The organism is Pseudomonas sp. Pse79 (assembly GCF_024519615.1).
Lineage (GTDB): Bacteria > Pseudomonadota > Gammaproteobacteria > Pseudomonadales > Pseudomonadaceae > Aquipseudomonas > Aquipseudomonas veronii.
The window spans coordinates 172,128-229,607 of the sequence record NZ_JALJRR010000004.1 but is presented as its reverse complement, the minus strand read 5'-3'; the positions used below and the strand labels follow the sequence as shown (position 1 = coordinate 229,607).

Annotated in this window: 50 protein-coding genes and 6 pseudogenes (2 of these 56 running past the window's edge); 30 read left to right on the top strand and 26 right to left on the bottom strand. The window is 61.9% G+C overall.

All coding sequences use genetic code 11. From position 1 onward, the window contains the following. From NR164_RS08075 to NR164_RS08030, 10 genes are all read left to right on the top strand, one after another. On the top strand, positions 1–1,009 hold the 3' portion of the coding sequence (locus NR164_RS08075; RefSeq protein WP_079442668.1) for a cytosine permease. 464 nt of this gene lie to the left of the window's left edge; the window shows 1,009 of its 1,473 coding nt (coding positions 465–1,473); its start codon lies off the left edge, out of view; its stop codon occupies positions 1,007–1,009. A 68-nt stretch (positions 1,010–1,077) separates the two neighbouring features. Beyond that, a complete protein-coding gene (locus NR164_RS08070; protein WP_079442669.1) occupies positions 1,078–2,043 on the top strand; it encodes an ABC transporter substrate-binding protein in 966 nt (321 codons plus the stop codon). 71 nt (positions 2,044–2,114) lie between these two features. Further along, positions 2,115–2,966 (top strand): proline/glycine betaine ABC transporter permease, encoded by an 852-nt coding sequence (locus NR164_RS08065; protein ID WP_046384990.1) that lies wholly within the window; start codon positions 2,115–2,117, stop codon positions 2,964–2,966. Continuing rightward, positions 2,963–3,787 (top strand): glycine betaine/L-proline ABC transporter ATP-binding protein, encoded by an 825-nt coding sequence (locus NR164_RS08060; protein ID WP_079442670.1) that lies wholly within the window; start codon positions 2,963–2,965, stop codon positions 3,785–3,787. The genes NR164_RS08065 and NR164_RS08060 overlap by 4 nt, the downstream gene beginning before the upstream one ends. Before the next feature lie 136 nt (positions 3,788–3,923). Next, complete coding sequence (gene hutH, locus NR164_RS08055) at positions 3,924–5,447, top strand: histidine ammonia-lyase (protein WP_079444976.1); 1,524 nt, start codon at positions 3,924–3,926, stop codon at positions 5,445–5,447. A gap of 19 nt (positions 5,448–5,466) precedes the next feature. After that, the gene (gene hutH, locus NR164_RS08050; protein WP_017849903.1) at positions 5,467–7,005 is read left to right on the top strand and encodes a histidine ammonia-lyase; all 1,539 of its coding nucleotides are present in this window, start codon (positions 5,467–5,469) and stop codon (positions 7,003–7,005) included. Between the two features lie 144 nt (positions 7,006–7,149). Further along, positions 7,150–8,355: an imidazolonepropionase gene (gene hutI, locus NR164_RS08045; protein WP_256822592.1), complete on the top strand. Its 1,206-nt coding sequence runs from the start codon at positions 7,150–7,152 to the stop codon at positions 8,353–8,355. Positions 8,356–8,366: 11 nt separating this feature from the next. Further along, positions 8,367–9,167 (top strand): N-formylglutamate deformylase, encoded by an 801-nt coding sequence (gene hutG / locus NR164_RS08040; protein WP_256822591.1) that lies wholly within the window; start codon positions 8,367–8,369, stop codon positions 9,165–9,167. Positions 9,168–9,219: 52 nt separating this feature from the next. Beyond that, positions 9,220–9,303, top strand: a complete 84-nt coding sequence (locus NR164_RS08035; protein ID WP_226926018.1) for a hypothetical protein — start codon at positions 9,220–9,222, stop codon at positions 9,301–9,303. Between the two features lie 8 nt (positions 9,304–9,311). Continuing rightward, entirely contained in the window at positions 9,312–9,677 is a 366-nt protein-coding gene (locus NR164_RS08030; protein ID WP_256822590.1) for a hypothetical protein, read from the top strand. Between the two features lie 103 nt (positions 9,678–9,780). Here the strand turns inward: NR164_RS08030 and NR164_RS08025 are convergent, their stop codons facing one another. Both NR164_RS08025 and NR164_RS08020 read right to left on the bottom strand, forming a co-directional pair. Then, entirely contained in the window at positions 9,781–10,494 is a 714-nt protein-coding gene (locus NR164_RS08025; RefSeq protein WP_256822589.1) for a hypothetical protein, read from the bottom strand. A 2-nt stretch (positions 10,495–10,496) separates the two neighbouring features. Beyond that, positions 10,497–14,825, bottom strand: a complete 4,329-nt coding sequence (locus NR164_RS08020; RefSeq protein ID WP_256822588.1) for an RHS repeat-associated core domain-containing protein — start codon at positions 14,823–14,825, stop codon at positions 10,497–10,499. A 152-nt stretch (positions 14,826–14,977) separates the two neighbouring features. Between NR164_RS08020 and NR164_RS08015 the strand changes: the two genes are divergently transcribed. From NR164_RS08015 to NR164_RS07975, 9 genes and pseudogenes are all read left to right on the top strand, one after another. Beyond that, the gene (locus NR164_RS08015) at positions 14,978–15,112 is read left to right on the top strand and encodes a hypothetical protein (RefSeq protein ID WP_372340291.1); all 135 of its coding nucleotides are present in this window, start codon (positions 14,978–14,980) and stop codon (positions 15,110–15,112) included. 103 nt (positions 15,113–15,215) lie between these two features. Then, on the top strand, positions 15,216–16,187 hold the full coding sequence (gene pip, locus NR164_RS08010; protein ID WP_046384986.1) for a prolyl aminopeptidase: 972 nt from the start codon (positions 15,216–15,218) through the stop codon (positions 16,185–16,187). Further along, positions 16,184–16,621, top strand: coding sequence for a D-aminoacyl-tRNA deacylase (gene dtd, locus NR164_RS08005; RefSeq protein ID WP_017849898.1), 438 nt, complete (start codon positions 16,184–16,186; stop codon positions 16,619–16,621). The genes pip and dtd overlap by 4 nt, the downstream gene beginning before the upstream one ends. Positions 16,622–16,944: 323 nt before the next feature. Beyond that, positions 16,945–18,624, top strand: a complete 1,680-nt coding sequence (locus tag NR164_RS08000) for a glucan biosynthesis protein G (protein WP_186352002.1) — start codon at positions 16,945–16,947, stop codon at positions 18,622–18,624. Continuing rightward, positions 18,617–21,225, top strand: a pseudogene (gene mdoH / locus NR164_RS07995) (glucans biosynthesis glucosyltransferase MdoH). Before NR164_RS08000 ends, mdoH begins: the two are co-directional and overlap by 8 nt. A gap of 150 nt (positions 21,226–21,375) precedes the next feature. Next, positions 21,376–22,176, top strand: a complete 801-nt coding sequence (locus NR164_RS07990) for a transporter substrate-binding domain-containing protein (RefSeq protein WP_177031414.1) — start codon at positions 21,376–21,378, stop codon at positions 22,174–22,176. 220 nt (positions 22,177–22,396) lie between these two features. After that, on the top strand, positions 22,397–23,194 hold the full coding sequence (locus tag NR164_RS07985) for a transporter substrate-binding domain-containing protein (protein WP_046384982.1): 798 nt from the start codon (positions 22,397–22,399) through the stop codon (positions 23,192–23,194). 208 nt (positions 23,195–23,402) lie between these two features. After that, a complete protein-coding gene (locus NR164_RS07980) occupies positions 23,403–24,362 on the top strand; it encodes an amino acid ABC transporter permease (RefSeq protein ID WP_017849893.1) in 960 nt (319 codons plus the stop codon). Then, on the top strand, positions 24,355–25,089 hold the full coding sequence (locus NR164_RS07975; RefSeq protein ID WP_017849892.1) for an amino acid ABC transporter ATP-binding protein: 735 nt from the start codon (positions 24,355–24,357) through the stop codon (positions 25,087–25,089). Before NR164_RS07980 ends, NR164_RS07975 begins: the two co-directional genes overlap by 8 nt. Positions 25,090–25,092: 3 nt before the next feature. On the opposite strand, the gene NR164_RS07970 is transcribed toward NR164_RS07975, so the two are convergent. From NR164_RS07970 to ubiE, 12 genes and pseudogenes are all read right to left on the bottom strand, one after another. Further along, complete coding sequence (locus NR164_RS07970; RefSeq protein ID WP_256822585.1) at positions 25,093–27,000, bottom strand: methyl-accepting chemotaxis protein; 1,908 nt, start codon at positions 26,998–27,000, stop codon at positions 25,093–25,095. A 142-nt stretch (positions 27,001–27,142) separates the two neighbouring features. Continuing rightward, a complete protein-coding gene (locus tag NR164_RS30500) occupies positions 27,143–27,856 on the bottom strand; it encodes a methyl-accepting chemotaxis protein (protein WP_370737573.1) in 714 nt (237 codons plus the stop codon). Positions 27,857–28,000: 144 nt separating this feature from the next. Beyond that, positions 28,001–29,059: pseudogene (locus tag NR164_RS30495) on the bottom strand (methyl-accepting chemotaxis protein); the annotation flags it as partial. Between the two features lie 80 nt (positions 29,060–29,139). Then, positions 29,140–29,847, bottom strand: coding sequence for a 16S rRNA (uracil(1498)-N(3))-methyltransferase (locus tag NR164_RS07960; RefSeq protein WP_046490843.1), 708 nt, complete (start codon positions 29,845–29,847; stop codon positions 29,140–29,142). Beyond that, positions 29,844–30,638, bottom strand: a complete 795-nt coding sequence (tatC, locus tag NR164_RS07955; protein ID WP_017849888.1) for a twin-arginine translocase subunit TatC — start codon at positions 30,636–30,638, stop codon at positions 29,844–29,846. The genes NR164_RS07960 and tatC overlap by 4 nt, the downstream gene beginning before the upstream one ends. Continuing rightward, the gene (gene tatB, locus NR164_RS07950; RefSeq protein ID WP_017849887.1) at positions 30,635–31,045 is read right to left on the bottom strand and encodes a Sec-independent protein translocase protein TatB; all 411 of its coding nucleotides are present in this window, start codon (positions 31,043–31,045) and stop codon (positions 30,635–30,637) included. Before tatB ends, tatC begins: the two co-directional genes overlap by 4 nt. A gap of 10 nt (positions 31,046–31,055) precedes the next feature. Further along, entirely contained in the window at positions 31,056–31,334 is a 279-nt protein-coding gene (locus NR164_RS07945; RefSeq protein WP_017849886.1) for a twin-arginine translocase TatA/TatE family subunit, read from the bottom strand. A gap of 25 nt (positions 31,335–31,359) precedes the next feature. Next, positions 31,360–31,692, bottom strand: a complete 333-nt coding sequence (locus tag NR164_RS07940) for a phosphoribosyl-ATP diphosphatase (protein WP_017849885.1) — start codon at positions 31,690–31,692, stop codon at positions 31,360–31,362. Positions 31,693–31,694: 2 nt separating this feature from the next. Then, the gene (gene hisI, locus NR164_RS07935) at positions 31,695–32,087 is read right to left on the bottom strand and encodes a phosphoribosyl-AMP cyclohydrolase (protein ID WP_017849884.1); all 393 of its coding nucleotides are present in this window, start codon (positions 32,085–32,087) and stop codon (positions 31,695–31,697) included. Between the two features lie 41 nt (positions 32,088–32,128). Further along, positions 32,129–33,733, bottom strand: coding sequence for a ubiquinone biosynthesis regulatory protein kinase UbiB (ubiB, locus tag NR164_RS07930; protein ID WP_017849883.1), 1,605 nt, complete (start codon positions 33,731–33,733; stop codon positions 32,129–32,131). Beyond that, positions 33,730–34,353: an SCP2 domain-containing protein gene (locus tag NR164_RS07925; protein WP_017849882.1), complete on the bottom strand. Its 624-nt coding sequence runs from the start codon at positions 34,351–34,353 to the stop codon at positions 33,730–33,732. Before NR164_RS07925 ends, ubiB begins: the two co-directional genes overlap by 4 nt. Then, positions 34,353–35,123: a bifunctional demethylmenaquinone methyltransferase/2-methoxy-6-polyprenyl-1,4-benzoquinol methylase UbiE gene (gene ubiE / locus NR164_RS07920; RefSeq protein ID WP_017849881.1), complete on the bottom strand. Its 771-nt coding sequence runs from the start codon at positions 35,121–35,123 to the stop codon at positions 34,353–34,355. Before ubiE ends, NR164_RS07925 begins: the two co-directional genes overlap by 1 nt. Before the next feature lie 144 nt (positions 35,124–35,267). Between ubiE and NR164_RS07915 the strand changes: the two genes are divergently transcribed. The 3 genes from NR164_RS07915 (at position 35,268) to NR164_RS07905 (ending at position 36,952) form a co-directional block, all read left to right on the top strand. Continuing rightward, the gene (locus NR164_RS07915) at positions 35,268–35,543 is read left to right on the top strand and encodes a polyhydroxyalkanoic acid system family protein (protein WP_017849879.1); all 276 of its coding nucleotides are present in this window, start codon (positions 35,268–35,270) and stop codon (positions 35,541–35,543) included. Between the two features lie 104 nt (positions 35,544–35,647). Next, on the top strand, positions 35,648–36,070 hold the full coding sequence (locus NR164_RS07910) for a phasin family protein (protein WP_046384976.1): 423 nt from the start codon (positions 35,648–35,650) through the stop codon (positions 36,068–36,070). Positions 36,071–36,082: 12 nt separating this feature from the next. Continuing rightward, positions 36,083–36,952 (top strand): phasin family protein, encoded by an 870-nt coding sequence (locus NR164_RS07905; RefSeq protein WP_079442679.1) that lies wholly within the window; start codon positions 36,083–36,085, stop codon positions 36,950–36,952. Positions 36,953–37,065: 113 nt separating this feature from the next. Here the strand turns inward: NR164_RS07905 and NR164_RS07900 are convergent, their stop codons facing one another. From NR164_RS07900 to NR164_RS07855, 10 genes are all read right to left on the bottom strand, one after another. Further along, the gene (locus NR164_RS07900) at positions 37,066–37,686 is read right to left on the bottom strand and encodes a TetR/AcrR family transcriptional regulator (protein ID WP_017849876.1); all 621 of its coding nucleotides are present in this window, start codon (positions 37,684–37,686) and stop codon (positions 37,066–37,068) included. Positions 37,687–37,714: 28 nt separating this feature from the next. Then, positions 37,715–39,397, bottom strand: coding sequence for a class II poly(R)-hydroxyalkanoic acid synthase (gene phaC, locus NR164_RS07895; protein WP_079442680.1), 1,683 nt, complete (start codon positions 39,395–39,397; stop codon positions 37,715–37,717). A gap of 88 nt (positions 39,398–39,485) precedes the next feature. Then, entirely contained in the window at positions 39,486–40,331 is an 846-nt protein-coding gene (gene phaZ / locus NR164_RS07890; RefSeq protein WP_017849874.1) for a poly(3-hydroxyalkanoate) depolymerase, read from the bottom strand. Between the two features lie 163 nt (positions 40,332–40,494). After that, entirely contained in the window at positions 40,495–42,174 is a 1,680-nt protein-coding gene (phaC, locus tag NR164_RS07885) for a class II poly(R)-hydroxyalkanoic acid synthase (protein WP_017849873.1), read from the bottom strand. A 249-nt stretch (positions 42,175–42,423) separates the two neighbouring features. Continuing rightward, a complete protein-coding gene (locus tag NR164_RS07880) occupies positions 42,424–42,801 on the bottom strand; it encodes a gamma-butyrobetaine hydroxylase-like domain-containing protein (RefSeq protein ID WP_017849872.1) in 378 nt (125 codons plus the stop codon). Positions 42,802–42,948: 147 nt separating this feature from the next. Beyond that, positions 42,949–44,286 (bottom strand): ATP-dependent protease ATPase subunit HslU, encoded by a 1,338-nt coding sequence (hslU, locus tag NR164_RS07875; protein ID WP_256822581.1) that lies wholly within the window; start codon positions 44,284–44,286, stop codon positions 42,949–42,951. 38 nt (positions 44,287–44,324) lie between these two features. Next, the gene (gene hslV, locus NR164_RS07870) at positions 44,325–44,855 is read right to left on the bottom strand and encodes an ATP-dependent protease subunit HslV (RefSeq protein ID WP_010563201.1); all 531 of its coding nucleotides are present in this window, start codon (positions 44,853–44,855) and stop codon (positions 44,325–44,327) included. Between the two features lie 272 nt (positions 44,856–45,127). Continuing rightward, positions 45,128–45,829 carry an SPOR domain-containing protein gene (locus NR164_RS07865; protein ID WP_256822580.1) on the bottom strand — a complete coding sequence of 234 codons (702 nt, stop codon included), beginning with the start codon at positions 45,827–45,829 and terminating at the stop codon, positions 45,128–45,130. 1 nt (position 45,830) lies between these two features. Beyond that, positions 45,831–47,567 carry an arginine--tRNA ligase gene (argS, locus tag NR164_RS07860; RefSeq protein ID WP_057003632.1) on the bottom strand — a complete coding sequence of 579 codons (1,737 nt, stop codon included), beginning with the start codon at positions 47,565–47,567 and terminating at the stop codon, positions 45,831–45,833. Positions 47,568–47,798: 231 nt separating this feature from the next. Continuing rightward, complete coding sequence (locus NR164_RS07855) at positions 47,799–50,018, bottom strand: primosomal protein N' (protein ID WP_017849867.1); 2,220 nt, start codon at positions 50,016–50,018, stop codon at positions 47,799–47,801. A gap of 225 nt (positions 50,019–50,243) precedes the next feature. Here NR164_RS07855 and rpmE point away from each other — a divergent pair, with 225 nt between their 5' ends. The 3 genes and pseudogenes from rpmE to NR164_RS07840 all read left to right on the top strand — a co-directional run bounded on the left by rpmE (position 50,244) and on the right by NR164_RS07840 (position 52,096). Beyond that, entirely contained in the window at positions 50,244–50,474 is a 231-nt protein-coding gene (rpmE, locus tag NR164_RS07850) for a 50S ribosomal protein L31 (protein WP_017849866.1), read from the top strand. Positions 50,475–50,488: 14 nt separating this feature from the next. Further along, positions 50,489–50,572: pseudogene (locus tag NR164_RS07845) on the top strand (thermonuclease family protein); the annotation flags it as partial. Positions 50,573–50,827: 255 nt separating this feature from the next. Then, on the top strand, positions 50,828–52,096 hold the full coding sequence (locus tag NR164_RS07840; RefSeq protein ID WP_017849864.1) for a malic enzyme-like NAD(P)-binding protein: 1,269 nt from the start codon (positions 50,828–50,830) through the stop codon (positions 52,094–52,096). A 199-nt stretch (positions 52,097–52,295) separates the two neighbouring features. On the opposite strand, the gene NR164_RS07835 is transcribed toward NR164_RS07840, so the two are convergent. Further along, positions 52,296–54,758 carry a penicillin-binding protein 1A gene (locus NR164_RS07835; RefSeq protein ID WP_371920078.1) on the bottom strand — a complete coding sequence of 821 codons (2,463 nt, stop codon included), beginning with the start codon at positions 54,756–54,758 and terminating at the stop codon, positions 52,296–52,298. 220 nt (positions 54,759–54,978) lie between these two features. On the opposite strand from NR164_RS07835, the gene pilM reads away from it, so the two are divergent. The 3 genes and pseudogenes from pilM to NR164_RS30490 form a co-directional block, all read left to right on the top strand. Next, the gene (gene pilM, locus NR164_RS07830) at positions 54,979–55,632 is read left to right on the top strand and encodes a type IV pilus assembly protein PilM (RefSeq protein ID WP_256822579.1); all 654 of its coding nucleotides are present in this window, start codon (positions 54,979–54,981) and stop codon (positions 55,630–55,632) included. Next, positions 55,629–56,183: a PilN domain-containing protein gene (locus NR164_RS07825; RefSeq protein WP_177031421.1), complete on the top strand. Its 555-nt coding sequence runs from the start codon at positions 55,629–55,631 to the stop codon at positions 56,181–56,183. Before pilM ends, NR164_RS07825 begins: the two co-directional genes overlap by 4 nt. Then, a pseudogene (locus NR164_RS30490) lies at positions 56,180–56,680 on the top strand (type 4a pilus biogenesis protein PilO); the annotation flags it as partial. The gene NR164_RS07825 and the pseudogene NR164_RS30490, both read left to right, overlap by 4 nt. On the opposite strand, the pseudogene NR164_RS30485 reads toward NR164_RS30490, so the two are convergent. Further along, a pseudogene (locus tag NR164_RS30485) lies at positions 56,654–56,785 on the bottom strand (hypothetical protein); the annotation flags it as partial. The pseudogenes NR164_RS30490 and NR164_RS30485 sit on opposite strands and share 27 nt — an antisense overlap. Here NR164_RS30485 and NR164_RS30480 point away from each other — a divergent pair. Then, complete coding sequence (locus tag NR164_RS30480) at positions 56,723–57,151, top strand: pilus assembly protein PilP (RefSeq protein ID WP_372873460.1); 429 nt, start codon at positions 56,723–56,725, stop codon at positions 57,149–57,151. The pseudogene NR164_RS30485 and the gene NR164_RS30480 overlap by 63 nt on opposite strands. 141 nt (positions 57,152–57,292) lie before the next feature. Next, positions 57,293–57,480: pseudogene (locus NR164_RS07815) on the top strand (type IV pilus secretin PilQ) (its annotated part continues 1,066 nt past the right edge of the window); the annotation flags it as partial.

Below are 57,480 nucleotides of genomic sequence, written 5' to 3'. Positions count from 1 at the left end.
GGTGCTCGGCTACCGCGTGATCCACTTCATCGGCCGGGTCGCCAGCGTCATTGGTGTGATTGCCTTTGTCTACCTGTTCAGCCGTCTGATGAGCCAGGCCGACATTGGCGCGCTGCTGCAAATCCGTCACTTCAGTTGGAGCAGCTTCCTGCTCGCGGTGTCGCTCGCAGCCTCCTGGCAAATCGCCTTCGGCCCTTACGTAGCGGACTATTCGCGCTACCTGCCGAGCCAGACGTCCTCGCTGAAAACCTTCCTGGCCGCCGGCGCGGGGTCGGTGATCGGCGCACAGGTGGCGATGGCCCTCGGTGTGTTTGCCGCCGCTCTGTCCAACGGGCAATTCGCCGGTCATGAAGTGGCCTACATCGTCGGTTTGGGCGGTACGGGGGCCACCGCCGCGCTGCTGTATTTCAGCATCGCGTTCGGCAAGGTCACCATCTCCACGCTGAACTCCTACGGCAGCTTCATGTGCATTGCCACCATCATCAGCGGCTTCCGGGGGCGCCTGCAGGTCACGCGCTTGCAGCGTCTGGTTTTTGTGCTGGCCATCGTCGGTACGGCGACTCTGATCGCGTTGCTCGGCCAGCACTCGTTCCTCGGTGCGTTCAAGTCTTTCATCCTGTTCCTGCTGGCGTTCTTTACGCCCTGGAGCGCGATCAACCTGGTGGACTACTACTGCATCACCCGCGAGCGTTATGACGTGACGGCGCTGGCCGATCCGGACGGGCGCTATGGGCGTTGGAACCTGCTCGGTATCAGCGTCTATGTGTTCGGTGTGCTGGTGCAATTGCCGTTCATCTCCACCAAGTTCTACACCGGTCCGCTGGTGGCCGCCCTGGGTGATGTGGATATTTCCTGGATCATCGGTCTGATAATTCCCGCAGCTCTGTATTACGTGTGTGCGAAAAAATGGCACAGCGCCGTGCCCGATCAACTGATTCTGCCGGTCGAGCAGGACAGCGTTGTACCTGCCCCAGCCAGCGGCGCCAGTCGCTCTGCGGCGCGGGCCTGATTGGACGTGGACCGGGCAGGATGCCTCTTGACTGCCGTAAGCCAACTCATGATTAGGAGCGTCACACAATGAAATCGAACAAGACCCTGCTGACCACATTGCTGTCCATGGGCTTGCTGGCAAGCGCCGGTGCCCAGGCGGCCGGTTGGTGCGAGTCCGGTAAGCCGGTGAAATTCGCCGGCCTGAACTGGGAAAGCGGCATGTTGCTCACTGACATCCTGCAAACCGTTATGGAAAAGGGCTACGACTGCAAGACCGACAGCCTGCCGGGTAATTCGATCACCATGGAAAACGCCCTGAGCAGCAATGACATTCAAGTGTTTGCCGAAGAGTGGGTCGGCCGCAGCGAGGTGTGGAACAAGGCCGAGAAGGCCGGCAAGGTCGTCGGTGTCGGCGCGCCGATTGTCGGTGCGATCGAAGGCTGGTATGTGCCGCGTTACGTGATCGAAGGCGATGCCAAGCGCAAGCTGGAAGCCAAGGCGCCGGGCCTGAAAAACATCGCCGACCTGGCCAAGTACGCTGCGGTGTTCAAGGACCAGGAAGAGCCGTCCAAAGGCCGCTTCTATAATTGCCCGGCCGGCTGGACCTGCGAGCTGGACAACAGCGCGATGCTCAAGAGCTACGGCCTGGAGAGCAGCTACACCAACTTCCGTCCTGGCACCGGCCCGGCGCTGGATGCGGCGGTGCTGTCGAGCTACAAGCGCGGCGAGCCGATCCTGTTCTACTACTGGTCGCCAACGCCGCTGATGGGCCAGGTCGACCTGGTCAAGCTGGAAGAAAAAACCGGCGTGGATAAGAGCGTGAGCATCAAGGTCGGCCTGTCCAAGACCTTCCACGAACAGGCACCGGAACTGGTGGCCGTGCTGGAAAAGGTCAACCTGCCCATCGACCTGCTGAACCAGAACCTGGGGCGCATGGCCAAGGAGCGAATCGAATCGCCGAAACTGGCGAAACTATTCCTCAAGGAACACCCTGAAATCTGGCACGCCTGGGTGAGCGAAGACGCCGCCAAGAAAATCGACGCGGCCTTGTAGGTCATGCGCGCCCGACTACCCTGAGGGGCAGCCGGGCGCCTGGCCACAACCCACTGGATCGAGAGCACGCTATGTTTCCTGAGAGTTTTACGTTTTCCATCGCCGACTGGGTCAACGGTTGGGTGGATTCGCTGGTGACCAACTACGGCGATGTGTTCCGGCACATCTCCGACACCCTGCTATGGGCCATCGTCAACCTCGAGGGCCTGCTGCGCGCCGCGCCCTGGTGGCTGATGCTGGCCATCGTCGGCGCCGTGGCCTGGCACGCCACGCGCAAGGTGGTGACCACCGCGGTGATCGTCGGCCTGTTGTTCCTGGTGGGTGCGGTCGGCCTGTGGGACAAACTGATGCAGACCCTGGCCCTGATGCTGGTCGCTACGCTGATCTCGGTGCTGATCGGCATTCCGCTGGGCATCCTGTCGGCGCGCAGCAATCGCCTGCGTTCGGTGTTGATGCCGCTGCTCGACATCATGCAAACCATGCCCAGCTTCGTGTACCTGATCCCGGTGCTGATGCTGTTCGGCCTGGGCAAGGTGCCGGCGATTTTCGCCACGGTGATCTACGCCGCGCCGCCGCTGATCCGCCTGACCGACCTGGGGATTCGCCAGGTCGACGGCGAAGTCATGGAAGCCATCAACGCCTTCGGCGCCAATCGCTGGCAACAGCTGTTCGGCGTGCAACTGCCGCTGGCGCTGCCGAGCATCATGGCCGGCATCAACCAGACCACCATGATGGCGTTGTCGATGGTGGTGATCGCCTCGATGATCGGCGCCCGCGGCCTGGGCGAAGATGTCCTTGTCGGCATCCAGACCCTCAACGTCGGCCGCGGCCTTGAAGCCGGGCTGGCCATCGTGATTCTCGCCGTGGTCATCGACCGCATCACCCAGGCCTATGGTCGTCCACGGCATGAGGCGAGCAAATGACTACTGTCAGCAAAATCGAAGTGAAAAACGTCTTCAAGATCTTCGGCAACCGCGCCAAGGACGCGCTGGCGCTGATCGGCCAGGGCAAGACCAAGGATCAGGTGCTGGCCGAGACCGGGTGCGTGGTCGGCGTCAACGACCTGTCCCTGAGCGTCGGCACCGGCGAGATCTTTGTGATCATGGGCCTGTCGGGCTCGGGGAAATCGACCCTGGTGCGCCACTTCAATCGCCTGATCGACCCCACCAGCGGCGCGATCCTGGTGGACGGCGAAGACATCCTGCAACTGGACATGCAAGCCCTGCGCGAATTCCGTCGACACAAGATCAGCATGGTGTTCCAGAGCTTCGGCCTGCTGCCCCACAAGAACGTGCTCGACAACGTCGCCTACGGCCTGAAAGTGCGCGGCGAAACCAAGCAGGTCTGCACCGAACGCGCGCTGCACTGGATCGAAACCGTGGGCCTCAAAGGTTACGAAAACAAATACCCGCACCAGCTCTCCGGCGGCATGCGCCAACGGGTCGGCCTGGCCCGCGCCCTCGCGGCGGACACCGACATCATCCTGATGGACGAAGCCTTCAGCGCCCTCGACCCGCTGATCCGCGCCGAGATGCAGGACCAGTTGCTCGAACTGCAAAAGACCCTGCACAAGACCATCGTGTTCATCACTCACGACCTCGACGAGGCGGTGCGTATCGGCAACCGCATTGCGATCCTCAAGGACGGCAAGCTGATCCAGGTCGGCACGCCGCGGGAGATTTTGCATTCGCCGGCGGATGAGTATGTGGATCGGTTCGTTCAGCGGCGGGCGGCGGTGGTTTGATCCGGATTATGTGGGAAGGCTGCTGGCCTCATCGGGAGCAAGCTCCCTCCCACAGGGGGATGCATTCCAAAGGTGGGAGGGGGCTTGCTCCCGATAGGGCCAGTAACGCTGCACAAGAACTCAAGAAGGTATGAAGATGTCCCAGGCAGCAAAAATCATCATCGCCGACACCCCCCTGCGCTGGCAGGACGTGGTCGCCGTGGCCCGCTTCGGTGCGGTGCTCGAACTCTCGGGCCAGGCCTGGGCGCGCATCGACAATGCCCAGGCCATCGTGCAGCGCATCGTCGCCAGCGGTGAGCGCGCCTACGGCGTGAACACCGGCCTGGGCGCGTTGTGCAATGTGCCGCTGGAGGGCGCGCAACTGAGCCAACTGTCGCGCAACACGCTGTTGAGCCACGCCTGTGGCGTCGGCCCGGTGCTCAGCGACGAACAGACCCGCGCGATCATCTGCGCGGCGATCATCAACTACAGCCACGGCAAATCCGGCCTGCATCCGCAGGTGGTGCATGCGCTGCTGGCGCTGCTCAACCACGGCATCACGCCGCAGGTGCCGTCCCAGGGGTCGGTGGGTTACCTGACCCATATGGCCCATGTCGGCGTGGCGTTGCTGGGGATTGGCGAGGTGAGCTACCGCGGCCGGATCGTCCCGGCGCAACAGGCCTTGAGCGCAGAAGGCTTGCAGCCGGTGGTGCTCGGCGCCAAGGACGGCCTGTGCCTGGTCAACGGCACGCCGTGCATGACCGGCCTGAGCTGCCTGGCCCTGGCCGACGCCCATCAACTGTTGCAATGGGCCGACGTGATCGGCGCCATGAGTTTCGAGGCCCAGCGCGGCCAGATCGATGCCTTCGACGCCGAAATCATCGCCCTCAAACCGCACCCCGGCATGCAGCAGGTCGGTATCAACCTGCGTGCGTTGCTCGACGGCAGTGAAGTGATCGCCAGCAGCCAGGGCATCCGCACCCAGGACGCGCTGAGCATCCGCTCGATCCCGCAGATCCACGGCGCGGCGCGCGACCAGGTGGAACACGCGACCCGCCAGATCGAGACCGAACTCAACAGCGCCACCGACAACCCGCTGCTGCTCGGCACGCCACACAGCTATCGCGTGGTGTCCCAGGCCAACCCGCACGGGCAGTCCGTGGCGCTGGCCGCTGATATGCTGGCGATTGCCATGGCCGAGATCGGCTCGGTCGCCGAACGTCGTCTGGACCGCCTGATCAACCCCCACGTCAGCGGCTTGCCGGCGTTTTTGGTGAGCGACCCGGGGGTCAACTCCGGGATGATGATCGTGCAGTACGTCGCCGCTTCCCTGTGCGCGCAGAACCGTCAGTTGGCGCAGCCGGCGGTACTCGACAATTTCGTCACCTCGGGCCTGCAGGAAGATCACCTGAGCATGGGCACCAACGCCGCGCTCAAGCTGCACCAACTGTTGGCCAACGTTACCCAGATCCTCGCCATCGAGTACCTGCTGGCGGCCCAGGCCTTCGAGTTTCTCAAGGACCAGCGTTTCGGCGCGGGCACCGACCGCGCCTGGCGCTTGTTGCGTGAACAGGTCGCGCCTTACGCGCAAGACCGCTGGCTGGCGCCAGACATCGCGACCGCTGCCGCGTTGCTCAAGCACAGCGCTTTGCTGCAGCAGACTTTTCCCGAATTGCACTGAACAATAATTTCCAAGGAGCATGAATGTGACTGCGCTAACTCTGATTCCGGGCCAACTGAGCCTTGCCCAACTGCGGGCCATCTACCAGCAGCCGGTAACGATCAATCTGGATGACAGCGCCACTGCGCAGATCGACGCCAGTGTGGCCTGCGTGGAGCAGATTCTCGCCGAGAACCGCACCGCCTACGGTATCAACACCGGTTTCGGCCTGCTGGCCTCGACCCGCATCGCCAGCGAAGACCTGGAAAACCTCCAGCGTTCCCTGGTGCTGTCCCACGCCGCAGGCGTCGGTGAGCCGATCAGCGATGCGCTGGTGCGGCTGGTCATGGTGCTCAAGGTCAACAGCCTGAGCCGTGGGTTTTCCGGGATTCGCCGCCAGGTGATCGACGCGCTGATCGCGCTGATCAACGCCGAGGTGTACCCGCACATCCCGCTCAAAGGCTCGGTCGGTGCCTCCGGTGACTTGGCGCCCTTGGCCCATATGTCCCTGGTGCTGCTCGGCGAGGGCAAGGCGCGCTACCAAGGCGAATGGCTGGAGGCGACTGCTGCGCTGAAAATCGCCGGTCTCACCCCGCTGACCCTGGCCGCCAAGGAAGGCCTGGCGCTGCTCAACGGTACCCAGGTGTCCACGGCGTATGCGTTGCGGGGCTTGTTCGAGGGCGAGGATCTGTTCGCCGGTGCCCTCGCGTGCGGCAGCCTCACTGTGGAAGCGGTGCTGGGTTCGCGCTCGCCGTTCGATGCGCGCATTCACGCCGCGCGCGGCCAGCGTGGGCAGATCGATTCGGCGGCGGCTTACCGCGACCTGCTGGGCGAAAGCAGCCAGGTGTCGCAGTCGCACCAGAACTGCGACAAGGTGCAAGACCCTTATTCCCTGCGCTGCCAGCCACAAGTCATGGGCGCCTGCCTGACCCAGTTCCGCCAGGCCGCCGAGGTGCTGGTGATCGAGGCCAACGCGGTGTCGGATAACCCGCTGGTATTCGCCGCCGAAGGCGACGTGATCTCCGGCGGCAACTTCCACGCCGAACCGGTGGCCATGGCCGCCGACAACATGGCGCTGGCCATCGCTGAAATCGGCTCGCTGAGCGAGCGGCGTATTTCGTTGATGATGGACAAGCACATGTCGCAACTGCCGCCGTTCCTGGTGGGCAATGGCGGGGTGAACTCCGGTTTCATGATCGCCCAGGTGACCGCTGCGGCACTCGCCAGCGAAAACAAGGCACTCGCCCATCCCCACAGCGTCGACAGCCTGCCGACCTCGGCCAACCAGGAAGACCATGTGTCGATGGCTCCGGCTGCGGGCAAGCGCTTGTGGGAAATGGCTGAAAACGTTCGCGGCATCCTGGCCGTGGAATGGCTGGCGGCGTGCCAGGGCCTGGACCTGCGCGAAGGCCTGAAGACCTCGCCGAAGCTGGAAAAAGCGCGCGCCACCCTGCGCGGCAAAGTGGCGTTCTACGATAAAGACCGCTTCTTCGCCCCGGACATCATCGCCGCCACTGAACTGCTCGCCAGCCGCTGCCTGAATGAACTGGTGCCGGCCAAGTTGCTGCCGAGCCTTTGAAAAACCCCCCGCCCCTGTAGGAGCGAGCTTGCTCGCGAAGAACCCCCAGGCGCCGCGAGCTATCAGGTAGCACGCGTTATCGTTGAGGTTTTTCGCGAGCAAGCTCGCTCCTACAGGCAACAGCGACCACCTTGGGAGGCATTGATGAAAGTCCTTTGGCAACACTGCCACATCGCAACCATGGCCCACGGCAATTACTCGATCATCGAGGATGCCGCCCTGGTCACTGCCGGTTCGCTGATCGAGTGGATCGGCCCGCGCAGCGAAATGCCGGCTGCGGATTACGCCCAGGTGCATGACCTGCACGGCGCGTGGGTCACCCCCGGGCTGATCGACTGTCACACCCACACGGTGTTCGGCGGTAACCGCAGTGGTGAATTCGAGCAACGCCTTCAAGGCGTCAGCTACGCCGACATCGCCGCCCAGGGCGGCGGTATTGCCAGCACCGTGCGCGCCACCCGCGCCGCCAGCGAGGATGAACTGTTCGAAAGCGCCCACAAGCGCCTGCGCAGTTTGCTGCGCGACGGCGTGACCACGGTGGAGATCAAATCCGGCTACGGCCTCGACCTGGCCAGCGAGCGCAAGTTGCTGCGGGTGATTCGGCGCCTCGGCGACGCGCTGCCGGTCAGCGTGCGCGCCACCTGCCTGGCCGCCCATGCGTTGCCGCCGGAGTACAAGGACCGCGCCGACGCCTACATCGATCACATCTGCAGCGAAATGCTCCCGGCCCTGGCCGCGGAAGGGCTAGTGGACGCGGTGGATGCGTTTTGCGAATACCTGGCGTTCTCGCCGGCGCAGGTGGAGCGTGTGTTCAAGGTCGCGCGGCAACTCGGCCTGCCGGTGAAGCTGCACGCCGAGCAACTGTCGTCGCTGCACGGTTCCAGCCTGGCCGCGCGTTACCAGGCGCTGTCGGCGGATCACCTGGAGTTCATGACCGAAGACGACGCCATCGCCATGGCCGCTGCCGGCACCGTCGCGGTGCTGCTGCCGGGCGCGTTCTACTTCCTGCGCGAAACTCAACTGCCGCCGATGGAGGCCCTGCGCAAGCACGGCGTGAAGATCGCCATCGCCAGCGACCTCAACCCCGGTACTTCACCGGCCTTGTCGGTGCGCCTGATGCTGAACATGGCCTGCACGCTGTTTCGCATGACCCCGGAAGAGGCCCTGGCCGGCGCCACCCAACATGCCGCCACCGCGCTGGGCATGGGCGATACCCATGGCTCGCTGGAAGTGGGCAAGGTCGCCGACTTTGTCGCCTGGCAGATCGATCGTCCCGCCGACCTGGCCTACTGGCTGGGCGGCGAGCTTGAAAAACGCGTCGTGCGCCACGGCGTCGATGTCACTGTTTAAGGAGTCGCACTGTGGATAACGTTCTGAACTTCAAACAAGGCCGCGTGCCGCTGCTGATCAGCATGCCCCACGCCGGCCTGCGCCTGACGCCTGCCGTGCAGGCCGGGCTGATCCCCGAGGCGCAAAGCCTGCCGGACACCGATTGGCATATCCCCACGCTGTATGACTTTGCCGAAGAACTCGGCGCCAGCACCCTGGCGGCGGAGTACTCGCGGTTTGTCATCGACCTGAACCGGCCCTCCGACGACACGCCGCTGTACGCCGGCGCCACCACCGGTTTGTACCCGTCGATCCTGTTCGAGGGTGTGCCATTGTTCCGCGAAGGCCTGGCGCCATCCAGGGAAGAGCGCGCCACCTACCTCGAGCAGATCTGGATGCCGTATCACCGCACCCTGCAAGACGAACTGGCGCGGCTCAAGGCCGAATTCGGCTACGCACTGTTGTTCGACGCACATTCGATCCGCTCGGTGATCCCGCACCTGTTCGACGGCAAACTGCCGGACTTCAACCTCGGCACCTTCAACAACGCCGCCTGCGATCCTGGGCTGGCCAGCCAACTGGAAGCCATCTGCGCCGCGCATCCGCAGTACACCCATGTGCTCAACGGACGCTTCAAGGGCGGGCATATCACCCGGCATTACGGCAACCCGGCGCAGAACATTCATGCCGTGCAGTTGGAGTTGTGCCAGAGCACGTATATGGAAGAGTTCGAGCCGTTCCGTTATCGCGAGGATCTGGCGGGGCCGACGCGGGGGGTGTTGAAGCAGTTGTTGGAGGGTTTCCTGGTGTGGGGGCAGAAGCGTTACTGCTGAAGCAGGTGGTCAGTTGGGCATTCGCCCACGATCGCCTGCAACCGTCATTGAGATGACTAAGGTGCGAGTGGTCATCAAATATGCAGAGTTCAACAATATGCCTATGTATATTTTGACGGCGTTTCCAATCCTTTGAGGCAGTCAATGACTTACGGGTATCTAGAGAGCTTCATGTATGGTGAGGTGGCAGAGGGCGTAGGCGCATGGCTTGTCGACGCCGAATCAAACGTCGCGCCTACGGCGCTTTCGGATATTGTGAAGGGGTATGTTGATAACCGATCACGCTTCGCATCTTTTATGCTCAAAAGAGATATCGGACGCTACCTGAAAGCAAACCTCACCGCTACGGGCCTGAAAAACACCGCTCCTTTTGACTATGAGCTTTGTTTTTCCGAGCAATATTTTGGCTGTAGTAATCAGCAGTTTTTGCAGCAGGTCTCTCAGTTGCTTGATGTAAATTTCAAGCGCACTAAGTGGCGAAACGTAAAACGTTTTTTGAAATGGCGCTGAGATGCCACGTTGATGGTCTTGCTGCTTCTAAGGTCAGACTTCGCCCGCTGCGCGAAGACGGGTTGTTGGAGTCCTCAGGGTCAGGTCCCTATTAATATTGTCATTAAGCGTAATAATCAATGAAGTCTTCCAGAGATGACTCGATTATGGCCTTTCTGAAGGGGCTTTTAATGACTTCTATTTGCGGCAATATTCGTGTTTTCAGCTCGTTAGCTACTTCGGCCATGTCGTTATCCAATGCTTCGACTGTGTTGTCCGAGGTGATCTCAAGCAAAGCGCTCATCAATAGATATTCGTCATCGTTGGCCCGATTTTCATGATCAATGGGATCGTCAGGCTTGGTTGCCAGATAGTCCAACGGGTTGGACAGTTCGAAGCCAAAATACTCGTCGCCCGACAGGAGTATCGTGAGATCGTTTGCAAAGTTGACGCGGGTGAGGATTCTCCCCCCCATCGGCGCGGCCATGAAGCATGAGATCCGTCTTTTTTTGGGGTCAAATAACCTGAGTGTGGTTTGTGGAACACTATAGAGCGATTTGTGAAGTTTGATTCGACCCGCAATAGTTTTTTCTATATTGATTTGTGTCGTGTAGTTCTCACCCGGGACAGAGAACCTTAGACAGGCGAGGTCACCCTGTTCAGTGAATGAAAAAATGTCCGAGTTTTCTGAAATCCAATGCTCTGAACTCACATGCTGCTTATTTGATGCTTCGAGGCAGACGACGGAAGAGTTGGTGTCGAAAACCCATCTGACAGAAGCGTCTCCATAATAGATCAGCGAGGTTTCTATGAGTTCAAGGTCAGGGATGATGAACATTATTAAAAACCTTCCTTTTTTATTGCGGGAGGAATGAGACCACCATTGGGTCTCGGAATCGTCCCTTTCAGAATCATATCAGACGTTATCGGCAGACCAGGGTCAGTGGATTTTCCGCCGTAAATGGCGGCACCGCTTTCGCCACGGGGGCCACCAGGTCCATAACTCGTAATGACATTTCCTTGGGCCCCACCTTTACCATGAGTTACCACAATGTTGCCCTCATTATGGAATATCAAGTTGCCATTTTTGGCTTGATAGATCCCTTGAGGACTACTTAGGACGTGTCGCTCCAGGCCGCTATCCAGTCGCCCGTGATAATCCTTTCCGCGTCTGACTTTTCCGTTTTTTGCGTTACCGATGATTTTGGATACCGGACAGCCTGCGAATCCCAGTGGGTCGATCCAGGCAATCGGGTTTATACCGTAAGCATATAAATTCAGCCCTCCCGCCAATCCAATCGGATCCGGCGTCGTAAACCGCCCCACATCCGGGTCATAAAACCTGAACGTGTTGTAGTGCAGCCCCGTCTCCCGATCCAGATACTGCCCCTGAAATCGCAGGTTCTGCTCTTCGATAAAGTAAGGCTCACGTACCTCTTCTACCGTGTTCCCCCACACCTGATACCGCGCCCGCCACACCGTTTTCCCGTCGGCTTCGGTCAACTGTTCCGGCAACCCATTCAAGTCGTTGTGGTAGTAGCGCACGCTCTGGTGTTTGCCCACGCCATCAACCCGGGCCAGCGGCGTATAGCCATCGTCCTCATAGAGATACAGGCTGGTTTGACTGTGCCGATGCTCCTGCAACAGACGCAGGCCATCCCAGGTGAATCGAGTTTCTCCCAGCGCATAAGCCCGGCTGTCGTGTTCGGTTTTGGTGATGCGTCGACCGAGCGGGTCGTAGGTCATGTTCACCAGCGTTTCGCGCCCGTTCTTCTGGCTGCGTACTTCGATCAAGCGGTGTTCAGCGTCGTAGGCAAAGCGCTGCAAACCCCGTGCGGCGCTGCGTTTTTCGATCATTCGGCCAAAGCCGTCGTAGCGGTAACGCTTGTCCTGATAGGTCAGCAGTTTGTTATGCCGTACCCATCCGCCCCTTACTTGCGGACCGTCGAGTAGGTTGGCGGCTGCGTCGTAGGCGAAGGTTTCGCGCTGGCCTTTTACGTTGTCCTGGCTGGCGATGATTCGAGCGGTCGCGTCGTAATGCAGTAACTGGTGCTGGCTCCCTTCCCTGCGGCCGATCAGGTTGTCGGCCGGGTCGTATTCGAAGTTCTTTTGGTGGGGCGGCGGCAGTTGCCAGGGCTGGCCGGTGGGGCTGCGTTTACGCTGGCGCAGGCGACCGCTGCGGTCGTATTCGCTGCGGGTGCTGAGTTGGCCTTGGGTGCGCAGCACTTCGCGGTGCAGGCGGTCGCGTTCGAAGTCGCTGATGACCTGGCTGTCGAGGTTGAGCTGGTGCAGGTGGCCGCTGCCATAGTAAAGGCGATTGAGCCAGCGGCCGTCGGGCAGTTGGGTTTGGATCAGGTTGCCGAGTTCGTCGTAGTGATGGTTCAGGCTGCCAGCGGCGCTTTGTTCGGTAAGCAGTTGGCCTAGCGGGTCGTAGGCGAAGGCCAGCGCCTGCGTAGTCTTATCGTTGCCGGTGAAAGTGACGGCGGTGAGTTGGTCCAACGGGTCGTAGGCGTATTCGGTACGGCCGTCGTCGGTTACTTTCGCCAGCAAGCGCCCGACGGCATCGCGCTCCAGGCGATGCACTATGGAAGACGCATCATTCAAGGGCGCGTATTCGACGGCGGTCAGGTTATCCAGGACGTCATAGGTGTAGCGCCGTGCACTGCCATCGAGGTCTTGCTGTTGTGTGAGACGATCGCCCTGGTCCCAGGCGAAACGGTATTTTTCGCCGTTTTCGTTGGTCAGGGTGTGCAATCGGCCGTAGGCGTCGTAGCGGAATTCGACCTGCCGACCATGGGCATCTATACGCTGGCGCACCTGCCCGCGACGACAGTACTGGTAGCGGGTACTGCTGCCGGCGGCATCCGTGAAGGCGACCAGTTGTCCGCAGGTGTCACGCACGTAGCGTTCGGTGCGGTCTTCGGGCATTTCGACGAACAGTAGGCGCCCTTGGGGGTCGTGGGTATACCGAACATGTTCGCCGAAGGCATCGATGACAGTGCGTAAGTGCCCGCGCCGGTCATATTCGAAACCCGTCGGGTAGCCGGAGCAATCGGCGTGGTGTGTGAGCTGGCCGAACTCATTCCAACGCAAGGTTTGGCTCTTGCCGGTGGCGTCGGTGATTTCCACTGCTTGGCCGAAACGGTCGTATCGATAGCGCGTGGTCTGACCAAGGGGATCGATTTCGCTGACGCAGTTGCCACGCGGGTCGTACCGGTATTGCCAGGCCTGTCCGGCGGCATCGGTTTCCACCAACGGCAGCGACCAATGCTCCAGCCACACGGTGGATTCGATCCGCCCCAACGGATCTTGCGTCTCGCACAGGTTGCCGGACTCGTCGTAACCGAACTTCCACTGACCGCCCTGAGGATCGGTGGCACCGAGCAACTGGCGCTCGTCATTCCATTCGAATTGCCAGGTTTGGCCGAGGTTGTCGGTGTATTCGGTGATCTGGTACTGCGGATTCCATTGGCGGGTGCTGACCCGTTGCAAGCCATCGGTAATCCGCGTGATCCCAGCTTGTAGGTCATAGTCGAACTGGTAGTCGTCGCCCTCGTCGGTCCAGTGTCGGACTACGCGCCATTCGTAGTCGTCCACACAGGCCCATTGGTAATAGCAACGCAGCCCGGTAGGTCGTTGGTGCTCGACCATGCGCTGGCCGCTGTCGTAGGCAAAGCGGCGCTGTAGATGCCCGGCAGTATCGCGAACTTCGGCCAGGTCGCCATGAGCGTCATAGGCATAGCTGACTAGGGTTTCGCGGCTGTGGTCGGCGAACAGCCGTTCAATCTGCTCGAGCCGGCCGAGTTTGTAGCCGAGTTCGATTCGCACATCATTGAGGGAATCGCGTAACCGGCTCAGCCGACCTTGGGCGTCATAGTCGAGGAGGATGCGGTTGTCGTTGCGGTCCCCTAATTGGCTCAAGCGCAGGTGCGACGGGTTGCCGGGCGTTGGTTCGAACAGCCGATAGAGCCCGTCGACGCTTTCAATCAGCAACTGCCCGTCGGCATGGCGCCGCACGCTCAGGCCTTCGCCCGCGCTGAACACCGCGCCGCCCAAGGGGATCACGCCCATGTCGATCTGCCGGGCCTGCTCGTCGGTGTAGACCAGGCGCTCGCCGCCCTCAGGAAGCCCACCCATCTCGACGAAGACTTCGTAGATCACACTCCAACCGGCGCCGAACAGGCCATCGCGGCGTTCATCCCGGCTGCTGTAGTAGCGCTGCCACTCGATAGGCAACAGGCCTGGCAGGGCGAAGTCCAAGTCGTCTTCACCGTCGAGAACTTTCGCGCCCGTGGCGCTGTGTACCGGGTTGGGCGAACCCACGACCGCCGAGGTGATGGCATTGCTCACCTGACTGCTGCCCCACGACACCAGCCCGCCCACGACCATGCACGGCAACGTGCTGAAGAACTTCGCGCCACCGCCGCGCAACGTCAGCAGCGCCGTCACCGCCAGCCCGACACCGGGCGTCTTGCCGCTGCGAATCTCGCGAACCACCACGGGCGCTCCGCCGATGATCACATTCGGCGAAATCTGTACCGTCCCAACCTTGGCCTCGCAGGTGCTCCGATCACCACTGCGCACGGCGGGCTGGCCGTTGATAAATACGCGACTGGAACCCTCGGCCATGTATTGCTCTGGCATCGGCGCGTGTTTATGGCAGTCGACTTTATCGCCAGGACAAGGCGCAGCGCCCGCCACCGGAGAGGCCACCGTTGGGCGCCATAGCTGAGAGAAAAACCCTTCAGCGATATCCAGATAAGAAGGCTCACCACCTGGCGCTGCGATCACATCCGAGATTTTGCCAGCCGCCCGCGCAGCGGGTTTACCGTTGATGAATACGTTGGGCGAACCGCTGCTGATGAAGGCGTCGATGACGGGAGGAAACAGGGCATTGGCGAAATACTCACATAATCGTGAGAGGCCTTTATCCGCGCCGGTTTTGCTCATGCCGACGCCGACCACCGCACCCACCACGGCGCCGAGTACCACGCAGCCGAGACCGCCAGTCGCCACGGTTACACCCGCCGCGGCAACCACCGCCGCTGTCGCCAATGCGGTCACGGCCACGTTGGCGGCAATCTCCAGGACTCCGCCTAAAACGTCGGCCAGCATGGAACTGTGCAGAAGCGCATCGCCCTCGCGGGCGGCCCAAGGCGTGTCGGTCATGCGTAACGATCCGTGTCTGAAAAAGACCCGGATCAAATCACGCAGTGGCGGTATTGCTCAGGTGAGACTTTCCGATGCGCTTGTAGGAATGCTCCTGAGGTTGATCGGCCAAACTCTCCACTTGTATGCCAAAGCACCTGCACGCGGCGGGCGTGAACGCGCTGCTGTACTGCGGCCAAAGTCTGGTCCATGGCTGTTTGCGGGCGCAGAGCGAGGTGGAGGAGGGCGACCGGCTCTACAACGGCCTATTGGCTTACCTGGGTAGCGAACTGCTGACACAGGTCTAAGTGCTCAAGGACATGCTCATTGCACAATTCGGGTTTATAGTGCCAGACGGCAAAATAAAAGACGTCCCCCCAGGGATGAACCCGACCCCCTACGGAGCGCGCAATGCAGACTTGGTACCCGCAGATCAAACCCTACGCCCGGCACGATCTGGCCGTCGATGACACCCACACCCTGTATGTCGATGAAAGTGGCTCCCCCGAAGGCTTGCCCGTCGTATTCATCCATGGTGGCCCTGGTTCCGGTTGCGACGCCAACAGCCGCTGCTATTTCGATCCGAACCTGTACCACATCGTCACCTTTGACCAGCGGGGCTGCGGGCGTTCCTCTCCCCGCGCCAGCCTGGAAAACAACACCACCTGGGACCTGGTCGCCGACCTCGAGCGCATTCGCGAGCACCTGGGCATCGACAAATGGGTGTTGTTCGGCGGCTCCTGGGGGTCGACCCTGGCGCTGGCCTACGCGCAAACCCATCCCGAGCGCGTGCATGGCCTGATCGTGCGTGGGATTTTCCTGGCCCGGCCCCAGGACATCCACTGGTTTTACCAGGAAGGCGCCAGCCGCCTGTTCCCGGATTACTGGCAGGATTACCTCGCACCGATCCCCCAGGACGAGCGCCACGACCTGCTCACCGCATACCACAAGCGCCTGACCGGCAACGACCAGATTGCCCAGATGCACGCCGCCAAGGCCTGGTCCACCTGGGAAGGGCGCATGTTGGGCCTGTGCCCGAACCCGCAGTTGATCGAGCGTTTCGCCGAGCCCCAGCGCGCGCTGTCGATTGCCCGCATCGAGTGCCACTACTTCACCAATAATTCCTTCCTGGAACCCGACCAACTGATTCGCGACATGCACAAGATCGCCCATCTGCCTGGCGTAATCATCCACGGCCGCTACGATATGATCTGTCCGCTGGATAACGCTTGGGAGCTGCATCAGGCCTGGCCGAACAGTGAACTGCAGGTGATCCGCGAGGCGGGCCATGCGGCGTCCGAGCCGGGCATCACCGATGCCTTGGTGCGCGCGACCGGCGAGATGGCGCGTCGTCTGCTGGACTTGCCGCCTGAAGAAGCATGAAGGGCCTGTTGCAACGGGTGCGCGGCGCCCGGGTCGAGGTCGCGGGCGAAATCGTGGGGGCGGTCGACCAGGGTTTGCTGGTGCTGGTGGCCGTCGAACCGGGGGATACTGTCGAGAGCGCCGACAAACTGCTGCACAAACTGCTTAACTATCGGGTGTTCAGCGACGACGATGGCAAGATGAACTTGTCGCTCAAGGATATCGACGGCGGTTTGCTGCTGGTGTCGCAATTCACCCTGGCGGCGGATACCAAAAGCGGGCTGCGGCCAAGTTTCTCTACCGCCGCGCCGCCGGCCCTGGGGGCGGCACTTTTTGCGCACTTGCTGTTACAAGCGCAACAATTGCATGGCAAGGTGGCGTCAGGGCGTTTTGGTGCGGATATGCAGGTTCATTTGGTCAATGATGGCCCTGTGACCTTCCTCCTACAGACATGAATGTATTAAAAACGACGTTAATGCCTAAAAACGCAGGGTTTCGCTACAAATACTTCGTTGTCCCTGATGCGTTGTCTCGCGGGCTACTAGATAATCGCGCGCTACGGGGATCAGCGTTGATTGGTCCATTTTTGACTTAGGTAGAGACTTGTCCGACAGCCTCAGGGGAATCATTTTGCCCCAGGGGAGTCGGAACAATGCTCGCCAACCTGGCATATAGATAGCTGGCCGTTGGTTTTTTGATCTGTTTTCGGCGAGGGTTGCTCGTGATTGTTAGTCCCTGTAATGCACCAAAATTGTCTGCCAAACGGTTACGAAACGCACTGGTGACGGGCTCCGCCCTGTTTTGCCTGTTCGGCGCGGGTCAACTGTGGGCATTCAGTCTGGATGATGTGTCGGCCAAGGCAAAAGAGCTGGCCGGGCAGAAATACGAAGCTCCGCGCAGCAATCTGCCGAACGAATTCCGCGAAATGAAGTTCGCTGACTACCAGAAGATTCGTTTCCGCAACGAAAAAGCCGAGTGGGCTGATCAGAACACCCCGTTCAAGCTGTCCTTCTATCACCAGGGTATGCACTTCGATACACCGGTGAAGATCAACGAAGTCACCGCCGACAGCGTCCAGGAAATCAAATACGACCCGACGCGCTTCGATTTCGGCGACGTCAAATTTGATCCCAAGGCCACTGAGCAGCTGGGTTATGCCGGTTTCCGCGTGCTGTTCCCGATCAACAAGGGCGACAAGCAAGACGAAATCCTGACCATGCTCGGCGCCAGCTATTTCCGCGTCGTGGGCAAGGACCAAGTGTATGGCCTGTCCGCCCGTGGCATGGCGATCGATACCGCGCTGCCGTCCGGCGAAGAATTCCCGCGTTTCACCGAGTTCTGGATCGAGCGTCCGAAGCCGGGTGACAAGCATCTGGTGATCTTCGCCCTGCTCGATTCGCCGCGCGCCACCGGCGCCTATCGCCTGATCCTGCGCCCTGGCACCGACACCGTGGTCGACGTCAAGTCCCAGATGTTCCTGCGCGACAAGGTCAGCAAGCTGGGCGTTGCCCCGTTGACCTCGATGTTCCTGTTCGGCGCGAACCAGCCGTCCAAGGTCCTCAACTACCGTCGCGAGCTGCATGATTCCAGCGGCCTGTCGATCCATGCCGGCAATGGCGAGTGGATCTGGCGCCCGCTGAACAACCCTAAACACTTGTCGGTCAGCAACTTCACCGTGGAAAACCCACGTGGTTTCGGCCTGCTGCAACGCGGTCGCAACTTCAGCCACTACGAAGACCTGGACGACAACTACGACAAGCGCCCAAGCGCCTGGATCGAGCCTGAAGGCGACTGGGGCAAGGGTTCCGTCGACCTGGTAGAGATCCCGACCGCCGACGAAACCAACGACAACATCGTTGCCTTCTGGAGCCCGGAAAAACTGCCGGAAGTCGGCCAGCCGCTGGATGTTGCCTACCGCCTGCACTGGACCCTGGACGACGCCGCCTTCCATTCGCCGGACAGCGCCTGGGTCAAGCAGACCCTGCGTTCCACCGGCGACGTGAAGCAATCCAACCTGATCCGTCAGCCGGATGGCAGCGTCGCGTACCTGGTGGACTTCGAAGGCCCGGCCCTGAAGAAACTGCTGCCGGACGCCCCGGTGCGCAGCCAGGTGAGCGTGGGTGACAACGCCGAGCTGGTGGAAAACAGCGTGCGTTACAACGAGCACACTAAAGGCTGGCGCCTGACCCTGCGCATGAAGATCAAGGACCCAAGCAAGCCGACCGAAATGCGTGCGGCCCTGGTCCAGGACATCGTGCAGCCTGAGCCCGAGAAGGTCTCGACCCAAGTGCTCAAGGCTGACAAGGTTTTGGCCAAGCAGCACGAGAAACAAGCCAAGAAAGACGCCAAAGACAAGGAAGCCAAGCAGCCAGAAGCTGCCCCAGCCACACCGGAGCCGATCAAGACCGAGCAAGTCCTGACCGAAACCTGGAGCTATCAGTTGCCTGCCGATGAGTAATTCTCAAGTCCAGCCAGAGACTCTGTCCGAGTACCTGGCGCATCTGCCGATGACCGCAGAGCAGCGCGCCGAACTGGCGGGCTGCACATCCTTCAGCGAACTGCACGAACGTTTGTCGTCCAAGGCGTTCGATGCGCCGGTCGACGCCGCCCAGGCGTCGGTTGGCCGCCGGTTGACCCTCAGCACGGCCGAAGAGCTGGAGGACGCCGAAATGCTGGCGCTCGACGCCAGCGGCCGGGTGTGCCTCAAGGCGACGCCGCCGATTCGTCGGACCAAGGTGGTACCGGAGCCGTGGCGCACCAATATCCTGGTGCGCGGCTGGCGCCGGCTGACCGGCCGGACCAACCCGCCGAAGCCGCCGAAAGACGAGCGCGTGCTGCCGGCGGCGCGCTGGCGCACGGTTGGTTCGATCCGTCGCTATATCCTGCTGGTGTTGATGCTCGGCCAGACCATCGTGGCCGGCTGGTACATGAAAGGCATCATGCCGTACCAGGGCTGGTCGCTGGTCGACTTCGACGAGATCCGCAACCAGACCTTGCTGCAGACCGCGACCCAAGTGCTGCCATACGCCCTGCAAACCAGCATCCTGATCATGTTCGGGATCTTGTTCTGCTGGGTGTCGGCCGGTTTCTGGACCGCGTTGATGGGCTTCCTTGAGCTGCTGACCGGCCACGATAAGTACCGGATCTCCGGTAAAAGTGCCGGCCACGAGCCGATTCCGAAGAATGCGCGCACCGCGCTGGTGATGCCGATCTGCAACGAAGACGTGCCCCGCGTATTCGCTGGCCTGCGCGCGACGTTCGAGTCGGTCGCGGCGACCGGTGACCTGGACCGCTTCGACTTCTTCGTGCTCAGCGACAGTAACGACGCCGACATCTGCATCGCCGAACAGCAAGCCTGGCTCGACGTGTGCCGCGAAGCCGGTGGCTTCGGCAAGATCTTCTATCGCCGCCGTCGCCGTCGCGTCAAACGCAAGAGCGGCAACCTCGACGACTTCTGCCGTCGCTGGGGCGGTGACTACAAGTACATGGTCGTTCTCGACGCCGACAGCGTGATGAGCGGCGAATGCCTGACCAGCCTGGTGCGCCTGATGGAAGCCACGCCGGATGCCGGGATTATCCAGACCGCGCCACGGGCGTCGGGCATGGACACCCTGTATGCGCGCATGCAGCAGTTCGCCACCCGCGTGTACGGCCCGCTGTTCACCGCCGGCCTGCACTTCTGGCAGCTGGGTGAATCCCACTATTGGGGTCACAACGCAATCATCCGCATGAAGCCGTTTATCGAGCACTGCGCCCTCGCGCCGTTGCCGGGTAAAGGCGCGTTCGCCGGTGCGATCCTCTCCCACGACTTCGTCGAAGCCGCGCTGATGCGCCGTGCCGGCTGGGGCGTGTGGATTGCCTACGACCTGCCGGGCAGCTACGAAGAACTGCCGCCGAACCTGCTGGACGAACTCAAGCGCGACCGTCGCTGGTGCCACGGCAACCTGATGAACTTCCGCCTGTTCCTGGTCAAGGGCATGCACCCGGTCCACCGTGCGGTGTTCCTCACCGGCGTGATGTCCTACCTGTCGGCCCCGTTGTGGTTCTTCTTCCTGGTGCTGTCCACCGCGTTGCTGGCGGTGAACACCTTGATGGAGCCGCAGTACTTCATGGCGCCGCGCCAGTTGTACCCGCTGTGGCCGCAATGGCATCCGGACAAGGCGGTGGCGCTGTTCTCCACCACCGTCGTGCTGCTGTTCCTGCCGAAGTTGCTGAGCGTCATCCTGATCTGGGCCAAGGGCGCGAAAGAGTTCGGTGGCAAGTTCAAGGTGACAATGTCGATGCTGCTGGAGATGCTGTTCTCCATGCTGCTGGCGCCGGTGCGGATGATCTTCCACACCCGCTTCGTCCTCGCCGCGTTCCTCGGCTGGGCCGCGACCTGGAATTCGCCGCAGCGTGACGACGACTCCACCCCCTGGGGTGAAGCGGTCAAGCGCCACGGTCCGCAAACCTTGCTCGGCTTCCTCTGGGCGCTGCTGGTGGTGTGGTTGAACCCGAGCTTCCTGTGGTGGCTGGTCCCGATCGTCGGTTCGTTGATGCTGTCGATCCCGGTGTCGGTGATTTCCAGCCGGGTCAAGCTGGGCCTCAAGTCCCGTGACGAGAGCCTGTTCCTGATCCCTGAGGAATACAATCCGCCGCAGGCGCTGCTGTCGACCGAGAAGTACACCCACGAAAACCGCTGGCACGCCCTCAATGACGGGTTCGTGCGTTCGGTGGTCGACCCGCAGCAGAACGCCCTGGCTTGCGCCCTGGCGACCTCGCGTCACCGTGAGGCGGAGCCGATCGAGTACCTGCGTGGCGAGCGCGTGCGCTATGCGTTGAAAGTCGGCCCGGCCGGCCTCAACAACGCCGAACGCCTGGCCCTGCTCAGTGACCCGGTGGCCCTGGCCCGCCTGCACGAGCAGGTCTGGAGCGAAGGGCATGCCGAGTGGCTGGGCGCCTGGCGTCAGTCCTTCAAGTCCGATCCGCACGCGCCATTGCTGCCGTTGCAACCGTTGTCGTCCCAGGCTCAACCGGCCTGATTCAGACGCCCCCGAGGGTTCTCCTCGGGGGCGCTTGAAGCGCTGGTCCTACAGCGTTTCCCGTCTCTTCCTTTGTGCTCTAACTCCTTGTTATTTCGAAACAAAAGTCCCTGGTTCGAGGCGTATTGCCGTGCCTGTGTCTGAGTTAGCATCGCCCCCCGAAATTTGACTCGAGCACAGGGGGATTCATGATCAAAAGGTATTGTTCGGCATTGCTGATGGGCGCTGTCGCATTGATTCACGGTGCTCTGGCGCAGGCCGGCGCGCTGGACGACGCCGTTCGGCGTGGCGTGCTGAAAGTCGGCACCACGCCCACTTACGTGCCGTTTGAGATGACCGATAAACAGGGGCGTATCGTCGGTTTTGAAGTCGACTTGCTGCACGCGATGAGCCGCGCCCTGGGGGTCGAGCTTGAGCTGGTGGCGGTGCCGTACACCGAGTTGCTGTCGGGGCTGATGGCAAGGAAATTCGATCTGATCGGCAGCGGCATGACCGTCACGCAGGAGCGCAACCTCAAGCTGAATTTCAGCGACTCGTTTATCGTGGTCGGCCAAACGGTGTTGCTGCATCCGCGCCTGGCCGGCAAGGTCGCCAGCATTGAAGACCTGGACGAGGCCGGTTACCGCATCGCCACCACCGAAGGCACTACCGCGCAGGCGGCGGCGCAGCGGTTTCTGGGGGCAGCTCGGCTCAGCAGTTTCGCCACGCCGGAGGAAGGGGTGCGCCAGGTGGTGAGCGGGGTGGCCGATGCGTTTATTCATGATGCGCCTTATAACCTGATCGCCATGACCCGGCCGGAAAACCAGGCATTGCTGGCGCTGGAGCAACCCTTCACCTACGAGCCCCTGGCGTTCGGCCTGAAAAAAGGCGATTACGACAGCCTGAACTGGATCAACCATTTCCTCAACCAAGTGGCCCAGGACGGCACCTACGATCGGCTGTACGACAAGTGGTTCAAGGACACCGACTGGATGGCCGAGGTCGACTGAAAGTCATACCTACTTACACATCAATCAATTGCCCTCGCCCGACAATGAAGTGTCTACGTCTGCGCTTTGCCGCAGTGCTGTAGGGCTATTCCGACATACCTCGACAACTATTACCGGTGAAACCTTTGTACCGGGCAGCGAGTGGGTTAGGATCGCACCCCGAAATGGTGCAGCCCTTTTTGCGCGCCGACTTCATAAGAATCGTTCAGGGGACTTGATGATGAAAAAGTATCTTTCGATGCTGCTGCTCGGCGTCACCGCGCTGGTCGCGGCCAATGTGGCTCAGGCCGGGGCCATCGATGATGCGGTCAAGCGCGGCACGCTGAAAGTCGGCATGGACCCGACCTACATGCCATTCGAAATGACCGACAAGCGTGGTGAAATCATCGGCTTCGAAGTCGACATCCTCAAGGCCATGGCCAAGTCCATGGGCGTCAAGCTGGAGCTGGTGTCCACCGGCTACGACGGCATCATCCCGGCCTTCCTCACCGGCAAGTTCGACATGATCGGCAGCGGCATGACCCTGACCCAGGAACGCAACCTGCGCCTGAACTTCAGCGAACCGTTCATCGTGGTTGGCCAGACCCTGCTGATCCGCAAGGACCTGGAAGGCACCATCAAGTCCTACAAAGACCTGAACGACGAGAAATACCGCCTGACCTCCAAGCTCGGCACCACCGGCGAGATGGTCGCCAAGAAGCTGATCTCCAAGGCCAAGTACCACGGCTACGACAACGAACAGGAAGGCGTGCTGGACGTGGTCAACGGCAAGGCCGATGCCTTTGTGTATGACGCACCGTACAACGTCGTCGCCGAGAAGAAAGTCGGTAACGGCAAACTGGTGTTCCTCGAAGAACCCTTCACCTTTGAGCCGCTGGCCTTCGGTCTGAAGAAAGGCGATTACGACAGCATCAACTTCATCAACAACTTCCTGCACCAGATCAAGAACGACGGCACCTACGATCGCATCCATGACAAGTGGTTCAAGAGCTCCGAGTGGCTCAAGGACATGGAATAACGCCGGCTCCTGTGGCTCCTGCTTTCTGTAGGAGCGAGCTTGCTCGCGAAGGCCGTCAACGATAACGCGGGCTTGCTGAATAAACGCGGTGTCTTTGAGTTTTTCGCGAGCAAGCTCGCTCCTACAAAATGCCTTGACTGAATGGCATTAGGGCAAGCCCGCCCGCCACAAAAGCGGGGGCTTACCCGACCCTTTTGGATGTTGAGTAATGAAACAGAAAAAAGCCCAATGGCCCTGGCACCTGCTGACCGTGGTCGTGCTCGTCGGCCTGGCGGGCGCCTTGTACTACGCCACGTCGCTGATGTCCTACGAATGGCGCTGGAACCGCGTACCGCAATATTTCGCCTATCAGGCCGAAACATCGCAGCGCGCGGCGGATATCTCCACCGTTGTCGAGCTGGTGCGCAAAGGCGATGTGGCCGAAGTCACCCTGCGTAACGACGCGGGCACGGAGCAAAAGCTCAGCGTGGCCGACAACAGCCTGAAAGTGGCGCGCGGCGATGACGTGGCGGAAGGCGATGTAGTGGGCGTGACCCGGCAGTGGGCGCTGGGCCCGTTGATGTGGGGCTTGTGGACCACCTTGTGGCTGTCCTTCGTGTCCGGCGTGCTGGGTTTGGCGATTGGTCTGGCGACGGGCCTGTGCCGGCTGTCCAGCAACCCGACCTTGCGCGATCTGTCGACGATCTACGTCGAACTGGTGCGCGGCACGCCGCTGTTGGTGCAGATTTTCATCTTCTATTTCTTTATCGGCACGGTGCTCAACCTGTCCCGGGAGTTTGCCGGGATCGCCGCGCTGTCGCTGTTCACCGGGGCCTATGTGGCGGAAATCGTCCGCGCTGGTGTGCAGTCGATCACCCGTGGCCAGAACGAAGCCGCGCGCTCGTTGGGCTTGAGTGCCAGCCAGTCGATGCGCCATGTGGTGCTGCCGCAGGCGTTCAAGCGCGTGCTGCCGCCCCTGGCCGGGCAATTTATCAGCCTGGTGAAAGACACTTCGCTGGTGTCGGTGATCGCGATCACCGAGCTGCTCAAGAGCGGCCGCGAAGTCATCACCACTTCGTTTTCGCCGTTTGAAATCCTGTTCTGCGTGGCAGGCCTGTACCTGTTGATCAACCTGCCGCTGTCGAAAATGGCCAGCCGGCTTGAGCGGAGGCTCGCGCAAAGTGATTGAAGTCCGCGATCTGGTAAAAGTCTTCGACACCCGTGGCCATGTGGTGCGCGCGGTGGACCACGTCACCACCCAGGTCGCCAAGGGCGAAGTGCTGGTGGTGATCGGCCCGTCCGGCTCCGGCAAGTCGACCTTCCTGCGCTGCCTCAACGGCCTGGAAGAGTTCGATTCGGGGTCGGTGAGCATCGACGGCCTGCAACTGGCCGATCCGAAAACCGACGTGAACGCCTATCGCCGCGAAGTCGGCATGGTGTTCCAGCACTTCAACCTGTTCCCCCACATGACCGTGCTGGAGAACCTGTGCCTGGCGCAGAAAGTCGTGCGCAAGCGCGGCAAAAAAGAGCGTGAAGCCAAGGCCCTGGCGTTGCTGGAAAAGGTCGGCATCGCGCAAAAGGCCAACGAGTTTCCCTCGCGTCTGTCCGGCGGCCAGCAGCAGCGGGTGGCGATAGCCCGCGCGCTGGCGATGGAGCCCAAGGTGATGCTGTTCGACGAGCCCACCTCGGCCCTCGACCCGGAGATGGTCGGCGAAGTGCTCGACGTCATGAAAACCCTGGCCCTGGAAGGCATGACCATGGTCTGCGTCACCCACGAAATGGGCTTCGCCCGTGAAGTGGCGGACCGGGTGTTGTTCTTCGATCACGGCAAGCTGCTCGAAGACGCGTCTCCGGCCGAGTTCTTCGACGCGCCGAAAGACCCGCGAGCCCAGGCCTTCCTGCGCCAGGTGCTGTGAGCCTCAGAGCCTGAACTTGCCGACCAGTGTCTGCAAATCCAGGCTCAACTGGCTTAACTGAGCGCTCGCCGCCGCCGTTTCTTCACTGGCGGCGGCGGTTTGCTCGGACACATCGCGCACCTTCAACACACTGCGATTGATCTCCTCGGCCACCGCGCTTTGTTCCTCGGCGGCGGCGGCAATCTGCGGGTTCATTTCCTGGATGACCGACACCGTGCGCGCAATGGCCGCCAGGGCGTCGCCGGCGTCGCGGGTCAGGCTGACGCTGTTGTCCGTCAGGCTGCGACTGCTGTCCATGATGTCCGCCACCTGCTGGGTGCCGGTATGCAGACGCAAGATCAGTCCTTCAATTTCCTCGGCCGATTCCTGCGTGCGCAGGGCCAGGCTGCGCACTTCATCGGCGACCACCGCGAAACCTTCCCCGGCACTGCCCGCGCGCGCCGCTTCGATGGCGGCGTTCAAGGCGAGCAGGTTGGTCTGCTGGGAGACTGACTTGATCACGTCGAGCACGCTGCCGATCTGTTGGCTCTCCTGCTGCAACGCCAGCATCGCCCGGCTGGACAGGGCCATTTCACTGGCCAGGTGGCCGATCTGCTCCACCGCCTGCGCAACCACTTTGTCGCCGAGGTGGGTCTGTTGGTCGGCTTCGCTCGCCGCGATCGACGCTTGCTCGGCATGCCGGGCGACCTCCTGGGCGGTGGCGAGCATTTCATTCATGGCCGTGGCCACCTGGTCGGTTTCGTCCTTTTGGTTGTTGACCCCGGCGCGGGTTTGCTCGGTGACGGTGGATAGCTGCATAGCCGCGCTGGCGATTTGCCGGGCGCTGTCGCCGATGCCGCTGATCAGGCCACGCAGGTTGCGGATCATCTGCGCCATGCTCTGCTGCAACTGGCCCAGTTCATCGCGGCGCTCCACGGCGGGGTTTTCGCTTAAGTCGCCCGCGGCAATGCGGTTGGCGACGGCCAAGGCCTCGCGCAACGGCACGGCGATTTGCCGGGCGATCCACCAGGCCGCCAAGGCCCCCAGCAGCAGGGCGGCAAGGGTGACGCTGATCAGCAGGGTTCGGGTGTGCTGCGCTTCCCGGTCGCGTTTGAACACCTGGCCCTGGCTGACCAGATCGCTTCGCGCCAGCAACTGATTGAGTTGTTGTTCAAAGCGGTTTTGCACGGTCTCGGTGTCGAGTTGTGCCTGCTTGAGCGTGGTCAGCAGCGCACGGTATTGCGCGAGGTCGGTTTTGAGCAGGGTGGCGTCCACGGGCAGGCTGGTGACGGCGACTTGAGCGACGTCCAGGGCGTCGAGGGCCTTGCCCACCGCTTCGGCATAGGCCTGCAACGACTCGGCGGCCCAGGCGGGGCTGCGCGCGCGATCTTCGGCCTGTTCCATGGCCTGGCGCAGGTCTTCGATGGCGTCGAGCGCCTGCTGGTCTTGCTGGTCAGGCAGTTCGCTGGCCAGTTGCGCGAGAGTGTCGCTGGCTTGCAGGGCGGCTTTTTGCAGCGGCGGCCGGGCGTTTTCCCGCTGTTCGATCAACGGCGGCAATTCCACCAGCACCGCTTTGAAGGCGGCCACCAGGCGTTCGGCTTCCTCGAGACGCTGCAGGTCGGTCGGGTCTTTCATGTGTTTTGACAGGTAGTCGAGGTGCTGGTCGATTTTTTCGATCTGCCGCGTCATTTTGCCCAGGCTGGCCGTGTCGGTGAGCGTTCGGTACACGATGCGGTCGGCGCGCATGGCCTCCGCGTCGGCGGCCAGTTGGCCCAGCACCGTCAGGTTGCTGGAGCGGAACAGTGCGGCATTCAAGGCCTGCCAGCCTGTCATGGCGATGATGAAACTGAGGACCAGCACCTGGCCAAAACCCAGGGCGAGTTTGAGTCGGACGCTGGCGTTGACCAGCAAGCGGGTCAGCCGAGGAAACATGATGAACCTCCAAATCTGAAAAAGCGCTGCGCAACAAGGCAAACGCTAAAACGATTTGGGGTGAGGGCGGGCTGATAAGCGTGTAGGAAATTTCACAAGATGCTGAAGTGCGGCGACCCGGATGGGTCGCCGCCCAGCCCGGTCAGATGCGGAAACGTCCGACCAGGGTTTGCAGGTAGATGCCCAGGCGCGCCAGTTCGGCGCTGGAGGCGGCGGTCTCTTCACTGGCCGAGGACGTCTGTTCCGACACATCGCGCACGTTCAGCACGCTGCGGTTGATCTCTTCGGCCACGGCGCTTTGTTGCTCGGCGGCGGTGGCGATCTGCGAGTTCATCGCCTGGATCGTCGATACGGTACGGGTGATGTTCGCCAGGGCGCTGCCGGCGCGGCGCGTCAATTCGACGCTGCTGTCGGTCAGCCCACGGCTGTTGTCCATGATGGTCGCCACTTGCTGGGTGCCCGTTTGCAGGCCGACGATCAGCTCTTCGATCTCTTCCGTGGATTTTTGCGTGCGCTGGGCCAGGCTGCGCACTTCATCGGCCACCACCGCGAAGCCGCGCCCGGCTTCACCGGCACGCGCTGCTTCAATCGCGGCGTTCAGCGCCAGCAGGTTGGTTTGTTGGGCCACCGACTTGATCACGTCGAGCACGCTGCCGATCTTGTCGCTTTCGCGCTTGAGATGGCCCATGGCCTCGGTGGAGTTGCCGACTTCGGTGGCCAGGCGTTCGATCTGGGCGATGGCTTCACCGACCACCTTGTCGCCTTCGCGGGCCTGCTGGTCCGCTGCAACTGCGGCTTCGGACGCTTCCTCGGCGTTGCGCGCAACTTCCTGCACGGTCGCGGCCATTTCATTCATGGCCGTGGCGACTTGGTCGGTCTCGATTTTCTGATTGTTGACCCCGGCGCTGGTCTGCTCGGTGACCGACGACAATTGCTCGGCGGCGCTGGCGATCTGGGTGACGCCGTCGCTGATGCCGCCGATCAATTCGCGCAGGCCTACGGTCATGCTTTGCATGGCCCGTTGCAGTTGGCCCAGTTCGTCCTGGCGCGTGGACGTCAGGTCGTGGCTCAGGTCGCCGGAGGCAACGCGCTCGGCCACCTTGAGGGTCTGATTCAGCGGGATGACGATCTGACGGGTGATCGCCCAGGCGGCCACCAGGCCAAAGATCAATGCCAGCACGGTGGCCAGCAGGAGCAGGTACTTGGCCTGGGCGGCATCGGTGTCGCGCACAGCGGTCTGGGAAATCGTCAGTTTATCGCTGCGGTTCAGCAGGACATCGCCTTGCGCGCTCATGGTTTTGAGTGCGACGGCGGTGGCCACCTGGGAATCGCGGAACTGGCTGACGGCGGCGCGATAGGCTTGCAGCGAGACACTGGCCTGCTGCAGGTTGGCCTGGTATTGCTCCTGCAATGAGCCTTGCAGTTCAGTGATCTTCTTCAGCGCGTTGTCGATGGCGTCGAGCGCGGGTTGCTCAGCCTCGACCTTGCCGCTGTAGGTGTAACCGCGGACCTGGAAGCGCGCTTGCTGGATCAGCTTGCTCAGGTCGACCACGCTATTGAACTGGGTGACGCTGTCGCTTTGCAGCAGGGACTTCTCGACTTCAGTCACCTTGAGCACCGCATTGTCGGCGGTATTGCCCAGCTTGCTGCGCGCATCCTCACGGTTGGCCCCGGCTTGCGCCATATCGCTGAATGCGCGTTTGTATTGGTCCACGGCGGCCAATTGTTCATCGACCAGCGCGATGTCGGCGGGTTGTTCGATCAGCGTGCGGGCGGTCTTCATGCCGCTGTCCAGGCGGTTCAGCAGCTCGCTGACGGCCGCCGTGCCTTGTTCGCCACGGCGCATTTCATAGTCCAGGCGGGCGATACGCAGGTCTTTGGTCAAGACATTGAGGCTGGAGATATACCCCAGTTTGTCGCCGCGGCTGGCCACATCGCCCAGGCCGGTCCAGCCGGTGAAGGTGATCAACAAGGTGAGGAGCAACACCAGGCCAAAGCCTACGCCCAGTTTGTGGTTGACGCTGACATTCCCCAGCTTTTCGGCTAACCAACGATGCATGCTGCGAACTCCCGTGGAACAAGGCTTGGACTTATTCGACGGTTATCGGCAGCGCAGCAGGAATCTGTAGGGATGGGTGGCTAGAACAGCCGGGCGAGCAGGGCGGTGACGGCGGTTTCCACGCGCAGGATGCGCGCACCCAGTTGCACCGGTTGCAAGCCGGCCTTGCTCAGCAGGTCGACCTCGTAGGGTATCCAGCCGCCTTCCGGGCCGATGGCCAGGGTTACCGGCTCGTCCAGACCGCGCGGGCACGGCGGGTAATCGCCGGGATGGCCGATCAGGCCGAGGGTGCCTGCGGTCATGGCGGGCAGGCGGTCTTCGACGAAGGGCTTGAAGCGTTTTTCGATGACGATTTCCGGCAGCACTGTGTCGCGCGCCTGTTCCAGGCCGAGGATCAATTGCTCGCGAATCGCCTCGGGCTCCAGGAAGGGGGTTTGCCAGAAGCTCTTTTCCACGCGGTAGCTGTTGACCAGCACCACCTTCGGCACGCCCATGGCGGCGACGGTCTGCAGCACCCGGCGCAGCATTTTCGGGCGTGGCAGGGCCAGCAGCAGGGTCAGCGGCAGTTTGGCCGGCGGCGGCAGGTCGAAGGCCACTTGCAGCTCGGCTTCGTGGGCTTCCAGGCGCAGCACTTGGGCATTGCCCATCAGCCCGCCGATACGCCCGACCCGCAGGTTGTCGCCCGCCGTCGCGCGGTGGACGTCCTGCATATGCACCAGGCGCCGGTCACGCAGGACCACCCGGTCGGCCGCGATAAAGTCGGCCTCTTCAAGCAGCAACAGGTTCACGGCTGGGTCGCTGGCGGCTGGTCGTTGTCGTCGGCGGCTTGGTCGTCGGGGTGTTCGCCACGCTTGGTGATCAGGCTGCTGAACAGGATGCCGATCTCGAACAGCATCCACATCGGCACGGCCAGCAGGGTCTGGGAGAAGATGTCCGGCGGGGTCAGGATCATGCCGACCACGAAGCAGCCGATGACCACGTAGGGACGGATCTTCTTCAGGTACTGCACGTTGACCACGCCGATCCACACCAGCAACACCACGGCCACCGGAATTTCGAAGGCCACGCCGAAGGCGAAGAACAGCGTCATCACGAAGTCGAGGTAGCTGGTGATGTCGGTCATCATCTCCACGCCGGCCGGGGTGGCGGCGGCGAAGAACTTGAAGATCAGCGGGAACACCAGGAAGTAAGCGAACGCCATGCCGGTGTAGAACAGCAGGATGCTCGACACCAGCAACGGCACCGCGATGCGCTTCTCATGCTTGTACAGGCCGGGGGCGATGAAGCCCCAGATCTGGTGCAGGATCACCGGGATCGCCAGGAACAGCGAGACCATCATCGTCAGCTTCAACGGCGTCAGGAACGGCGACGACACGTCGGTGGCGATCATCGTCGCGCCGGCCGGCAGGTAATGGCGCAGTGGCGTGGAGACGAAGGTGTAGATCTGCTGGGTAAAGGCGAACAGCCCGGCAAAGATCACGAAGATCGCCGCCACGCAACGCAGCAGGCGGGTACGCAGCTCGGTGAGGTGCGAGACCAGTGGCATGTGCTGGTCGTTTTCCGGTTTATCAGCGCTCATGGGGCTCGCGGCGGCAATGTAGGGTCATGGGGAGCGGGCGGCGCGGTTGGCGTCGGCGCTGGCTCGGTTGGAGCGGTCGGGGTAGCGGGCGCTGCTTCAACAACGGGCGTGGGCGCAATGCTGTGTTCGGCCACCGGTGTCACCGGCTTTGCCTGCTCCTGCACCGGCGTCAGAATATTGCGCGCCTCCTGCTCCAACGACAGGATGTGTTCGTTGTGCAGTTGGCGGCGGATTTCGTCGGCGCCGATTTCCCGTTCAACTTCCTGTTTGATGGCGTTGAAACTGCGTTTCAGACGCCCGATCCACAAGCCGGCCGTGCGCGCGGCACCGGGCAGGCGTTCCGGCCCGAGTACCAGCAAGGCCACGAGGCCGACGAGCAGCAGTTCAGAGAAGCTGATACCAAACATTAGTCAGTGCTCACGAGTCTTTGCGGATCGGCTCTTCGACTTTTTCAGCCTGCACGTCGAAGGTGCGACGCTCGGTGATCGGCTGGGTCGCCTGCGGGTGGACCGGTTGGGCCGGCGGCACCGGGTTGGCGGCGGGTTCGGCGGGTTTTTCGTCGTCGTTCATGGCCTTGCGAAAGCCCTTGATCGACTCGCCCACGTCGGTGCCGAGGTTTTTCAGTTTCTTGGTGCCAAATACCAGAACGACCACCACCAAGATGACGATCCAATGTTTCCAGTCAAAAATGCCCATGCTGCAATTCCTCTGTAAAAGTTATTCAGGCGGACGGGCGCGAGGCCTTTTCGGCATGCCCGGACAAGCCGAAGCGACGGTCCAGTTCATCCAGCACGGCCTGCGGATGCTGCCCCAGTTGGGCGAGCATGACCAGGCTGTGGAACCATAGGTCGGCGGTTTCGTAGATCACATCGCTGCAGTCGCCGCTGATCTCGGCATCCTTGGCGGCGATGATGGTCTCGACGGATTCTTCGCCGAGTTTTTCCAGGATCTTGTTCAGGCCCTTGTGGTACAGGCTGGCGACGTAGGAGCTTTCGGCATCCGCGCCTTTGCGCTCTTCCAGCACCTGGGCCACACGGTTCAGGGTATCGCTCATATTCAGTGTCCTGCCGAGTAAATGGCGTGCGGGTCTTTGAGTACCGGCTCCACAACCTTCCACTCGCCGTTCTCGAACACGCGATAGAAGCAGCTGTGGCGGCCGGTGTGGCAGGCGATGCCGCCGATCTGCTCGACCTTGAGGATCACCACGTCGGCGTCGCAGTCCAGGCGTATCTCGTGCAGGGTTTGCACGTGCCCGGACTCTTCGCCCTTGCGCCACAGTTTGCCACGCGAACGTGACCAGTAAATGGCGCGCTGCTCAGCGGCGGTGAGGCTCAGGGCCTCGCGGTTCATCCAGGCCATCATCAGCACGCGCCCGGTCTTGTAGTCCTGGGCAATGGCCGGCACCAGGCCGTCACTGTCCCACTTGATCTCATCCAGCCAGTCTTTCATCTTCGGCTCCGGCAATTTGCGACAGTGTATAACCGGATTGGCTACCGACGCACGATCAGATAAACACCCACGGCGACCATGATGCCGGCCGGCCAGTGGCCCAGTTGATTCAGCGGCCCGCCGATGGCCAGCATCACCCCGCCGACCAGATGCGCGGCGCCCAGCAGGCGCAGGAACCAGTCGTCCTTGCGCGTGTGCCACGGCGGCGTCGGGTCTTTGGCGTGGGGCTGGGACATGCGTTCCAGCAGGTCGCGGGTCATGTTGGCCAGGTGCGGCAGTTGCTCCACCTGGCTCTGCAGGTTGCCCAGCAGGGTTTTCGGGCTGACCCGCTCGCGCATCCAGCGTTCGAGGAACGGCTGGGCGGTGTTCCACAGGTCGAGGTCGGGGTACAGCTGGCGGCCCAGGCCTTCAATGTTCAGCAGGGTTTTCTGCAGCAGCACCAACTGCGGCTGCACTTCCATATTGAAGCGCCGCGCGGTCTGGAACAGGCGCATCAGCACCTGGCCGAAGGAAATGTCTTTCAGCGGCTTTTCGAAGATCGGCTCGCACACGGTGCGGATCGCCGCTTCGAATTCGTTGAGCTTGGTTTCCGCCGGCACCCAACCCGAATCGATGTGCAACTGCGCCACGCGGCGGTAATCGCGCTTGAAGAAGGCGAACAGGTTGCGCGCCAGGTAGTCCTGGTCTTCCGGGGTCAGGCTGCCGACGATGCCGCAGTCGATCGCAATGTACTGCGGGCTCCACGGGTTGAGGGTGCTGACGAAGATATTGCCGGGGTGCATGTCGGCGTGGAAGAAACTGTCGCGGAACACCTGGGTGAAGAAGATCTCCACGCCGCGCTCGGCGAGCATCTTCATGTTGGTGCGCTGGTCGGCCAGGGTCGCGAGGTCGGTGACCTGCACGCCGTAGATGCGCTCCATCACCAACACTTTAGGGCGGCACCAGTCCCAGTACACTTGCGGCACATATAGCAGCGGTGAGCCTTCAAAGTTGCGCTTGAGCTGGCTGGCGTTGGCCGCTTCGCGCAGCAGGTCGAGTTCGTCGTAGATGGTTTTTTCGTAGTCGGCGACCACGTCCACCGGGTGCAACAGGCGCGCGTCGGCGGAGAAGCGTTCGGCGGCGCGGGCGAGAATGAACAGCCACGCCAGGTCTTGGCCGATGATCGGCTTGAGGCCCGGGCGAATCACCTTCACCACCACTTCTTCGCCGGTCTTGAGCTGCGCCGCATGCACTTGCGCCACCGAGGCCGAGGCCAGGGGCTCGACGTCGAAACGGCTGAACACGTCGCTGATCTTCCGGCCCAACTGCTCTTCGATCAGCTTCATCGACTGCTGCGAATCGAACGGCGGCACGCGGTCTTGCAGCAGCATCAGTTCGTCGGCGATGTCTTCGGGCAGCAGGTCGCGACGGGTCGAGAGGATCTGCCCGAACTTGATAAAGATCGGCCCCAGATCCTGCAAGGCCAGGCGCAGGCGCGCGCCACGGCTCAGGTCCAGCGGCTTGCGCGGGAACCAGCGCCACGGCAGCACATAGCGCACGGCAAGCAGGAACCACGGCAACGGCAGGGCGAACAGCAGGTCATCGAGGCGGTAGCGGATTACGACGCGCTGGATACGGAACAAACGGCGGACGGCGAGCAGCTTCATGCGTTATCGCTTGGATCAAGGGAACGGCTCAGGCGCTCGAAGCGGGCCTCAAGGCGTTCCAGGTCGATTTTGGCCTTGTCGAGTTCACGAAAGCGCGCTTGCGCTTCCCGTTGTCCGACCAGGGTGCGCGATTCTTCGCTCAGGTATTCGGCGAGGTTCTGGTTGAGGCTGGCGAACCCCTGCTGGTACCAGCGCGTGCGACTGCGCAGGTGGCCGCTGATCAACTGGGTGGGCACGGGGCCGATCCAGCGCGACAGTTCGTATTCCCAGTCCAGTTCCAGGTCCTGCAGCACGGCGGCCAGGTCCATCAGCACCGCGCTGTCGCCTTCCAGCGCCACTTCGGGGCCGTGGAGGATGGCGGTCTTGTTGCGGCTCAGCGCCAGGTGCAACAGGCTCGAGGCCGGCGCACGCAGGGTGCAGTCGGCCTCGGCGGCCCAATGGGTCGCGAGCAACAGGCCTTCGTCGCTGGGCAGGATAAACAGCTGCAAGGCGGGGCTCGTGCAATCGACGGCGATGATCTTGCCGTTCAAGTGCGCCAGCCGCGCCAGGGCGGTGCTGTCCAGGCGCAGCACGCGGTTGACGCCGTGTTCGACGCTGGCGAGCAGGCCTTGGAACAGCATCAGGGCTTGATGCCGCGGTGCAGGGCGACGATGCCCGAGGTCATGTTGTGGTAGGTCACGCGGTCGAAACCGGCGTCCACCATCATCGACTTCAGGGTTTCCTGGTCGGGGTGCATGCGGATCGATTCGGCCAGGTAGCGATAGCTCTCGGCGTCGTTGGTGATCAGCTTGCCCATCAACGGCATGAAGGCGAACGAGTAGGTGTCGTAGACCTTGGACATCAATGCGTTGGTCGGCTTGGAGAACTCCAGCACCAACAGCCGGCCACCGGGCTTGAGCACGCGCAGCATCGAGCGGATCGCGTCTTCCTTGTGGGTCACGTTGCGCAGGCCGAAGGCGATGGTCACGCAGTCGAAATGGTTGTCGGGGAACGGCAGCTTCTCCGCATCGGCCTGGACGAATTCGATATTGCCGGCCACGCCTTTGTCGAGCAGGCGATCGCGGCCGACCTTGAGCATCGAGCCGTTGATATCCGCCAGCACCACCTGGCCGGTCGGGCCGACCAGCTTGGAGAACTTGGCCGCCAAGTCGCCCGTGCCGCCGGCGATGTCCAGCACGCGGTTGCCGGTACGCACGCCCGACAGTTCGATGGTGAAGCGCTTCCACAGGCGGTGCATGCCGCCGGACAGCACGTCGTTCATCAGGTCGTACTTGGCCGCAACGGAGTGGAACACTTCAGCGACTTTCTGCGCTTTCTGGCTTTCCGGGACGTTCTTGAAGCCGAAGTGAGTGGTGGGTTCGGCATCGCTGCCTTTGCGCTGATCAGTCATATCGCTGTCACCAAAAGAGAATGCGGGACATGATAATCCCCAAGGCCTGCTTTGTCTTGGCAAGGCTGAAGGTAAGATAGGTGCTCACCGAGACCTTTTGCCGCATGGCAGGTGTTCAAGTCGTTATAAAGAGGAGTCGTTGCAATGGCCCGTATCACTGTTGAACGTGCACACACCCTGGGTAAAGAAGGCGCACGGGCGAAGGCCGAGAAGCTGGCACAGAAACTCCAGGATCAATATGGCCTGGAGCCTTCGTGGTCTGGCGATACGTTGAACCTCAAGCGTTCGGGGGTTAAAGGCACGGTGCAGGTCGCCGCTGATCTGTTGCGTATCGATGTGGAACTGGGCCTGCTGATGTCGGCCATGAGTGGCACCATCAAGACTGAAATCGAGAAAGCCCTGGATAAAGCCTTGGCCTGATCCGACTGTTGTTAGGGTGCCGATTCTAATTTTTCTGCCTACTTTGTGCCCAAGCCCTCAACTTCTGCGGGCCGTTCCTCCACCCTTTTTGCGTGAGGTGCACCATGGCCAAAGTTACCCTGAAGAAAAAAATCGACGCCCCGAGCCACGCCCTGGACGAGGTTAAAACCTATGCCCGCAAGATCTGGCTGGCAGGCCTGGGTGCCTATGCCAGGGTCGGAAACGAGGGCGGCGCGTACTTCAAAGAGCTGGTAAAGACTGGGCAACATGTTGAAAGTAAAGGTAAAAAAGTTGCCGTTGAACAACTTGATGCTGCCAACAGTCAGATTGACCAAGTAAAGAGTAATCTCTCCAGCGTCAAAGGCCGGGTTGAAGTTCAACTGGATAAAGTTGAAAAAGCTTTTGACACTCGTGTTGCAAGTGCCTTGAATCGAATCGGCATTGCGTCTAAACATGACGTGGAGACACTCTCTGCTAAGCTCGAAGAGCTGACGGCATTGCTCGAACGTGTCGCGCGTAAACACTAAGGAGACATCGGGATGGCTGTTAAAAAGACTACTCAGAAAGAAGGCAGCTCGTGGGTCGGGAAAGTTGAAGAATATTCCCGCAAGATCTGGCTGGCTGGTTTAGGCGTTTACTCGAAGATCGACAGTGACGGCAGCAAACTCTTCGAGACGTTGGTTAAAGACGGCGAGAAGGCCGAGAAGTTGACCAAAAGCACCGTGGGTAAAAAAGTCGATGCGGCCAAGGCCAGCGCCGGTTCCGCCAAGTCGAGCATTTCCGAGACTTGGAACAAGTTGGAAGAAACTTTCGACAAGCGCCTTAACAGTGCGATTTCGCGACTGGGCGTACCCAGCCGTGCTGAAGTGAAAGCACTGCACAGCAAGGTCGAGACCCTGACCAAGCAAATCGAAAAACTCACCGGTGCCAAAGTCACCCCGGTGAAGGCTGCTGCGTCCAAGCCTGCCGCTAAAACCGCTGCCGCCAAACCGGCTGCGAAAACGACCGCCAAGCCACTGGTCAAAGCCGCCGCCAAGCCGGCTGCCAAACCTGCGGCCAAAGCGCCAGCCAAAGCCGTGGCTAAACCTGCGGCCAAGCCAGCGGCGAAAGTTGCAGCGGCCAAACCTGCGGCCAAGCCAGCCGCTAAACCAGTGGCCGCTAAAGCCGCTGCCAAGCCTGCTGCCAAACCCGCCGCTAAAGCGGTCGCCGCCAAACCTGCAGCGGCCAAACCTGCCGCCGCGAAGAAGCCGGTAGCCGCGAAAAAGCCCGCAGCAGCGAAGCCGGCCGTGGCCGCCAAGCCTGCGCCTGCGGCACTCGCCGCTTCCAGCGCCAACTCGGCAGCCGCGCCGACCGCTGCGCCTGCACCGACTGCCGCATCGGTAACCCCGACGCCATCCAGTCAGTCCTGATCTTTTCGGGGCACCTGAAAAAGCGCCCGGCCTGTGAAGGTCGGGCGTTTTTATGATCGGTCAGTCCATTCGATTGCCGCACGGTTCTCGCGCAGTGCCTGTAAGGCACACGTTTAACCCGGATCGTCCATATAGCGCAGCGCCAGGCGCTCCGTGGTTTCCCGCGCCGCTGGCAACAGGTGCGGCGCGACGAGCATCATGATCTGGTAGACCACCACCTGCACCTCGCCTTCACGGTCGAGAATGCGTTGGTAGTCCAGGGAAAACAGCAGGGTCATGGTGATCTGCTCCACCAATTGGCCCAGCGCCTGGGTGCTGCTGACCAACTGCCCCGCCGCCTGCAGCCGTGCGAGTAATGACGCCAGGGTGCGCTTGAGCGCCGTGAGCAGGTGGCGAATGCCCCTTGCCAGTTTCGGCAGGCGCCCCGCCAGGTTCGACAGGTCCTGGAACAGGAACCGGTAATGGGCCATGCGCTCGACGATCAGGTGCAGGAACAGCCAGTAATCCTGGGCCTCCAGTTGCGCGCCCGGCGGTGGGTCGAGCAGGGGCGCCAGCTCACTCTGGAAACGCTCGAACAGCCCGAGCACCAGCGGTTCCTTGCCATGGAAGTGGTAGTAGAGATTGCCGGGGCTGATCCCCATTTCATTGGCCACCTCCATGGTCGACACGTTCGGTTCGCCCTTGTGGTTGAACAACAGCAGGGCACATTCAAGGATACGGTCGCGGGTTTTCATCCGGTCTTCTTAAATAGGATCGTTGAGCTCAGCGGACCCGCACGTATGTGCCTGGCGCTGCTTCCATCGGTGGGTAATTCTGGTTGCCCAGGGCGGTGAGGGTTTCGCGTTGTACGCCCGAGCGCGCTTGAATCCACGCCAGCCACTCGGGCCACCAGCTGCCTTCGACGTGGCTGGCGTCGTAGTACCAGGCGCGTGGGTCGCTGCTCAGCTTGAGGTTCTCGACGTAGTTGGCCTTGGGGTTGCCCGGCGGGTTGAGGATGCTCTGGATATGCCCGCTGTTGGACAGCACGAAGCGCCGCTCGCCGCCCAGCAACTGCGTGGAGCGGTACACCGCGTCCCATGGCGTGATGTGGTCGTTGATCCCGGCCACGCTGAAGCTGTCCACCGTGACCTTCTGCAAGTCGATGGGCGTGCCGCACACTTCCAGGCCACCGGGACGGCTCAGCGGGTTGTGTTTGAAGAAGTCCAGCAGGTCGCCATGCAGGGCGGCGGGCAGGCGCGTGTTGTCGTTGTTCCAGTACAGGATGTCGAAGGCCGGCGGTTCCTTGCCCAGCAGGTAGTTGTTGATCCAGTAGTTCCAGATCAGGTCGTTGGGGCGCATCCAGGCAAATACCTTGGCCATGTCGCGACCGTCCAGCACGCCTTGCTGGTAGGAGCGGCGCTTGGCGGCTTCCAGGGTTTGCTCGTCGGCGAACAGGGTGGCGGGGCTGTCGATCTGGCTGTCGAGCAGGCTCACCAGATAGCTGGCGCTGGCGACGCGGCGCAACTGGCGCTTGGCTTGCAGGTGGCCTTGCAGCGCGGCGATGGTCAGGCCGCCGGCGCAGGCGCCCATCAGGTTGACCTCGCGGGCGCCGGTGATTGCGCGGCAGACGTTGAGTGCTTCCTCCAGCGCGGCCACGTAGGTGGACAGGCCCCATTCGCGGTGGCGCACATCCGGGTTGCGCCAGCTGACGATGAAGGTCTGCAGGCTGTTTTTCAGGGCGTACTGCACGAAGCTGTTGGCCGGGCTCAGGTCGAAGATGTAGTACTTGTTGATTTGCGGCGGCACGATCAACAGGGGCTTGGCGTACTGCTTTTCGCTCATGGGCTTGTACTGGATCAGCTCCAGCAGCTCATTGCGAAACACCACCGAGCCTGGCGTGGTGGCGACGGTCTTGCCCACTTCAAAGGCGTGCTTGCTGACCTGGCGCGGCAGGCCGTTGTTGTGCAGCATGTCTTCGAACAGGTTGCTCACGCCGCGCACCACGCTGTTACCGCCGGAGTTGAGCAGTTCCTTGATGGCCAGCGGGTTGAGCAAGGTGTTGGAGGGCGATACCGCATCGTTGATCAGGGTGAACGCGAAGTGCGCGCGGGCGCGGTCATCGGCGCTCAGGGTGCTGTCATCGATCCAGCTGCGGGTTTGCTTCTGCCAGCTCAGGTACGCCTGCAGGCTGCGCCGGTACAGCGGGTTGAGGGCCCAGGTCGGGTCGATGAAGCGGCTGTCGTGGGGGTTGGGTTCATGCACGGTTTCGCCCAGCAGCACGCGCCCCAGTTGACCGCCCAGGGCCAGGGCATGACGAGCGGTATGCACCGGGTTGCGCAAGCCGTGGGCGGCGACGCTGCGCAGGGTCGACAGCAAGTCCCGGCCGCGCAGGCCGGTGATCGCATTTTGCGCATTGATGAACGCGGCAGGGGTGGGCGCCGGGTTCGTCACGGGTCGTTCTCGCATGAGCCAACACTCCTTCGTCAAGTCATCAACAGGCACGCCAATTCAGAACCATAGTCGGTTCTCGGCAAGTTGCGCGGCGGTGTGGTCCTTACACCGCCGGACGGGGATGAATCACCGCCCGCAGGCGCTCCTCCTCGAGAAATTTCATGATGATCGGCGCCACGGCTTCGGCGCGAGTGATCAGGAACAGGTGGCCATCATCGATGATGTGCAGCTGTGCGTTGGGAATGCGCCAGGCGAGCATCCGCATGTTGATCAGCGGGATCAGCGGGTCGTCGTCCCCGGCCAGCACCAGGGTCGGCTGACGGATCTTGTGCAGCCAGTGGATGCTGGTCCAGCCCAGCCCGGCGAACAGTTGCCAGTAGTAACCCAGCTTGCCGGCCGAGCGCACTTTGCTCGCGTGTTCGGCGGCCAGGTTCGAATCGCGGCGGAACGAACCGCCATAAATCATCGGTGCAATACGCACCACGTGAGACGGCTGGATATAGCGCCGCGGGCTCGCCATCAGCCACAGCACTTTCGGCTTGCCCGGCACCATCACCGCACCGGCGGCGGTCGCGGCGAGAATCAGCTTCTTGCAGCGCTCCGGGTAGTCGTAGGCAAACTGCTGCGCCAACGCGCCGCCCCAGGACACGCCCACCGCATTCACCTGGCCGTAGTCCAGGTAATCGAGCATACGCGCGGTGAGCTTGGCCAGGCCGGGAAAGCGATACGGCCGCTTGGGTGTCGACGAGCCGCCCACGCCCGGCACATCGAAGGCGATCACTTCCAGGTCCGGGTCCAGGGCCTGGACGAACGGAAACACCAGCTCGAGGTTGGCGCCGATGCCGTTGAAGATCAGCAGTGGCGTCAAGTGCGACTTGCCCGGGCGTACCGCCGTGCGGATGGTCTGGCCATCCAGGTCGATGGTGCGGAAGATGAACGGTTGCGGCATGCTCAAGCCCTGTGAAGTATTGCAGTCCGAGTGAGGTCAGTGTGGGAGGGGGCTTGCTCCCGATGACGTTCGGTCAGTCAATGGATCTGGTGACTGATACACCGCTATCGGGAGCAAGCTCCCTCCCACATTTGATCTCATTTCAATCCCAAAAAAGTGTGCTCTAGCGTTCATGCACATAGGTACCCGGTGCCGCTTCGGCTGCGGCGTAGGTTTTATTGCCTAATGTCGTCGGTGCCTTCTTCAACTTGCCCGCCCGCTCCGCCTGCCACGCCTGCCAATGCAACCACCACGAGTCGGTGTGCTTGGTCGCATTTTCCTGCCATTCCAGCGGCTTGCCCGCCAGGCCGTCGCTGGTCTGGTAGCGCGCCTTGGGGTTGCCCGGCGGGTTGAGGATGCTCTGGATATGCCCGCTGCTCGACAGCACAAACTCCACCTTGCCGCCAAACAGCTGCGCCGACTTGTAGCAGGACTGCCACGGCGTGATGTGGTCGTTGGTGCCGGCCAATGAGTAGATATCGGCCGTGACCTGCTTGAGGTCGATCGGCGTGCCGCACACTTCCAGGGCATTGGCGCGCACCAGTGGGTTGTTCTTGAACAGTTCGATCAGGTCGCCGTGGAATGCCGCCGGCAAGCGCGTGGTGTCGTTGTTCCAGAACAGGATGTCGAACACCGGCGGCTCGTTGCCCAGCAGGTAGTTGTTGACCCAGTAGTTCCAGATCAGGTCGTTGGGGCGCATCCAGGCAAACACCTTGGCCATGTCGCGGCCTTCCAGCACGCCGGCCTGGTAGGAGTGGCGCTTGGCCGCTTCCAGCGTCTGCTCGTCGACGAACAGCGCCACCTGGGTGTCCAGGGTGGTGTCCAGCACGCTCACCAGCAGGGTCAGGGCGTTGACCTTCTTCTCCCCCAGCGCCGCGTAGTGGCCGAGCAGGGCGGTGCAGGTGATGCCGCCGGAGCAGGCGCCGAGCATGTTGATGTCTTGGCTGCCGGTAATCGCGGTGACCACATCGACCGCTTCCTTGAGCGCCTCGATATAGGTCGACAGGCCCCACTCGCGCTGGGCCTTGGTCGGGTTGCGCCAACTGACGATAAACGTCTGCTGGCCGTTGCGCAGGCAGAAGCGCGCCAGGCTCTTATCCGGGCTCAGGTCGAAGACATAGAATTTGTTGATCTGCGGTGGCACCACCAGCAGCGGGCGTTCGTGGACCTGTTCGGTGATCGGCTTGTACTGGATCAGCTCCAGCACGTCATTGCGAAACACCACCGAACCTTCGCTGGTACCCAGGGACTTGCCGACCTCAAACGCGCCCATGTTGACCTGGCTCGGCATGCCGCCGTTGTGAACCATGTCCTTGGCCAGGTGGGACAGGCCGTCGAGCAGGCTTTTGCCGCCGGTTTCAAAGAAGCGCTTGACCGCCGCCGGGTTGGCCGCCGTGTTGGAGGGGGCCATGGCTTCGGTCATCAGGTTGATCACGAAGTGACCGCGGCTGATGTCCTGTTCCGACAGGTTGCTGTCACCGATCCAGTCGTGCAGTTCCTTGCGCCACGCCAGGTAGGTTTGCAGGTAACGCTTGTAGAGTGGGTTCTGGCTCCAGGCCGGGTCGTGAAAGCGACGGTCATCGCTTTCGGGCACCAGCGCGGATTTGCCGAACATCACATTTTTCAATTCGACGCCAAAGTGGGCAACATGCTTGACGCTGTGCAACGGTTGTCTGATGGCTTGGCTCAGCACCATCTTCGCTGAGGCCAATAAGTCCTTTTTACGTAACGCGATGATCGGGTTCAGCCCCAAGGTGTTTTCCGAGGCCTGGCGTTTCAAGTCATCGTTATTCTTGTTACTCATCTACGACGCTCCATTGTCCGAAAGACGAGTACCGGGTACCGCTGCGCACCACGTTTCGATACACAACACAAGCCAGGTACTGCGACTCGGGTGACCGTTGATACCGCATCGTCAAATGCAGGGAACTTGCCAGTTCCATTGGTTACCCGAGTTTAATTTTTTTCGCAAGCGGGCCAATCGTTGGCCACAGGAGTGGGCATTCAAGCAGATGGAATTAGAAAATGCCCTCTAAAGCGCAAGAAGCCTGGGCTAGAGCATCAGCCGCACGACTGACTGATCCGGGTCGCGGGTTTTTCCGGCCGCTTTGAGTTCGGCGAGGTAATCGGTCCACAGCGCATCCTGACGCACGGCCAATTGGTAGAGGTAGTCCCAGGTGAACAATCCGCTGTCGTGTCCGTCGTCGAAGATCAATTTCAGTGCGTACTGACCGGCCGGTTCGATCTTGTTCAAGCGCACGTTGAGCTTGCCGAATTGCAGGATGGGTTTGCCGTGGCCCTGGACTTCGGCGGAAGGCGAATGTACCCGTAGGAATTCGGCGGGCAACTGGTAGGCCTCGTCGGGCCCGTAGGTGAGGCCGAGGGTGTTGGAGGTTTTGTGCAGGTTTACAGCAGTAGGAAATTTCGACATTGATGAGATCCTGAATAAACCGGCTTCAAAATGTGGGAGGGGGCTTGCCCCCGATGGCGGTCGGTCAGACAGATGTATGCTGACTGACACACCGCTATCGGGGGCAAGCCCCCTCTCACATTGAAGCAAAGCAGTGCTGTGTGAGGCTTACAGGATATAGCGAGACAGATCTTCGTTCTGCGCCAATTCGCCCAAGTGGCTGTTGACGTAGGCGGCGTCGATCTGGATCGCTTCGCCATTCTGCGCACCGGCCAGGTCGCCGGCGCTGAACGACACTTCCTCGAGCAGGCGCTCCAGCAAGGTGTGCAGGCGACGGGCGCCGATGTTCTCGGTCTTCTCGTTGACCTGCCAGGCGATTTCCGCCAGGCGCTTGATGCCGTCCGGCAGGAACTCGATGGCGAGGCCTTCGGTTTTCAGCAGCTCGCGGTATTGCTCGGTGAGCGAGGCATGCGGCTCGCTGAGGATGCGTTCGAAGTCGCCCGGGGTCAGCGCCTTGAGCTCCACGCGAATCGGCAGGCGGCCTTGCAGCTCCGGCACCAGGTCGCTTGGCTTGCTCAGGTGGAACGCACCGGAGGCGATAAACAGGATGTGGTCGGTCTTGACCATGCCCAGCTTGGTGTTGACGGTGCAGCCTTCGATCAGCGGCAGCAGGTCGCGCTGTACGCCCTCGCGGGACACGTCGACGCCACCGGAGTTACCGCGCTTGGCCACCTTGTCGATCTCATCGATAAACACGATGCCATGCTGCTCGACCGCTTCCAGGGCCTTGGCCTTGAGTTCTTCCTCGTTCACCAGGCGCCCGGCTTCTTCGTCGCGCACCAGTTTCAGCGCTTCCTTGACCTTGAGCTTGCGGCTTTTCTTCTTGCCCTTGCCCATGTTGGCGAACAGGTTCTGCAGCTGGCTGGTCATTTCTTCCATGCCGGGCGGCGCGGAGATGTCGACGCCGGACATTTCGGCGACTTCGATCTCGATTTCCTTGTCATCCAGCTGGCCTTCACGCAGGCGTTTGCGGAACAGCTGGCGAGTGTTGGAGTCCGAGGCTGGCGCGGCGTCTTCGTTGAAACCCATGCGCGCCGGTGGCAGCAGGGCGTCGAGGATACGTTCTTCGGCGGCGTCTTCGGCGCGGTGGCTGACCTTGGTCATTTCCTGTTCGCGCAGCAGCTTCAAGGCAGCGTCGGTCAGGTCACGAATGATCGACTCGACGTCGCGGCCCACGTAGCCGACTTCGGTGAACTTGGTCGCTTCGACCTTGATGAACGGGGCATTGGCCAACTTGGCCAGGCGCCGGGCGATTTCGGTTTTACCGACGCCGGTCGGGCCGATCATCAGGATGTTCTTGGGCGTTACTTCAACGCGCAGTTCTTCCGGCAGTTGCATCCGGCGCCAGCGGTTACGCAGCGCGATGGCAACGGCGCGCTTGGCATCGTCCTGGCCGATGATATGGCGATTGAGTTCATGGACGATTTCGCGGGGAGTCATGGACATAATGTTTGGCGGTCCTCAAGCGGGAATAAGCCTACGGCTTACTCGGCGAGGTCCTGCTCCTCAATGGTGAAGTTGTGGTTGGTGAACACGCAGATATCGCCAGCGATACCCAGGGCGGTTTCGACGATTTCGCGGGCCGACAGGTCGGTTTTCTTCAACAGTGCGCTGGCTGCCGCTTGGGCATAGCCACCGCCGGAGCCCATGGCGATCAGGCCGTGTTCAGGCTCAACCACATCGCCGTTACCGGTGATGATCAGCGACGCGTCTTTGTTGGCAACGGCCAGCATGGCTTCGAGGCGGCTGAGGGAGCGGTCGGTACGCCATTCTTTGGCGAGTTCGACGGCGGCGCGAACCAGGTGGCCCTGGTGTTTTTCCAGTTGGCCTTCGAAACGTTCGAACAGGGTGAAGGCGTCTGCGGTGGCGCCGGCAAAGCCTGCGAGCACCTGGCCGTGGTACAGGCGACGCACTTTCTTCGCGTTGCCTTTCATCACGGTATTGCCAAGGGAAACCTGGCCGTCGCCGCCCATGACGACTTTGCCGTGGCGACGTACTGAAACGATGGTGGTCAAGGGGAGAGTCTCCACGCAGCGGGGCGAAAATGCCCTGGTGGGAACTGATATGGGGGTAGCGGGGATGATTTCAACCTTGGGAGGTTGGTACGGACGAATGGTGTCTATTGGTCTGACACCCTTTCGAGAACCGCCTAAAACCAATGTGGGAGGGGGCTTGCCCCCGATCGCGGTGTATCAGTCGCCGAAAATATTGACTGATCTACCGCTATCGGGGGCAAGTCGAATCGTCGCACCGCCCCTCCCACATTTTGATTGGTGTTGGCTTTAGGTCAGCGGCTCTGGCGCTGTTGTAACAACAGGTTGCTAAAGCCCGCGCCGGCCAATTGTTTCTGCGCCACGGTCAGTTGCTCGCGGTTGCTGAACGGGCCCACCAACACTCGATACCACGTTGCCTCCTTCACCGTGCCGGACTCCACCGTGACCGCCTGGCCCAGCAGGATGATCTGTGCACGCACGCGATCGGCGTCCGCCTGTTTCGGGAACGAGCCCGCCTGCAGGAAGAACTTGGTCACCGGCGCGGCCTTGGTGGTCGCAACCGGCGGCGGTGGCGGCGGGGTGATCCCGGCCAGCGCGGCCTGGGCCCGTGCCGTGTCGATTTTGGCCGCTTCCGCCGGAGTGACCGGCGTGGTCGGTACTTGCGGCGTCGGCAGGGTTTTCTCCGGCACGGCGTCGGGCGGCACGATCACTTCCGATTCCGGCAGCAGGGTGTAGAAGTCGTACTTGGGCTTCACCGGCGCGGTCGGGCTTGGCGCGGTCTTGTTGGCCTCGGCCATTTTCGTGGCTTTTTGCTGCTCCTGTTTGACCCGTTTGACGTCATCGCCCTGGCCGGGGTCCAGCTTCATCAGGAATACGATAAACGCGCCGACCGTGAGGCCGATGGCCATCCACAACCAGCCCGGAATGGGCTTCTTCGCCGGTGCCTGGTAGCGGCTGGCGCCGCGCTTGGGTGTAGGTTTTTTCTTGGCAGCCAACTTACATACGCTCCAGAGTTTCCAGGCCCAACAGTTCCAGGCCTTGCTTGAGGGTCCGTCCAGCCAGTGCGGCGAGGCGCAGGCGACTCTGCTTGTGGGCTTCGTCGTCGGCGGTGAGGATCGGGCAGTTCTCGTAGAAGCTGGAGAACAGCCCGGCGACTTCGTACAGGTAGGTGCAGAGGATGTGCGGCGTGCCTTTCTCGCCGACGCTGTTCAGCACTTCGCCGAATTGCGCCAGCTTGGCGCCCAGTTCCTGTTCCTGGGGCGCTTGCAATACGATCTGCCCTTGCACTTCGCTGAAGTCCTTGCCCAGCTTGCGGAACACCCCGGCCACGCGGGTGTAGGCGTACAGCAGGTACGGCGCGGTGTTGCCTTCGAAGTTGAGCATCAGCTCGAAGTTGAAGCTGTAGTCGCTGGTGCGGTGCTTGGACAGGTCGGCGTATTTCACCGCGCCAATGCCCACCACGCGGGCAATGTTGCGCAGGTCGGCGTCCGCCAGCTCCGGGTTCTTTTCCTTCACCAGGTTGTAGGCACGTTCCTGGGCTTCGTTCAGCAGGTCGATCAGCTTCACGGTGCCGCCGTCGCGGGTCTTGAACGGGCGGCCGTCGGCGCCGTTCATGGTGCCGAAGCCCATGTGTTCCATGTGCATCGGGTGCGTGACGAAACCGGCGCGGCGCGCCACTTCGAACACCTGCTGGAAGTGCAGGGCCTGGCGCTGGTCGACGAAATACAACGCGCGATCCGCCTTGAGCACGCCGCTGCGGTAGCGCACGGCGGCCAGGTCGGTGGTGGCGTAGAGGTAGCCGCCATCGGCCTTGACGATGATCACCGGCAGCGGCTCGCCCTCGGCGGTCTTGAATTCTTCGAGGAACACGCACTGCGCGCCGTTGCTTTCCACCAGCAGGCCTTTGGCCTTGAGGTCGTTGACCACGTTGATCAGGTCGTCGTTGTAGGCGCTTTCGCCCATGACGTCGGCCATGGTCAACTTGACGTTGAGCAGTTCGTAGATGTGCTGGCAGTGGGCCAGCGAGATATCGCGAAAACGCGACCACAGCTCCAGGCATTCCGTGTCGCCGGCTTGCAGCTTGACCACCAGGCCACGGGCGCGGTCGGCGAACGCTTCGGATTCGTCGAAACGCTTCTTCGCGGCGCGGTAGAAGTTTTCCAGGTCCGACAGCTCGTTGCTGGTGATCGGGTTTTCCTGCAGGTAGGCCATCAGCATGCCGAACTGGGTGCCCCAGTCACCGACGTGGTTCTGACGGATCACGGTGTCGCCGAGAAACTCCAGCACCCGCGCCACGCCGTCGCCGATGATGGTCGAGCGCAGGTGGCCGACGTGCATCTCTTTGGCCAGGTTGGGCGCCGACAGGTCGATGGCCACGCGCTCGGCAGGGCCGGCCTTGCGCACGCCGATTTTGGCATCGGCCAGCGCCGCGTCCAGGCGCGAAGCCAGGGCCTCGGTGTTCTGGAAGACATTGATAAAGCCCGGGCCGGCGATTTCGGCCTTGCTCACCTGCGGGTCGGCCGGCAGCGCGGCGATAATTTTCTCCGCCAGGTCGCGCGGCTTCATGCCGGCCGGCTTGGCCAGCATCATCGCGATGTTGCTGGCGAAGTCACCGTGGGTCTTGTCGCGGGTGTTTTCCACCTGGATCGCCGGCGTCAGGCCTTCAGGCAACACACCTTCGTTGACGAGTTGGGTGAGGGCTTGTTGGATCAGCTGGCGAATGGTGTCTTTCATGGTGTTCTCTTTCGACCGCAAGCGGTGGCGCGCGATGCGCAGGTGGAAAAACTGGGCATTATCCGTGGCGAGGGCGGGCTTGCCAACCGTTCCAGACCTGCGGGGCTTTTTAAGGGCATCCTGCCCACTTGTAGGAGCGAGCTTGCTCGCGAAAATCGTCAACGATAACGCGGATATTCGGGTTTACGTGGCGCTCTCGGGGTTTTCGCGAGCAAGCTCGCTCCTACAGGGCTAGTACAAATCGACCGGGTCCACATCCAACGACCATCGCACCTGGCGACCGCTGGGCATTTGCTCCAGCGCAAGTAACCAGCTACTTAACAGCCGATGCAGCGGTGCGCGGGACGTTGCCTGCAAGAGTAGCTGAGCGCGGTAGCGTCCGGCGCGGCGTTCCATGGGCGCGGGCACCGGGCCGAGCAATTCGATGCCGCTCAGGCCTAACTCGCCGAGCAGGCGCTCGGCGGCGCTGCAGGCTTCATCGAGAAAACCTTCCGCCTGCCCTGGCTTGTGCGCCTCGGCGCGCAGCAGCGCGAGGTGGGCAAAAGGCGGCAGGCCGGCGGCGCGGCGTTCGCTCAAGGCCTGCTCGGCAAACGCGAAATAACCTTGTTCGGTCAGTTGGATCAGCAGCGGATGGTCGGCCAGGTGGGTCTGGATGATCACCTTGCCCGGCTCTTCGGCGCGCCCGGCACGGCCGGCGACCTGCACGATCAACTGCGCCATGCGCTCGCTGGCGCGGAAGTCGCCGGAGAACAAGCCGCCGTCGGCATCCAGGATCGACACCAGGGTCACCCGTGGGAAGTGATGCCCCTTGGCCAGCATCTGCGTGCCTACCAGGATGCACGGCTGGCCCTTCTGGATGGTGGCGAACAGCTGGTTCATCGCGTCCTTGCGCGAGGTGCTGTCGCGATCGACCCGCAGCACCGGGTAGTCCGGGAACAGGATGCCCAGACGTTCTTCGGCGCGTTCGGTGCCCGCGCCGACCGGTCGCAGGTCGACTTTGCCGCATTGCGGGCAATGGCGCGGTACTCGTTCCACATGGCCGCAGTGATGGCAGCGCAACTCGCCATGGCGCTGGTGTACGGTCATGCGCGCATCGCAGCGTTCGCATTCGGACATCCAGCCGCAGTCATGGCACAGCAAGGTCGGCGCGAAGCCGCGACGGTTGAGAAACACCAGGACTTGCTGGCCGGCGGCGAGGGTCTGGCCGATGGCTTGTTGCATCGGCCCGGAAATACCGCTGTCCAATGGCCGGCTTTTTACATCCAGGCGTAGGAAGCGCGGTTGCTTGGCGCCGCCTGCGCGCTCATTCAGGCGCAGCAGGCCATAGCGGCCGGTGTAGGCGTTATGCAGGCTTTCCAGGGACGGCGTGGCCGAACCCAGCACGATCGGAATGTCTTCCTGACGCGCCCGCACCAGGGCCAGGTCGCGGGCGTGGTAGCGCAGGCCTTCCTGCTGTTTGTACGAACCGTCGTGTTCTTCGTCGATGATGATCAGCCCGGGATTTTTCATCGGGGTGAACAGCGCCGAGCGGGTGCCGATAATAATGTCGGCCTCGCCGTCCCGCGCCGCCAGCCACGATTCCAGGCGTTCACGGTCGTTGACCGCCGAATGCACCAGGGCGATGCGTGCGTTGAAACGCTGCTCGAAACGCGCCAGGGTCTGCGGGCCGAGGTTGATCTCGGGGATCAGCACCAGCGCCTGTTTGCCCGCTTGCAGGGTTTCGCGGATCAACTGCAGATAGACTTCGGTCTTGCCGCTGCCGGTCACGCCGGCCAGCAGGAACGCGTGAAAGCAGTCAAAACCTGCGCGAATGGCTTCATAGGCCGCACGTTGCTCGGGGTTCAGCGGCAATTCCGGTTGGGCCAGCCAGTGTTCATGGCGCGGGTCCGGGGCGTGCTTGCGGATCTCGACCTGCACCAGGCCTTTGGCGAGCAGCAGGTCGAGGCTGTCTTTGCTCAGCATCAGCTTGCTCAAGAGCTGGTGGGCCACGCCATGGGGATGCTGCGCCAGTGTCGCCAGGGCGTCACGCTGACGCGGGGCGCGGGCGATGCGCGGGTCGTCGAGACGCGCGCCGGGCACCGTCGACCAGAAGCGTTCCTGGCGCGCTTCGGCCAGCTCGCCCTGGCGCAGCAGCACCGGCAGCGCCCAGCTCAAGGTGTCGCCCAGGCTGTGCTGGTAATACTGGGCGGTCCACAGGCACAGCTTGAACAACGCCGGCGGCAGCGGCGGCGTGGTGTCGAGGATGGCCACGGCCGGCTTGAGCTTTTCCGCTGGCACTTCACTGTGATCGGCCACTTCCACCAGGATGCCGATCATTTCCCTGCGCCCGAACGGCACCCGCACCCGCATGCCTGGCTGCAACTGCGCCCGCAGCACGCCGGCCGGGGCCCGGTAGTCGAACAGGCGGCGCAGGGGCGAGGGCAGGGCTAGGCGCAAAATGGCGTCGGGCACGCAGGGGTTCTCTATAAAGGAGGGTGATGACGAAGGGCGGGAGCCTAGCAGACGAGGGATGCGTTGGGTATGCCGCGGTTTTCGGATGAAAGGGGCTTTGGTGTGCTGAATCGATGCAGAGCGGCGCTTGCGCGTTTAAAAAGGTCTGGTAGAATCCGCGGCCTAATTACGTGCGGTATTCGACAATGGTGTCGAGTGGCGGCACGCTAGCCTGAGGAAGTCACCATGAAAGCCGGTATCCATCCAGCGTACGAAACCATCGAAGTCACCTGCAGCTGCGGCAACAAGTTCGAAACCCGTTCGAACCTGTGCAAGCCACTGGGCACTGACGTATGCAACGAGTGCCACCCGTTCTACACCGGTAAGCAGAAAACTCTGGACACTGGCGGCCGTGTACAGCGCTTCGCAGATCGCTTTGGTGCTTTCGGCAAGAAGCCTGCTACTCCAGCAGAGTAAGGCTCAAAGGCCCTATGGGCTTTTGCCAGCTGTTGAAAAAGGCGCCCCTTGCGGGCGCCTTTTTTGTGCCCGCGATTTGGCTGGCGGCAGCCCAGGCCGGCCTCGGTCATCAGGCTTTGCTCGGCTAAGCAGGCACTCCAGCGCAGTTGCAGTGGTTGAAATCGACACTCGAGGAAAAATTGTAGACATTTTTTAAGTCGATTGTGAACAGTTGAGCCCTTGTGTCCCGTGGCTCTTGGCCGAAAGTCGTAGTGTACGGCGCTTGACACCGGTGACTGCCCAGTCTTGTAGGGGCTTTACGACACGAGTATCCTCGGCGGTCCGTCGACCAACAGTAAAAGCGGAATGCCGATATGTCTGATTTGAAAACTGCCGCTCTCGAATATCATGCCCTTCCTCGTCCAGGAAAGCTGAGTGTAGAGCTCACCAAAGCCACTGCCACCGCTCGCGACCTGTCGCTGGCCTACAGCCCTGGCGTTGCCGAGCCCGTCCGTGAAATCGCCCGTGACCCTGAGTTGGCGTACAAATACACCGGCAAAGGCAACCTGGTTGCAGTGATTTCCGATGGCACCGCGATTCTTGGCCTGGGTAACCTCGGCCCATTGGCTTCCAAGCCAGTCATGGAAGGTAAAGGCGTGCTGTTCAAGCGCTTTGCCGGCATCGATGTGTTCGACATCGAAGTCGATTCCGAGAGCCCGCAGGCTTTCATCGACACCGTCAAGCGCATTTCCATCACCTTCGGTGGCATCAACCTGGAAGACATCAAGGCACCTGAGTGCTTCGAGATCGAAAAGGCTCTGATCGAACAGTGCGACATTCCGGTATTCCACGATGACCAGCACGGCACCGCGATCGTTACCGCGGCCGGCATGATCAACGCCCTGGAAATCGCTGGCAAAACCCTGGCTGACGCCAAGATCGTCTGCCTGGGCGCTGGCGCTGCGGCCATCTCGTGCATGAAGCTGATCGTCAGCATGGGCGCCAAGCTGGAAAACATCTACATGGTCGACAGCAAGGGCGTGATCCAGTCCGAGCGTACCGACCTGAACCAGTACAAGGCGATGTTTGCGCATCCGTCCTCCAAGCGCACCCTGGCTGAGGCCCTCGACGGTGCCGACGTATTCGTCGGCCTGTCCGGTCCGAACCTGCTGAGCGCTGAAGGCCTGAAGGCCATGGCAGCCAACCCGATCGTGTTCGCCTGCTCCAACCCGGACCCAGAAATCGCGCCGGAACTGGCACACGCCACCCGCGACGACGTGATCATGGCGACCGGCCGTTCGGACTACCCGAACCAGGTCAACAACGTGCTGGGCTTCCCGTTCATCTTCCGCGGTGCCCTGGACGTTCGCGCCAAGCGCATCAACGAAGAAATGAAAGTGGCGGCCGCCAACGCCCTGCGTGAACTGGCCAAGCTGCCGGTGCCTCAGGACGTGTGCGATGCCTACGGTGGCGCCAAGCTGGAATTCGGTCGTGAGTACATCATTCCGAAACCAATGGACAAGCGCCTGATCACCGTGATCTCCGACGCCGTGGCCAAAGCTGCGATCGAGACCGGTGTGGCCACCCTGCCGTATCCGAAAAACTACCCGCTGCAAAGCGTGGATGATGTGTTCAACGGCTAAGCCGTTGTAGCGCACCAACAAAAAGCCCCGGCTCTTGCGAGTCGGGGCTTTTTGCTGTCTGGCGATTGACGCAAGCCTTGTGCAGATCCACATGTGGGAGGGGGCTTGCCCCCGATGGCGGACTGTCAGTCAATGAACCTGGTGACTGACACACCGCCATCGGGAGCAAGCTCCCTCCCACAGGGTTGACCGCATGGGCTTAGAAGAGGTCGATCGGTGCCGCCTCATCCGCCGGCAGCGGGCTGCCCGGCGCCACGCCATTGCCCAGCTCGTTGATCGACGGCGGCGTGTCCTCGCTCTTGAACAGCTCGAAGTACGCATTCGGCGTGCTCGGCGATGCTGCGCGGCCACTGACCGGGTCGATCCGCAGGCTGAGGATGCCTTCCGGTTCCGGCTGGGTATGCAGCGGCTTGTCCTTCAAGGCGGCGCCCATGTAGCTCATCCAGATCGGCAGCGCGACGGTACCGCCGAACTCGCGGCGGCCGAGGCTTTCCGGCTGGTCGTAGCCGGTCCATACGGTGGTCACGTAGTCGGCGTTGTAGCCGGAGAACCAGGCGTCCTTGGATTCGTTGGTGGTACCGGTCTTGCCCGCGATGTCCGCGCGGCCCAGGGCCAGTGCACGGCGGCCGGTGCCTTTCTTGATTACGTCTTCCAGGATGCTGTTGAGGATGTAGGTGGTGCGGCCATCCACCACACGTTCGGCCACTGCCGGCGCTTGCGGTTCAGGCGCGGCGCTCGGGTTCGCCGCCGGCGTGACGCCTGGGGTCGGTTCGATGGTGATACCGCCGTTGCTCGGTGCGGCCAGGCCATCGCTGGCGGCCACGCCGTTGACCACATCACCCGGCACCCGTGGCGGGTTGGCGGTGAACAGGGTGTCGCCATTGCGGCTTTCGATCTTGTCGATCAGGTACGGCGTGATCTTGTAGCCGCCGTTGGCAAACGTGCTCCAGCCGGTGGCGATTTCCATCGGCGTGAGGGTCGCCGTCCCCAGGGCCAGGGACAGGTTCGGCGGCAGGTCCGCCTTGTTGAAGCCAAAGCGGGTGATGTAGTCGATGGTCTTGCCCACGCCCATCGCCTGCAGCAAGCGGATCGACACCAGGTTGCGCGACTTGTACAGCGCCTCGCGGATGCGGATCGGGCCGAGGAAGGTGTTGGTGTCGTTCTTCGGACGCCAGACCTTGTCCAGGTACTCGTCGACAAACACGATCGGTGCATCGTTGACCAGGCTGGCGGCGGTGTAGCCGTTGTCCAGGGCGGCACTGTAGACGAACGGCTTGAAGCTCGAACCCGGCTGGCGCTTGGCCTGGGTGGCACGGTTGTAGTTGCTCTGCTCGAACGCGAAGCCGCCGACCAGGGCACGGATCGCGCCGTTCTGCGGGTCGAGGGAGACCAGGGCGCCTTGGGCGACCGGCACCTGGCTGAATTTCAGGCTGTCGTCCTTCTGGCGTTGCACGCGGATCAGATCACCCACCTGCGCCACGTCCGACGGCTGCTTGGGCATCGGCCCCATGCTGTTGGTGTTCAGGAATGGGCGCGCCCATTTCATGCTGTCCCACGCCACATGCGCTTCGCCGGTGCGGGTCAGTACCTGCACGCCGTCCTTCTTCACCTGGGTGACGATGGCCGGTTCCAGGCCGCTGATCGTGCGCTGTTTGCCGAGCTCGGTGGTCCAGGCGCTCAGGGTCTTGCCCGGCAGGCGCGATTCGGGGCCGCGGTAGCCATGGCGCTGGTCGTAGGTGATCAGGCCTTCATGCACCGCGTTGTTGGCGATTTCCTGCAAGTCGCTCGGAACGGTCGTGGTCACACGGAAGCCTTCGGTGTAGGCCTCGCTGCCATAACGGCCGACCATCTCGGCCCGTGCCATCTCCGCGATATAAGGGGCGTTCACTTCCGGGGTCGGTACGTGGTAACTGGCGTTCAGCGGCTCGGCCACTGCGCTTTCATAGGCGCTCTGGCTGATTTTGCCCAGCTTGTACATGCGCCCCAGAATCCAGTCGCGCCGCTCTTTGCTGCGTGCCGGGTTGGCCAGCGGGTTGAAGCGCGAGGGTGCCTTGGGCAGGCCGGCAATCATGGCCATCTGCGCCAGGCTGGCGTCGCGAATCGACTTGCCGTAGTAGACCTGGGACGCGGCTTCGATGCCGTAGGCGCGGTTGCCCAGGTAGATTTTATTGACGTACAGCTCAAGGATCTCGTCCTTGGTCAGCTGTCGCTCGATCTGCAGTGCCAGCAGGATCTCGGTGGCTTTGCGTGAAAAGCTGCGTTCGCTGGTGAGGAAGAAGTTCTTCGCCACCTGCATGGTGATCGTGCTGCCGCCGGATTGAATGTGTCCGCTTTTTACCAATTGCGTGGCGGCCCGCACCAGGCTGCTGGGGTCGACGCCATAGTGGTTGGCGAAATTATCGTCCTCGGCCGACAGCAGGGCGTTGATGAAGTTGGGTGGAATATCCGCGAAACGAATCGGGGTACGGCGCATTTCGCCGAACTCTGCGATCAGTTTTTCATCGCTGCTATAGACCCGCAAAGGAATCTGCAACTGAATGCTTCTCAGGGCCTCTACGGAGGGCAAACCCGGACTAAGGTAGAGGTAGGCGCCGCTGAGGACGAGCAGCAGCCCGCAAACGATGGCGACAATGGAGTACCCGAAAAACTTCAGCAGACGAATCAAGGCTTTTGGATTTCCAGAGAAAAGAATGGGTTAGGCGCCGGGGCATGCATGGCAAACGATGAATCGACCCTGGCTGCAGATAAAAAGCGGGAAAAAACGCTGGGCATTAAAGCATTTTCGGCTTGGGGCGTCATTCGCGCCTCGCAAACAAGGCGACCGAATGCACGCTGCCACGCGCCAATCAGGCGGTATGACAGGGAAAGTTTTAGGGAGTTTTATGGAAAAGGGATTTTTCAGGCGAAAAGTCGATACCGTCCTGGGTGTCGACATCCAGGACACCGGCATCCGGTTGATCGAGCTCGGCCGCTCGCCCACCGGCTACAACGTGCAAAGCTACGCCACGCAGGCGCTACCGCCCCAGGCGGTGGTCGACAGCAGCGTGCTCGACCTCGACGGCGTGGGGCAGACGTTGTCCCAGGCATTGGCCCGCTCGCGCACCTCGGCCCGCCAAGCGGCCGTAGCGGTGGCGGGAGCTTCGGTGATTACCCGGGTGATCGAGTTGGACGCGGGGCTCAGCGAGGAAGAAATGACCTGGATGATCCAGATGGAGGCCGACCAGTACATCCCTTATCCGCTGGATGAGATGGCCCTGGATTTCCAGGTTCGCGGGCCGTCGGCCCAGAATCTGGCGCGGGTTGATGTATTGCTCGCGGCGTGCCATAAGGCCCAGGTAGAGGCTCGGGTCGCGGTTTTGACCCTGGCTGGGCTGGTGCCGAAGGTGGTGGATGTGGAAGCATTTGCATTCGCACGCGCTTGCAGTCAGGATTTCGCCAGCTTCACGCCGGGCCATCGAGTCGATGGCGCACAATGGGCCGCGGATGCCCGCGGGATGGGAATTGCTTGCGGGTTGGCCCTGAGGAGTTTCGCTTGAAGACACTAATCAACCTTTTGCCCTGGCGCCAGGCGCTGGCGGAACGGCGGCGCAAATTCTTTCTGGGGTTGCTGCTGGCGTTTGTCTGCGTGGCGTTCGCAACCGTGTGGTTGGCCGATCAGGTGATCGACCGGGCGATCGATCGACAAGTGACGCGCAATAGCCACCTGGACAAGGACGCTGCCGTCCTCGACTCGCGCATCAAGACCATCGATGACCTGCAGGAACAAAGCCAGCAATTGGCGGAGCGCATGAAGGTCGTGCAGGACTTGAACGAAGCCCGCTCGGCCGGTGCCCAGCTCTTGGATCAGTTGGCCCGCGCGATGCCAGACGGCGTGCATTTGCACGAGGTCGTGGCGAAGGGCGATACGGTCAGCATCCGTGGCAGCGCCGATTCCAGTCAGGACATCGCCCAACTGATGCGCCGCCTGCAAGCCTCCGAAGGCGCCCACGCCACTCGGCTGCAACATGTGCGGATGGAAGATGGCCAGGGCAGCAACGAGTTTCAATTGATGGTGCGCCAGGGAGAGTCCGCCGAGGCTCAACCGTGAGCCTGCCCAGGCTCGACTTTTCCGCTCTCACCCACAACGCTGCGAAATGGCCCTTGCCCGCCAAGGTCGTGCTCGGCTGCGCGCTCGCCGGCCTGGTGCTGTTGGTGGGCGATGGGACGTACCTGAGTCCCTCGCGGCAACGGTTGCAGGCGGTCGAGGCGCAGGGCGTCGTCTTGCAGCGACAGGTGGCCCAGAAGGCTGGCCTTGCTGCCAGCATGGAGGCGCGCAGCCAGCAGCTTCAGGCGATGCAGGCGCGTTTTGCCGGGCTGATGCAGCAGTTGCCCGGTGCATCCGGGGTACCCGCATTGCTCGAAGATATCGCCCGGCTGGGGGCGGCCAATGGGGTGCTCGTCGACGCTATCGTGGTGTTGGATGAGCAGCCCCGGCCACTCTATATCGAGCAGCCGTTACGCCTGGGCGTCACCGGGGCTTATCACGACCTGGCGATGTTTGTGAGCGCTTTGGGCGGCTTACCGCGCATCGTCACGGTGCATGATGTGGCGCTTCGGGCTGATGCGGCCGGGTTGCGCCTGGAGTTGGTGGCCAAGACCTATCGCAATCCGTCGTCGGGCGGTCAGTCGACCCCGGCCGTCGAGCCGGGGCCGCGCTTTGTCTATGACGCGCTGGCCTTGCGTGATCCGTTCCAGCCGCGCGCCTTGCAGGTCGGTCACGTACCTGGCCGGCCCGCGCTCGCACCGGACCTCGGGCGTGCCCGTGGCGCCCTGGAAGGCATCGCCGTCGACCAGTTCGAAATGGTCGGCACGCTGTCCCGAGGCGCGCAGACCTTCGCCCTGCTGCGTGCCGCCGCCAGCGTCCACAGGCTGGCGGTCGGCGATTACCTGGGGCCGGACCACGGTCGGGTCACGGCTATTGATGAGGGCCATGTGGAATTGCTCGAATTGTTTCCCGATGAACAGGGCGCGTGGCTGGAACGCCCGCGAACCCTCGTGCTGAACGTCAACTCATAACGGAATCAAACAATGAAAAGGACTTTCTCGTCCTTCGGTGTGGCGCTATGGATAGCGTTCACGGCACCGATGGCTGCTGCTGTGCCCAATCGTGTGGATCTGATCCAGCTGCCGCCTCCCGGCGGTGCGGCATCAGGTACCTATACCGGCGACAAGCTGAACCTCAACTTCCAGAACATCGAGCTGCGCGCCGTGTTGCAGCAGATTGCCGATGTGGCGGGCCTGAATCTGGTCGCCAGCGACGATGTGCAAGGTTCGATCACCCTGCGGCTCAAGGACGTGCCTTGGGACCAGGCGCTGGACCTAGTGTTGCAAAGCAAGGGGCTGGA

Excerpts from the sequence above, each read along its gene's own strand:
- NR164_RS07940 (WP_017849885.1), bottom strand. The coding sequence starts at position 31,692 with ATGAGCGATACCCTGAACCGTGTGGCCCAGGTGCTGGAAGAGCGCAAA.
- NR164_RS08060 (WP_079442670.1), top strand. The coding sequence starts at position 2,963 with ATGACTACTGTCAGCAAAATCGAAGTGAAAAACGTCTTCAAGATCTTC.
- NR164_RS07900 (WP_017849876.1), bottom strand. The coding sequence starts at position 37,686 with ATGAAAACCCGCGACCGTATCCTTGAATGTGCCCTGCTGTTGTTCAAC.
- NR164_RS07910 (WP_046384976.1), top strand. The coding sequence starts at position 35,648 with ATGGCCAAAGTTACCCTGAAGAAAAAAATCGACGCCCCGAGCCACGCC.
- pilM (WP_256822579.1), top strand. The coding sequence starts at position 54,979 with ATGGAAAAGGGATTTTTCAGGCGAAAAGTCGATACCGTCCTGGGTGTC.
- NR164_RS08020 (WP_256822588.1), bottom strand. The coding sequence starts at position 14,825 with ATGACCGACACGCCTTGGGCCGCCCGCGAGGGCGATGCGCTTCTGCAC.
- hisI (WP_017849884.1), bottom strand. The coding sequence starts at position 32,087 with ATGAAAGACTGGCTGGATGAGATCAAGTGGGACAGTGACGGCCTGGTG.
- hutI (WP_256822592.1), top strand. The coding sequence starts at position 7,150 with ATGAAAGTCCTTTGGCAACACTGCCACATCGCAACCATGGCCCACGGC.
- pip (WP_046384986.1), top strand. The coding sequence starts at position 15,216 with ATGCAGACTTGGTACCCGCAGATCAAACCCTACGCCCGGCACGATCTG.
- NR164_RS07985 (WP_046384982.1), top strand. The coding sequence starts at position 22,397 with ATGAAAAAGTATCTTTCGATGCTGCTGCTCGGCGTCACCGCGCTGGTC.
- hutH (WP_017849903.1), top strand. The coding sequence starts at position 5,467 with ATGAATGTGACTGCGCTAACTCTGATTCCGGGCCAACTGAGCCTTGCC.
- NR164_RS08030 (WP_256822590.1), top strand. The coding sequence starts at position 9,312 with ATGACTTACGGGTATCTAGAGAGCTTCATGTATGGTGAGGTGGCAGAG.
- NR164_RS08070 (WP_079442669.1), top strand. The coding sequence starts at position 1,078 with ATGAAATCGAACAAGACCCTGCTGACCACATTGCTGTCCATGGGCTTG.
- NR164_RS07925 (WP_017849882.1), bottom strand. The coding sequence starts at position 34,353 with ATGCTGTTCCAAGGCCTGCTCGCCAGCGTCGAACACGGCGTCAACCGC.
- phaC (WP_079442680.1), bottom strand. The coding sequence starts at position 39,397 with ATGCGAGAACGACCCGTGACGAACCCGGCGCCCACCCCTGCCGCGTTC.
- NR164_RS07880 (WP_017849872.1), bottom strand. The coding sequence starts at position 42,801 with ATGTCGAAATTTCCTACTGCTGTAAACCTGCACAAAACCTCCAACACC.
- ubiE (WP_017849881.1), bottom strand. The coding sequence starts at position 35,123 with ATGACTGATCAGCGCAAAGGCAGCGATGCCGAACCCACCACTCACTTC.
- NR164_RS08065 (WP_046384990.1), top strand. The coding sequence starts at position 2,115 with ATGTTTCCTGAGAGTTTTACGTTTTCCATCGCCGACTGGGTCAACGGT.
- NR164_RS08035 (WP_226926018.1), top strand. The coding sequence starts at position 9,220 with ATGACTAAGGTGCGAGTGGTCATCAAATATGCAGAGTTCAACAATATG.
- NR164_RS07990 (WP_177031414.1), top strand. The coding sequence starts at position 21,376 with ATGATCAAAAGGTATTGTTCGGCATTGCTGATGGGCGCTGTCGCATTG.
- NR164_RS07970 (WP_256822585.1), bottom strand. The coding sequence starts at position 27,000 with ATGTTTCCTCGGCTGACCCGCTTGCTGGTCAACGCCAGCGTCCGACTC.
- NR164_RS07915 (WP_017849879.1), top strand. The coding sequence starts at position 35,268 with ATGGCCCGTATCACTGTTGAACGTGCACACACCCTGGGTAAAGAAGGC.
- NR164_RS30500 (WP_370737573.1), bottom strand. The coding sequence starts at position 27,856 with ATGAATGAAATGGCCGCGACCGTGCAGGAAGTTGCGCGCAACGCCGAG.
- hslU (WP_256822581.1), bottom strand. The coding sequence starts at position 44,286 with ATGTCCATGACTCCCCGCGAAATCGTCCATGAACTCAATCGCCATATC.
- NR164_RS07945 (WP_017849886.1), bottom strand. The coding sequence starts at position 31,334 with ATGGGCATTTTTGACTGGAAACATTGGATCGTCATCTTGGTGGTGGTC.
- ubiB (WP_017849883.1), bottom strand. The coding sequence starts at position 33,733 with ATGAAGCTGCTCGCCGTCCGCCGTTTGTTCCGTATCCAGCGCGTCGTA.
- hutH (WP_079444976.1), top strand. The coding sequence starts at position 3,924 with ATGTCCCAGGCAGCAAAAATCATCATCGCCGACACCCCCCTGCGCTGG.
- NR164_RS07840 (WP_017849864.1), top strand. The coding sequence starts at position 50,828 with ATGTCTGATTTGAAAACTGCCGCTCTCGAATATCATGCCCTTCCTCGT.
- tatC (WP_017849888.1), bottom strand. The coding sequence starts at position 30,638 with ATGAGCGCTGATAAACCGGAAAACGACCAGCACATGCCACTGGTCTCG.
- dtd (WP_017849898.1), top strand. The coding sequence starts at position 16,184 with ATGAAGGGCCTGTTGCAACGGGTGCGCGGCGCCCGGGTCGAGGTCGCG.
- NR164_RS07980 (WP_017849893.1), top strand. The coding sequence starts at position 23,403 with ATGAAACAGAAAAAAGCCCAATGGCCCTGGCACCTGCTGACCGTGGTC.
- NR164_RS08025 (WP_256822589.1), bottom strand. The coding sequence starts at position 10,494 with ATGTTCATCATCCCTGACCTTGAACTCATAGAAACCTCGCTGATCTAT.
- rpmE (WP_017849866.1), top strand. The coding sequence starts at position 50,244 with ATGAAAGCCGGTATCCATCCAGCGTACGAAACCATCGAAGTCACCTGC.
- phaZ (WP_017849874.1), bottom strand. The coding sequence starts at position 40,331 with ATGCCGCAACCGTTCATCTTCCGCACCATCGACCTGGATGGCCAGACC.
- NR164_RS07905 (WP_079442679.1), top strand. The coding sequence starts at position 36,083 with ATGGCTGTTAAAAAGACTACTCAGAAAGAAGGCAGCTCGTGGGTCGGG.
- phaC (WP_017849873.1), bottom strand. The coding sequence starts at position 42,174 with ATGAGTAACAAGAATAACGATGACTTGAAACGCCAGGCCTCGGAAAAC.
- argS (WP_057003632.1), bottom strand. The coding sequence starts at position 47,567 with ATGAAAGACACCATTCGCCAGCTGATCCAACAAGCCCTCACCCAACTC.
- tatB (WP_017849887.1), bottom strand. The coding sequence starts at position 31,045 with ATGTTTGGTATCAGCTTCTCTGAACTGCTGCTCGTCGGCCTCGTGGCC.